This window comes from Corynebacterium sp. HMSC056E09, assembly GCF_001813425.1.
GTDB classification, from domain to species: domain Bacteria; phylum Actinomycetota; class Actinomycetes; order Mycobacteriales; family Mycobacteriaceae; genus Corynebacterium; species Corynebacterium hesseae.
In genome coordinates this window covers 170,671-227,900 of the sequence record NZ_KV812490.1, presented here as the reverse complement: position 1 = coordinate 227,900, position 57,230 = coordinate 170,671, and the positions used below count along the sequence as shown (strand labels likewise).

Here is a 57,230-nt window from a genome sequence, read left to right as displayed (position 1 = left end):
GCCAAGGCCATCGGGAGATCAAAGTGCGCCCCTGCTTTAGGCAGCGAGGCCGGTGACATGGACACCACCACCTTCGTCTTGGGCCACGGCAAGTGCGAATTGCTTACCGCAGTACGGATGCGATCCCGCGACTCTGAGATTGCGGCATCCCCCAGCCCCACCACGTGAACCCCCGGCAGCCCGGGGCCAACGTTGGCCTCCACCGTGACCACCCGGGCCAGGACCCCATCCAGCGCTATCGTGTCGCACCTACCGAGAGCCATGATCGACTCCCTGGAAGTAGTCCACCTCAAACGCCTCCCCCGACTTCGCCCCGGTGGCTACCAGCCCGAGGACGTCGAAACGGACCTTGCTCAACGCCTGCCCATCACTCCGCACGGCACTCAGCCATTGCGCTGCCGCCTTGCGCAGGCGCGCTAACTTGCGTGGGGTTACCGCTTCCGCGACGCCGAAGTTGCGGTTTGCCCGCGTCTTGACTTCGCAAAAGACAATGGTCCCATCGGGTTCACGCACGACGAGATCAAGCTCGCCCACGCGGTAGTGGACGTTCGCAGCGATGACCTGCGCCCCGCGCGCACGATAAAAGTCAGCGGCAAATTTCTCCCCCGCTTTTCCCAGTGCATCCGCCGGGCGGATGCACTGGCCCACGGTCGGTGAATGCAAAGTGGTTGCTAGATTTCTTGTCACTATGGTGCTCCTTGGAATTGAACGTGTACACAACACGCCGCAAGCACGACACAAGACAATTCCCGTGCCGAACACCCCCTTACGGCACTTCCAGAACACCCCATTAACTGCGTTGTGGCGAGGACTTAATGCCTCGCCACCGCAAATCTGTGGATAACTAGTCCGGGGTCACCAACATGGCGTTCCCCACCCACTTATATCTAGATCACTTACCTAGAGCTCTATTCCGGTAGGACAAAATCCGGCTTATCCAACTCCTCAATATTGACGTCCTTGTAGGTGATTACACGGACGTAGCGCACAAAACGCGCCGAGCGGTACATATCCCAGACCCAAGCATCAGACATGCGGACCTCGTAGTAGACGTCCGGACCCGACGTATGCGGAATAAGCTCCACAGCGTTGGCCAGATAAAACCTACGTTCAGTCTCCACCACATAGGAGAATTGGCTGACCACATCGCGGTATTCGCGGTACAGCGACAGCTCGACTTCAGCCTCGTAGTTATCGAGTTCCTCAGCGCTCACGGTGTGCTTCTCCTTCGCTCACAATTACCCGGATTCACGGTGTCACAGAATCAGCACCAGCTTAGTTCCCGCGTCCTGAATAAGGCTTCAGGCGCGCGCGAGGAATCGCGCATGTGCGTCAGCTACATTGCGATAGCTCATGCGGTGCTCAGGAGTCGCCCCCAGCCGGGCGATAGCTTCCTGATGCACTGCCGTGCCATAGCCCTTATGGCTTTCCAGGGCATATCCCGGGTACTGCTTGGCCAGCTCCATCATCAGGTGATCACGGGACACCTTGGCCAGGACACTTGCCGCCGCAATGCATCGCGCGGCGGCATCACCACCGATGATCGGCAGCTGCGGGGCGGGCAGACCGGGGACGAAGAGGGCGTCGCTCAGCACGTAGCCCGGACGGACCCCCAGTCGTGCCACCGCCCGGCGCATCCCCGACACATTCGCGTGTTGGATGCCAAAGGTATCGATGTCCTTCGCCCCCACGTGCACCACCGACCACGCTAACGCGCGGCGTTTAATCAGCGGCTCCAGCTTTTCCCGAGCCGCCGGCGTGAGCTTCTTCGAATCATCAAGCCGTTCCAAGCCGGGCAGGATGCGCTCCGGCAAGATGCACGCGGCAATGGTCACTGGCCCGCAGCATGCCCCGCGCCCAGCTTCATCCACCCCTGCAACTGGACCGAGCCCTGCATTGGAGAGCGCGACCTCATAGGTTCTCTTCTGTTTCAATCGGCGCATAGCGGTTATAACGGCATGTCGTCGATAGTCTGCGCACGGCTGACCGGAACCACCACGGCAGCGACCTTGCCGCGCACGTTCTCAACAGGAACTGTGCCTTGCAGGTTGTCCCCGAGGTGCGCGCGCGAATCCAAGGAGTTCGTGCGGTTATCCCCCATCACCCACAGATGGCCTTCCGGGACGGTAACCGGGCCGAAGTAGGCGCCGCCACAGGCTTGCGATCCCACTCGTTCATCAATCGGAATCTCCGGCGGATCCAGAACGAAGTCCTGGTTAGTGGGCTTGCCATCCACCATGACGGCCGGATCCCCTTCCTGACACGACACGGTCTGGCCACCTGTAGCGATGACGCGTTTGACCAGGATGTTGTCGCCATTAGGCACCAACCCCACAACGGCGCCAATGTTTTGCAGTCCGCGCACCACTACATTGCGGGACCGCTTGACCTCAAAAGACGTGTTCCACGAATCCGGACCGGCAAAGACTACAACCTCTCCGGGGCGCGGATCACTGAAGTAATAGCTCACCTTCTGCACGGCAATGCGGTCATTCGTGCACCCCGGGCAGCCATGCAGGGTGGGTTCCATGGAGGAAGACGGGATGAGATACATCCGCCCCACTAAAGCCTGAATTAGCGCCAGCACCACGAAGGTGAGTGCTAGCGCCGTGAGGACATCGCGGCCCCTAGGACTGGATGTCCGGGTCATCGACTCCACCAATGCGGTTGAAGGGGAAGAAGATGAACATGACCTTGCCGCGGACGTTCTCCAGCGGGATCGTTCCTTGGTACTGATCCTGCATGTGATAGCGCGAATCCGCGGAAGCCGTGCGGTTATCTCCCATCACCCAGATATTGCCCTCTGGCACGGTCACGGGGCCAAAATACGCGCCGCCACAGGCGTAAGAACCGGTGGTCTCATCAACGCGATACGTCGGCGGGTCCTGCACATAGTCCTGTTCGATGGGCTTGCCATCCACCATGACCGCAGGATCTCCCTCCTGGCAGGACACAGTCTGGCCTCCGGTAGCAACAACACGCTTGACCAGGGTGTTCTCATCAGGTGGGGTGAGCGAAACGTAGCTCAGCGCGTCCTGAATTCGGTGGATGACCGGGTTGTCGGAACGCGGCGATACCCAATTCCTGTCCCAGTCCGGCGTTCCTTTGAACACCACGACATCACCGGGCTCTGGGTTCTTGTCGCCGTAATAGGAGACCTTTTCGGTAAAAATGCGGTCATTATTGCAGCCTTCGCAGCCATGCAAGGTCGGCTCCATCGACCCTGATGGAATGACGTACTGCCGGCCCACAAAGTTTTGGAAAACACCAACGACCGCAAGCACGGAAACCACCACCAGTGCGGTCTCCAGCAACCAAGGCATCTGCTTCTTTTCCTCAGCTGGGGGTGCTGCGCTTTCCGACGCCTCTTTCCCCACGCCCTGGGAACCTTCAGTAATGTCGTTTTCTTTTTCCACGGGCTAAATCCTAGCAATGCGCGCCGACATCCCGGTATGCGGCTCGGCCGGAGGCTGCTGAAAGCACAAAGCCCTCCGCCTTACCCACAAGAATCGGTGTGGAAGCGAAGGGCTGAGGGCTACAGAGCAGCTAGAACTAGCGGCGCTCCTTGATGCGGGCCTTCTTGCCGCGCAGGTCGCGCAGGTAGTACAGCTTGGCGCGGCGAACGCGGCCGCGGCGGACTACCTCGATGGAGGCAATGTTCGGGGAGTGAACCGGGAAGGTACGCTCAACGCCGATGCCGAAGGAAACCTTACGCACGGTGAAGGTCTCGCGGATGCCAGCGCCCTGACGGCGGATGCAGACACCCTTGAAGAGCTGGGTACGCTCGGTGGAGCCCTCGATCACCTTGACGTTGACGTCAAGGGTATCGCCTGGGCGGAAGGACGGGATATCGTCGCGCAGCGAAGCTGCATCAACCTTGTCAATGAGGTTTGCCATTGGTGTTTTCCTTTTCAGTTTAAGACAGAGGACCCTGGCGCCACCTCGCGGCGGCTGACCGGTTCGTGCCTATTACACAGAACATCGCTATCTTTCCACACCCCACCCCCGCAGAACAAATTGTGCCAAACGCCTGACATCTCCTCGTTGCGGGCTCTAAGGTGGGTGGCGCACTGATACCCCACGGGTGCCCACGGGAAGTGGGCTGAGAGTGGCGCTGATACCGCGCCTGCACCGTTTGAACCTGTCTGGTTAACACCAGCGAAGGAAGAGAGGAGCAGCCATGACGGCTACCCATACCCCCATTCAGAATTCTGACTCCGGCGAGATCCACCCCAAGCACTCCTACTCCCCCATCCGGGAGCACGGCCTCGAGGTACCCGAGACCGAGATTCAGTTGGATGATTCCCCCACCGGCCCGAATGAGCCTTTCCGCGTCTACCGCACCCGGGGCCCAGAGTGTGAGCCAGAGGTAGGCCTGCCGGCGCTGCGCGCGGAGTGGATTGCGGAGCGCGAGGACGTCGACAAGTATGAGGGCCGCGCCCGCAACCTCGCCGATGATGGCCGCTCCGCCGAGCGCCGCGGTGCCGCTTCCCAGGAGTGGAAGGGGGAGCGTCGCCAGCCGCTGCGTGCGAAGGAGGGCAAGCGCGTTACCCAGATGCATTACGCGCGCCAGGGCATCATCACCAAGGAGATGGAGTTCGTAGCCCTGCGCGAGCACTGCGACCCGGAGTTTGTGCGCTCCGAAATCGCGCGCGGCCGCGCCATCCTGCCCAATAACGTGAATCACCCGGAGTCGGAGCCGATGATCATCGGGCGGAAGTTTCTCACCAAGATCAACGCCAACATCGGCAACTCCGCGGTGACATCCTCCATTGCGGAAGAGGTGTCGAAGCTGCGCTGGGCCACGCGCTGGGGCGCGGATACCGTCATGGACCTCTCCACCGGCGATGACATCCACACCACGCGCGAGTGGATCCTGCGCAACTCGCCGGTGCCCATCGGCACCGTGCCCATCTACCAGGCGCTGGAGAAGGTCAACGGCGTAGCTGAGGACCTGACGTGGGAGATTTTCCGAGACACCGTCATCGAGCAGTGCGAGCAGGGCGTGGACTACATGACCATCCACGCCGGCGTCCTGCTTCCGTATATCCCGCTGACCACGGACCGCGTCACCGGCATCGTCTCCCGCGGCGGCTCCATCATGGCGGGCTGGTGCCTGGCACACCACAAGGAGTCCTTCCTCTACGAGAACTTCGATGAGCTGTGTGAGATTTTCGCGCGCTACGACGTCGCCTTCTCCTTGGGCGATGGCCTGCGCCCCGGCTCGCTGGCGGATGCCAACGACACCGCCCAATTCGCTGAGCTCAAGACCATCGGTGAGCTCACCCGGCGCGCCTGGGAGTATGACGTTCAGGTCATGGTGGAGGGCCCGGGCCACGTCCCGCTCAACATGGTTCAGGAAAACAATGAGCTGGAGCAGGACTGGGCTTCGGACGCTCCCTTCTACACGCTAGGCCCACTGGTCACCGATATTGCCCCGGGCTATGACCACATCACCTCCGCCATTGGCGCGGCGCACATCGCCATGGGAGGAACGGCCATGTTGTGCTACGTCACCCCGAAGGAGCACTTGGGCCTGCCCAACCGCGATGATGTCAAGACCGGCGTGATTACCTATAAGCTCGCCGCCCATGCGGCCGATGTGGCCAAGGGCCACCCAGGGGCACGCGCCTGGGATGATGCGATGAGCAAGGCCCGCTTCGAGTTCCGCTGGCACGATCAGTTCGCGCTTTCCCTCGACCCGGACACCGCGCAGGCCTACCACGATGAGACCCTGCCCGCGGAGCCGGCGAAGACCGCACATTTCTGTTCCATGTGCGGGCCGAAGTTCTGTTCCATGCGCATCAGCCAGGACATCCGGGATACCTTCTCCGATTCGCTAGGGATGCCAAGCTTCCCGGGTAAGGGAGCCATCGATCCGGAGGTCGTGGCAGCTGCCCGCGCGGGCGAGAAGCAGATGTCGGAGGAGTTCAAGGCCCAGGGCTCACAGCTCTATCAGGAAGAAGAGACCGCACATGCCTGATCTTCGCTGCTACTTCGTCACGGGCGCGGGCTCGCATGAGGACGTCGTGCGCATCGCTGCCGCAGCGGCGCGCGGCGGCGCCGGGGTGGTACAGGTGCGCTCCAAGCCGATTTCCGCCCGCGGCCTCTTCCACTTGGGCCGTGACGTAGCCCGCACGGTGGCCGAGGCCAACCCAGAAACGCGCGTGCTTATCGACGACCGCGTCGACGTCGCCGCCGCCCTCCGCCACGCCGGCGAGCCGGTGCACGGCGTGCATATCGGCCAGGATGATCTGCCCGTGGCCGCTACCCGCGCGCTCCTCGGGCCGGACGCGATTATCGGGCTGACCACCGGCACGCGCGAGTTAGTCGAGGCCGCCAATGAGGTAGCAGACCTGATTGATTACATCGGCTGCGGCCCGTTCCGCGCCACGCCGACGAAGGACTCCGGCCGCACCCCGTTGGGACTTGATGCCTACCCGGATTTGGTGAAGCTCTCCTGCGTACCGCTCGTGGCCATCGGGGATGTCACCGCCGAGGATGCTGCCGATCTTGCGGCAACCGGCGTGGCCGGCCTAGCTGTCGTGCGCGGCATCATGCATGCCGATGACCCGGAAGCCTACTGCCGCAAGCTGCTGTCCGGCTTCGATGAAGGTGCGCGATGAGTACTAGCTCTGATTCCTCAGTCATCGTCGTCGGTGCGGGTGTCATCGGCCTGGCCACCGCGGTGGAACTGGCCGCGCGGGGCCACGAGGTCACGGTGCTAGATCCGGCGCCAGCCTCCGGGGCTACCCACTTCGCCGGAGGCATGCTCGCCCCCGCCGCCGAGGTGGTCTACCAGCAGGATCCGCTCTTCCCGCTCATGCGCGCTTCCGGCGCGTGGTACCCGGAGCTTATCGATCTGGTTGCCGCACACGCGGAGGTGCCCACCGGCTACCGCGCCGAGGGGACTCTCGTCGTCGCTGCCGATCGCGCGGATGCCCAGCACCTCACCGAGCTGGCCGAGTATCAATCCCTCCACGGCATGGAGGTAGAGCGCATCACCGTGCGCGAAGCCCGGCGCGCGGAACCACTGCTGTCCCCGCGTCTGGCCGGTGCCGTCAGTATCCCGGGTGACACGCAGGTCTTTCCCCGGCAATGGGCGGCTGCTCTGCTGAGCGCGGCCCAAGGACTCGGCGTGCGTTTCTTCCGTACAGCGGCACAGTCGATCGATGCGACTACAGGGGTTGTCACCACTGCCGTCGGTGAGTTCGACGCTGAACAGGTGGTGCTCGCAGCAGGCCTGGGGGCACGCGAGATCGAGTGGGCTGACTCTGCGGGGCTTGAACAGTCCCCGCTGCACCTGCGCCCGGTGTACGGCGATATCCTGCGCCTGCGGGTTCCGGATCACCTGCAGCCGCTGCTGACCCGCGTGGTGCGCGGCTTCGTGGAGGACCGCCCCATCTACCTCATCCCGCGCGGCGATGGCACCCTCGCCGTCGGCGCTACGACCCGCGAGGATTCCCTGTCCTCAGCGCAGGCCGGAGGCGTCTACGCGCTGCTTCGCGACGCCATCCGCGTCCTCCCCGCCGTCGAAGAATGCGAGTTCCTCGAGGCCAGCGCGGGGGCTCGCCCCGGCACCCCGGATGACCTTCCTTATCTTGGCCGCGTCAGCGAGCGGCTCGTCATCTCTACCGGCTATTTCCGCCATGGCATCCTGCTCACGGCACTGGCCGCGCGCTGTGCCCGCGAGCTCATCGAGGGCACCGAACCGAGCATTGATCTCACAGCCTGCAATCCCCTGCGACACCTCAAGGAGCAACAATGATCCTCATCCTCAACGGCCAGCCCTATGACACGGCGGCCAGCACCGTCGCCCAGCTGCTGGAGGAAAAGGACATCGCTCCTGACGGCACCGCGGTGGCCGTCGCCGAACAGGTCATCCCCCGCTCACAATGGGAAACCACCCCACTCACTGAAGGCGCAGCCGTGGAAATCCTCACCGCTGTCCAAGGAGGCTAAATGCTCACCATCGCTGATACCACCTTTTCCTCCCACCTCATCATGGGCACCGGTGGGGCCACGAGCCACGAGGCCCTCGAGCGCGCGCTCCTCGCCTCCGGGACCGAGCTGACCACCGTGGCCATGCGCCGCCATGCCGGCACCAGCGACGGTGAGAGCGTCTTCGATCTGCTGCGCCGCCTGGACATCGCTCCCCTGCCCAATACCGCCGGGTGTCGCACGGCCCGCGAGGCCGTGCTTACCGCCCGCATGGCCCGCGAAGCTCTGGGCACCACGTGGGTCAAGGTCGAGGTCATCGCCGACGAACACACGCTGCTGCCCGATGTCGTGGAAACCCTCGACGCCACCGAGCTGCTTGCCGCCGAGGGGTTTACCGTGCTGGCTTATACCAGCGACGATCCCGTGGCTGCCCAACGCCTCGAGGATGCTGGGGCCGCGGCCGTCATGCCGCTCGGCGCCCCCATCGGCACTGGTCTCGGGATTCTCAACCCGCACAACCTCGAGCTCATTTGTTCGCGTGCCTCGGTGCCCGTGCTTGTCGACGCCGGCATCGGCACCGCCTCCGACGCCGCCCTCGCCATGGAGCTCGGCTGCTCCGGCGTGCTGCTCGCCAGCGCGGTCAACCGCTGCCAGAACCCGGAAGCGATGGCCACCGCCATGCGCCATGCCGTCGAAGCCGGCAGACTTGCCCGAAGTGCAGGGCGCATCCCACAGCGCGAGCACGCCCAGGCTTCCTCCACCTTCGAAGGCCTGGCCAGCTGGGCGGACCAGGTCCTGTAGCCCACTGCTTAAAAGGACAGACATCATGCTCAGCGAAACCGAACGCGCCCGGACCGCGCGCCAACGTCTCCTGCCCGGCTTCGGCGATGCGGCCCAGGAGCGGCTTCATGCCGCGCACGTGCTCGTCGTGGGCGCCGGCGGGCTGGGCTGCCCGGCTATCCAACAGCTCGCCGCAGGAGGCATCGGGCGCATCACTCTTATTGATTCCGATAGCGTCGATATCAGCAACCTGCACAGGCAGGTGCTGTTTGGTGCGGGGGACGTCGGCAAGCCCAAGGCGGAAGTAGCCGCCGCGCGCGCCCGCGAGCTTGCCCCCGAGCTCACCATCACCGCTCTTAAGGAACGCCTCGATTCCTCCAACGTTCTTGACCTGTGTTCCGAGGCCAACCTCGTCCTCGACGGCTCCGATACCTTTGACACGAAGTACCTCGTCGCCGATGCCTGCGAGCTCACCTCTACCCCGCTGGCCTGGGGTACCGTGCTGCGCTACGGCGGGCAAGCCGCGCTGTGGCACTCCGGGAAAGACTCCGCCGACGGGCGCGGGGTGGGCTTGCGCGATCTCTTCCCCGCCCCGCCCAGCGGCGAGGCGCTCGAGTGCTCGACGGCCGGGGTGCTGGGCGCGACGACATCGGTGATCGCAGGGCTCATGGCCACCGCGGCGGTCGCCACGCTCGGCGCACTCCCGGAACATCGAGACATGATCGGGCGCGTAACCTCCTACGACGCGCTCCCCGGAAGCTTCCGCACGCTGCGGGTAGGTGCCGATCCCGACCGCCCCCTCGTTACTGCCCTACCTGCCCGGCACATCCTGCCGCCGGAACTTGTCACCGGCCACGCTGCCCTCCTTGATATCTCCGAGGACCCCGCCTTTCCTCGTGCCACGGTGTCAATGCCCTGGCATACCGTTACCGATGATGATTCCGTTCGCCGTGCGCTAACTTCATGCTCTTCCGAACTGGTCTACGTGGCCTGCCCTTCCGGTGGGCGAAGCGCTGGCTTTGTCCTGCGCTACGCCGATCTGGCAGCGGACATGGGCATCGAGCTGCGCAACCTCCCCGGTGGCCTCGCAGCACACGATTTCTAAGCGCCGGCCACCGCCGGCCTGCGGAAGAGGTGCTCGTCGAGGATGCGCGCCGTGCCGTGGTGGCGGGCGCGGAAAATCACGCAGGAGGCCACCAACGCCAGGGCCGTCACGATGAACAGCACCGCGATGCCCGCCCAGAAGGTGCCATCGTGGATACCGTCGGTGGCTCGGGTAAAGGCATTCTTTGCATAGGACATCGGGTGGAAAGGATGCAGCAAACTCAGCGGCCGCGGAATAGCCGCCACCGGCCACACGCCGCCGAAGACCATGACGCCTAAGGCAAAAGCACCGACTGCGAAGACGGCACCAATCTTACGGCCGAAGGTTACGAGGAAGAACTGGTAGGTCGCCGCGCCGACGGCGGCAATCGCTGCGATGACGAGCAGCATCATCGGCCAGCTGGCGGGGTTCCAGCCCATGGTGGAGGACATCAGACCCATAAAGGCCAAGACCAGGAAGTTCAGGCCCGCCACCACCCCGAAAGCCGCGAGGATGCCGCGCACCGGGCTCGTGACTGCCTCTCCGCGGCGGCCCAGGTAATACGGCAACGTCATCGCCAGAAGCAGCATGACGAGGAACCCAAAGACCAGCACGAAGAGCAAGGAGGCGCCGCCCGTGATGTTCTTCTCGGTCGGGTCGACCGGGCTGACCACCGTCTGTACAGGGTGGAGATTAGAGGAGGTGAAGTTGATGGGCACGGCCATGTTCTGCGCCGACGTATCCGGCTGGGTGATGGAGGGGGCTTTGGCGGCGCCGTCGGCAAGCTTGGTGGCCAATTCATTGGAGCCTGCCTTGAGCTGGTCCATGCCGTCCTTGAGCTCCGTGCCGCCGGCAGCCAGCTGGCTCGTGCCGTCCTTCAGCGTGCCGGTGCCCTCATGCAGGCGGGATGCTCCGTCCTGCAGCTGGGCGGCACCGTTGCTCAGCTCGCCGACGCCTGCCCGCAACTGCTGCGATCCATCGGACAAGCGGTGCGCGCCGTCATTGAGGGCCATCATGCCGCCCAGGTACTCCGAGTTGGGATCGGACAGGTTGTAATAGAGCTGGCCGGTGCCGGCGGAAAGCTTCTCCAGTTGCGCCACCATGTTTCCGCTGGCGGCCGGGTCGAGCTTGGACACCAGGGAATAGAGTTGATCGGCTTGTTGGTGCATGCCGAGGCCGCGGAGAACGTCGACAAGCTGCAGCAGCGCCGGGGCCACAACCTGCGCCTGCTTGAGCATCGGGATGAGCATCCCGGTGAGCTGATTGACACCGCCATCGATCTGACCCGCGCCATCCGCCAGGCGGCCGGTGCCGGCGAGTAGTTTGTCGGAGCCGTCGGCAAGCTGGGCGGCGCCATCATCCAGCTGCGCCGCACCACCGCTCAAGCGCCCCACGCCCTCGTTGAGACGAGTCGTGCCGTCGAGCAGCTGGCCCGTACCGTTGTTGAGATCGCCCGCACCGGCGTCCAGCTTGGCGATTCCCTCGACCGCTCGCCCGCCGCCTTCCTGCAGCTTGCCCGCGCCCTCGTCGAGCCGGCCCGCGCCCTCAGCTGCGGTTCCCAGGCCATCGCTGAGTTTATTCAGCCCCTCGATGACCTGATCGGCATACTTCTTGGAAATTGCATTCTCCACGCTGGTCTGCACCTGCGGGATGAGGCTGGAGGAAATCACCGAACCATTCGTGCCGTAGTAATCATTGGTGGCGAAGTGAATCTCCGGCTTGACCGGTTTATCGCTGATGATGGTGACGGCCTGCTCGGAGAAATTCTTCGGGATGGTCACGACCATGAGGTACTTGCCCTTGAGCAGGCCCTCATCACCGTCCACCTTGTTGACCTCGGCAAAGTTCAGGTACTGCGTCTCCATCAGGCCTTCCACGACCTGATCACCGTAGTTGGTGTAGGTGCCTTGCTTCTCGACGCCCGCATCCTCATTCACCACCGCCAAGTCAATGTTGCGCATGTACTTGGAGGGGTCCCACATGGCCCACATCATGGTGCCGGCGATGACGATGGGTGCGACGAGAAGGAAGACGATGAGCACGCGCGACAAGGTACTCGTGGGGCGCCAATCGAGGACGCGGTGCCACCCCATGGCCTCGCTGTCGTGGCCTGCCGCGCTCTGGGTAGCAGCACTCCCCTCATTTACCAGACTGGGCGAAGCGCTATTCGCGTCTGCTTCCCGGTTGGATTCAGCCTCACGGCTCATGTCCGTCTCCTTAGCGTGATGGTTGAGGTCCGCCTTTATTCGTTTATCCAGCCCTTTAAGCTAGACACGCAAACGTGAGCGAGGCCACTAGGTCATTTGTTTCAACAAACATACCACCGAATAAGTTGACATTGTGAACTTATGGCCATTCGTCACGTTGTGCCGCGCTGCGCACTACCTGAATTACATCACCCCGCACTCCCTTGTGACGGGCGAGCGAGTGCATTCGAATCGGGCTTTCACCCGGCAAGCCCCTGTCCTTTACTGTCTGTAGGCAGGGCGTTTCCCTCTCCGGTTGCGGGATGGGCTAACCCGCTTTATTCTCTGTGCACATGGGGGATATAGAAACCTACATCCGCCTTCGCAACTCGGGGATTGCGCTGGTGGAAGCAGCAACCAGCACACCCGAAAGCTTGCGCGCGCTTGGCGCCTCGCACGGCGATGCGGCGGAGCTGGCGTCGCTTCATGCCATCTATTTCGGCGATACCCGCTTCACCGGCAAGCAGCGCACCGCCCGCCAGGCGGCCCAACGCCAAGGCCACGACCTGGCCACGCTGAGCCTGATTGAGTCCTACACCGCGAAGCTGAAGAAGCAGGTTGACGTCTGGAATTTGCGCGTCGCGCTCGCCTCCGTGCCCTCGGAACGGGTGCCTTCAGTGGCGGCGCAGCGAGTGAAGGAACTCAAACCGAAACGCGTGCCTTCACCAGGGGTGCGGCTGACTTACCGCAAGAATGGTCCATACTCGCTTACGGTTACTGATTCCGCGCTCAACATCTCCACCATGCGCAGCACCCTGGAATCCATTAACCCTACCGACCTCCTAGACGCCACCCGCCAGGTCTTCTTCAAGGAGGGCGTTGGCTCCCGTCCGGCGGTGGGAACAAACGTCGTGATAACACTCGACGAGCTCGACAAAATCATCCACCACGACGGCGACGACATCGAGCTCGAACTCACCAACGGCGGGCGCATGAGCGGCGCAGAGTTTTTAACCTACAAATTCGCCGAGACTGGCTACGCCACTCTGGTCCACCCCACCATCGGCCCGGTGTGGCTGCACCGGCTTTCGCGCTTTGCCAGCCTCGAGCAGCGCATCATGGCCAGCGCGGAGCACCCCACCTGCGCGATCGAAGACTGCAACAAGCCAGCCGATTACTGCCAAGTCCACCACATCGTCCCCTGGCAAGCGGGCGGGGAAACCAATCCGCCCAACCTCACCATGCTGTGCGCTTACCACAACGGCATTAACGACGATGACCCCACCAGCCCGACCGGCAGAGGTTATGTCTTTCGGTTGAAAGGACCGGTTGACTACATCCCGCCCTGGGGAACGCCGATTACAGCGCAGCCGGCCTACCAAGAAGCGGTCAACCGGCTCGCGACAGCCGCATCCCCTTCCCAACCGCCGGATCCACCAAACGGTAGCCCACCTCCTGGGTAGCTCACTCCCCAGCACCGTGCCGCCTGACCAGCTCACCCACCTGGCTGGCTCACCTACTCCACGCGGAAGCCCCGCAGAACCGCAAGGCTTTCCGCGTCTTCAGCGATCCCTCAACAGAATCTCTTTCTGCGGGGCCATCGAATACGCCGTCCTCACAGAATGCTCTCCCGGAAAACACGCGAACCCTCAACCGTTTGAACGGTTAGAAGCCAGCCTTCTTGAGGGCATCGGCCATCGAACCACCGCCGCCGCGGTCCGAGCGGCCACGCCCACCGTCGCGGCGGGAGTTGCGCCGGTCGGAGCGGCCACCGCGCCCCTCGGAACGCCCACCGCCGTTGCGGCGCTTGGGAGCGGGCTGGCCGGGTTCATCGTCAAGCCGCAGCGACAAGCCAATGCGCTGGCGCTCCACGTCTACCTCCATGACCTTCACCTTCACCACCTGGCCCGAGCGGACCACATCGTGCGGGTCGGAGACGAACTTGTGGCTCATCGCGGAGACATGGACAAGACCATCCTGGTGCACGCCCACGTCGATGAACGCGCCAAAGGCCGCAACATTGGTCACGGTGCCCTCCAGAATCATCCCCGGCTTCAAGTCCGAGACCTTGTCCACACCTTCCTTGAAGGTAGCCGTCTTGAACTCCGGACGCGGGTCGCGGCCCGGCTTATCCAGCTCCGCGATGATATCCGTCACCGTCGGCACACCGAAGGTATCGTCAGCAAAGTCCGCCGGCGACAGCTTCGTCAACACTCGCGAATTGCCGATGAGCTCCGAAACCCCCAGACCGGTCTTCTCCGCAATGCGCGCCACCACCGGGTAGGCCTCCGGGTGCACTGCCGAAGCATCGAGCGGATCCTTGCCACCATTGATGCGCAAGAAGCCCGCGGACTGCTCAAAAGCCTTCGGGCCCAAGCGCGGCACCTTCTTCAGCTCCTTGCGCGAGGCAAACGTGCCGTTCTCATCGCGGTAGGCCACGATGTTGGCCGCAATCGTGGAATTCACGCCGGCCACGCGCTCCAGCAGCGGGGCCGACGCCGTGTTCAGGTCCACGCCGACGCCGTTGACGGCATCTTCCACCACGCCATCGAGGGTGCGGGCGAGCGCGACCTGGTTGACGTCGTGCTGGTACTGCCCCACGCCAATGGCCTTCGGGTCAATCTTCACCAGCTCCGCCAGCGGGTCCTGGAGGCGGCGCGCGATCGAAACGGCGCCGCGCAGGGAGACATCCATGTCAGGGAATTCATCGGCCGCCAACTGGGAGGCCGAATACACCGACGCGCCAGCCTCGGAGACCACCACCGGCGTGGGGCGAGCACCGCCGGCCTGCGCGATGAGGTCGGCGACCTCACCCGCCAGCTTCTCCGTCTCACGCGATGCGGTTCCGTTGCCGATCGCCATGAGGTCCACCGAATGGGCAGCGCTTAGCGACGCCAACTCCCTCACCGCCTCAGCCCACTTCTGCTGCGGCTGGTGCGGATAGACAATCGTGGTGGCCAGGACCTTGCCCGTCGGGTCAACGACCGCGCACTTGACGCCATTGCGGTATCCCGGGTCTAGGCCCAGCGTCGCGCGCTGGCCGGCCGGGGCGGCCAGAAGAACGTCGCGCAGGTTTGTCGCGAAGACCTTGAGCGCGCCTTCCTCCGCCTTCTCTTTCAGGCGCATGCGCACGTCCAGACCGGAAGAGATGGAAAGCTTGGTGCGCCAGCCCCAGTGGACGGCGTCGGCAAGCCAGCGGGAGGTAGACACGTCCAGGTCGAAGCGGTCTGCGATCATGCCCTCGTACATGGCGTCATCGCCGGCGTCGAGGTTGAGATGCAGAACGCCCTCGCTTTCGCCGCGCAGCAGCGCCAAAATGCGGTGCGAGGGGAGCTTCTCGAAAGGCTCAGAGAACTCGAAGTAGTCCTTGAACTTCGCGCCCTCGGTTTCCTTACCCTCGACCACGCCGGCGTTCATGGAACCGCTGGTGTACATGCGCTCGCGCACCTCGCCCACCAGATCCGCATCCAGTGCGAAGCGGTCCACCAGAATGGCGCGGGCGCCGTCGAGGGCCTTCTTCGTTTCCTCGAAACCTTCGGTGAGATACTCCCCCGCCAGCTCGGTCGGGTCCGCCGAGGGGTCCTCGATGAGCTTGTCCGTCAGCGGCTCCAGTCCTGCCTCGCGCGCGATATCCGCCTTGGTCTTGCGGCGCTTCTTATACGGCAGGTACAGATCCTCCAGGCGCGCCTTGGTCTCGCAGCCCTGGATCAGTGCGCGCAGCTCATCGGTGAGTTTGCCCTGTTCCTCAATCGCGGCGAGCACCGTTTCCTTGCGCTCTTCCAGCTCGCGCAGGTACGTCGAGCGTTCCTCGATGATACGCAGCTGGGAGTCATCCAGCCCGCCGGTGGCTTCCTTGCGGTAACGGGCAATAAACGGGACGGTATTGCCCTCCGCCATGAGTTTCAGGGCGGCGTCAACGTGTGCTTCTTTGACGCCCAGCTCTCCGGCGATGGTGGCTGCGATATTCACAAAACCTCTTTTTGGTCGGGGACTAAAAGACCTTCCTACCCTATACCCCGCCCTGCCACGCGCAGGAAGTACCCAGCCCAAACTCGGTGTGGCCGATTTCGGAGGTGCCGTACCACAGCGTGTGCGGCGGCAAGCAGTCCGCGACGGCCGCGGTGACTTTGGTCAACGGCAGCTCAGAGGAGCCGTTGACGATGACCCTCCACACGTGCTCACCCACCGGCGGCTGGCCATGTTTATCCATGTACTCGTTGACCAGGATATTGTCGGGCTCGCAGGTAAAGGAGATGATCTCTGCGTTGATATCGAGCGGCTCGACGCCGCCTTCGCGCAAACGCTGCGGCATATCTTTGAGAATCTTGCCCCATTCGGCTTCGGTCATAAGTATTGACAAGTCAGTACTGATGTCCATCTCATTCCTCCTTCAAGGATTCCACGTACGCGCGGTCGGCATCGCTCAGGTCCGCCGCGTCCAGCAACTCCGGGCGGCGCTTCCACGTCCGGGCCAGCGACTGCTCGCGGCGCCACCGGTCCACCTTGGCATGATCACCGGAAGTCAGTACATCCGGAACCGCCAAACCGCGCCACTCCCGCGGTTTGGTGTAACTCGGTCCTTCCAGCAAGCCATCGGAGAAAGAGTCCTCCTCGTGCGAGCGCCGGTTTCCCAACACCCCGGGTATAAGGCGTACCACAGCTTCAGCAATGACCAGCACGGCTACCTCGCCGCCGATGAGCACGTAATCGCCGATGGACACCTCGCGCACGCGGTAGCGCTGCGCGGCATCCTCGACGACGCGCTGATCAATGCCCTCGTAGCGCCCACACGCGAACACGATGTGCTCCTCGGTAGACCACGCCCGGGCATCGGCCTGAGTAAAGGGCGTTCCGGCAGGTGTCGGCACGATGAGCAGCGGCTTATCCGAACCCTCGCTTTCACCATAGGAGCGCGCCTCGACGCCATGGATATCGTCGTGGCGCGGCTTGCTCAGGTGCGGCAGCGCGCTTTGGAGGTCCTGGGTGGAGGCGGTGCCGGAGGAGACGTCGTCAAGCGCCGGCCCCCACACCTCAGGCTTCATGACCATTCCTGGGCCGCCCCCGTAGGGTGAGTCATCGACGGATTTGTGCACGTCGGTGGCCCACTGGCGCAGATCATGCACCCCCACCGCGAGCTTTCCCTGCTCGATGGCCTTGCCCAGCAGCGCGTGGCGCAGCGGGTCGAGGTACTCCGGAAAAATGGTGAGAACGTCTATCCTCATAGGTCAAGCAACCCCTCCGGCGGGGTGATGGTGCAGGTCCCGGCCTCCAGATCGACTTCGGGCACGATCTGCTCAACGAAGGGGACCAACGCCTCTTTGCCATCGGTGAGCGTGACTTCCAGAAGGGACTGCGTGGGACCGTGCGTCACGCCGGTCACCTCGCCCACGTCTGAGCCGTCGAGAATGACGCGCAGGCCTTCCAGCTCGTGGTCGTAGAAGCCGTCATCCTCGGGATCATCCAAGGGTTCGGCGAAGAACTGGGTGCCGCGCAGGGAATCCGCGGCCGTGCGGTCTGGGATTTCCTCGAAGGTGATGAGCAGGCGCCCTTTATGAGCGCGCACCGCCGCGATGGTGAGCTCGTGTTCTTTCTTGCCTTGTTTGCCGTGGAGAACCTCGCCGACGGCGAAACGGGTCTCGGGGGAATCGGTGGTCACCTCGACGGAGACCTCGCCTTTAATGCCGTGGGATTTCACCACGCGACCAATGAGTAGTTCCATGACTGCTAGCTTAACGGGCTACGCTGGAGTGGCATGACTGAGCTTCCGATCAATGATGCAGCCACCTTTGGTGCCGCCACCCATGACAGCGCCGCGCTCACAACGCTAAATTTGCTCGATGAGGCCCCTAAGCCGGGCCCATCGCGCCCGAGACCAGCCGTTAAGCGAGTCCTCAGTGCCGACGGAGCGAACCTCATCCTCTTTTCATTCTTGCCCGGGCAGGTCCTGCCCGATCACAAAGCCGCGCACCCCATCACCGTCCAGGTGCTACAGGGCGCGGTGACTTTTAGTTGCGGAGATGAAGATTACGTGCTCGTTCCCGGGCGCATCGTACACCTTCCAGCGTATGTCCCACATGCGGTGTCCTGCAGCGATCAACCTGCGCTAATGCTGCTCACAATGTTGACGCCAAACACTGGCGTGAATGTCTAGACTTTTAGTATTATTCTTGGATTGTGAGTAGTTCTAAGCCTTACCACCATGGAAATTTGCATGAAGAGATCCTCCAGGAGGCCATCAAGCTCGGCCGGGAGGGTGGACCAGAGGCAGTAACGATTCGCGCGGCAACGCGCGCGGTCGGCGTTTCCCCCACCGCCGCGTACCGCCACTTCAAGGATCAGGCCGCGCTTCTCGACGCCGTCGCAGACGTCGCCACCTTCGAACTCATTACCAAGCTGAGTGAGGCCTTCGAGAATACCGAGGGAAGCATTGTCGACAAGATGATGGCGGCTGGCTTTGCCTACTACCACTATGCCTTGGAGGAGCAAAGCTTCTTTGAGTGCATGATGGCCACGAGCGGCTTTGACATCCCTGGTGCGCTGGCCGCCGCCGCAGAGGGACCGGGAGAGGATCCGCGGGTCCAGGCCACGTTCAACTTCTATGACTACATGGAGCAGTACGCACGCTACATTGGGCAGGAGCCTAACCGGCAATTCATGATGCAAAATTGTCTTGCTGGGTGGTCCACGGTGCACGGCTTTACGGTGTTGTGTTTGAGCGGCCACTTGGCATCAGTATCGGAAGAAGCGATGGAAAGGATTGCGCAGTCGGTCATCGCCTCCGCCATCCGCGGTTTGGATTTCGAGAACCCCTTGGAAGCACGCCCCGCTGCCCCGCAAAACTAGAAAATCCCCGCTGGTGCGGGGATTTTCTGTTAGGCGAGTAGTTTACTCTGCGGACTCCTCAGCGGAGTCAGCCTCGGCAGCCTCTTCCTCTGCCTTTGCAGCCTCAGCGGCAGCGGCTTCCTCTGCAGCCTTCTCAGCGGCAGCCTTTGCCTCAGCCTCTTCCTTGGCCTTGCGCTTCTTCTCGGTGATGGCCTCGATGGTCGGGCCGTTGTTGGCCTCAGCCAGAGCGGCGTTGAAGAGATCCAGCTTGGACGGCTTCGGCTCAGCAACCTTCAGGGTGCCCTCTGCGCCCGGCAGGCCCTTGAACTTCTGCCAGTCACCGGTCACCTTGAGCAGTGCGAGAACCGGCTCGGTCGGCTGCGCGCCGACACCCAGCCAGTACTGAGCGCGCTCGGAATCGATCTGGATCAGGGACGGCTCCTGCTTCGGCTGGTAGATACCGATGTTCTCGATAGCCTTGCCGGAGCGGCGGGTGCGTGCATCAGCAACAATGATGCGGTACTCAGCGTTGCGGATCTTACCCATACGCTGCAGCTTGATCTTAACGGCCATGATTGGCTCCTTTTCTAGTCACCGGGCAGTTCAGACACGCGCCGCTTGGTGGCGCGCCGGTTCAACCCTTGGATTTATCCTGCGTGTGACATGCCGGCCGTCCGTGGGCGGTACCGGCGTTACGCAGAAATGAAGTTTTAGGTGTCCTCCATGCTGCACATGGACAACCCCAATGATTTTAGCGGTACGCACGCAAAATAGGAAATCCCCCCTACCGCTTGCATGGTTAGGCCTTACCCCGCGAAAGGGGTAGCCTGTAATGCGGTTATTTCGCTGCCACACAAACCTCTTTTTATGAATAAACAAGCCCCATCTACATTCCGCTACCGCTACGACCTCGATGGCCTCCGCGGCATCGCGATCGCTTTGGTTGTTTTATACCACGTCTTCGTCGGTCGTGTTTCCGGTGGCGTCGATGTCTTCCTCCTCCTGTCCGGGTACTTCTTCCTGGGCTCGCAGCTGCGCTATGCCGCGCGGCCGAACGCCTCCCTGAACCCGTGGTGGCCCATCTGGCGCACGCTGCGCAGGTTGGCACCTGCCCTCGTGCTCGTCATCGGTGTGAGCTATGTGCTTGTTCGGATATTTACCCCGAAGCTCATGAACACCGAGCTCACCAAGCAGATCACGGCGACAGTCTTTTACTACCAAAACTGGGAGCTAGCACGGCAAAACGCCGACTACGCTGCCGCCTCCGCAACCACGTCGCCGCTGCAGCACATGTGGTCCATGGCGGTCCAGGGGCAGTTCTATCTCATGGGCATCTTTTTTGCCCTGGGCCTGGCCGCTTTTATGCGGTTGCGCCCGAAGAAGTCGGGGCTTAAGGCGCAGCGCTTCCCCTCCGTAAATTCTATCGCCGGCCCGATCCTCCTCGTGATCACCGTCGCCTCTTTTGCCTACGCCTCGCGCGACGGTCTCTACGGGACCCCTGAGAATTACTACTCCACGTGGTCTCGCGCGTGGGAGCTAACCCTGGGCGCGGTTCTCGTCATCTACGGCTCGCGCCTAAAGATGCCGCAGCATTTGTCCAACGTCGCCACCGCCCTCGGCCTAGCCGCCCTGGCTGGCACCGGCATGCTCATCTCCGACAGCTTGGCTTTCCCGGGCCCGCTGTCACTTCTGCCCATCGGCGGCGCGGTGCTCATCATTATTGGTTCCGGTGGTTCCTTCTCGCGGGTACTGACGGTTCGCCCTTCCCGCTGGCTCGGTGATATCGCCTACCCGCTCTACCTGTGGCACTGGCCGCTCCTCATCATCTCCACCGCCGCGCTCGGCTTTGAAACCCCGCCATGGTGGCTCGGTGCCATCATCATCGCGGTGTCGCTGGGCTTGGCGGATGTGACGCACAGATTCGTCGAGAAGCCCCTGCGCCAGCACCGCAAGCGCCCGCTTGCCGACGACCTCCCCGTCCACCGCGGCCTCGCCGACCTCCGCACCCGCACTGGTGCCCTCCGCGGCGTCGGTGGAGTTGTCGTCGCGGCGTGCACCGTTGCGCTCGTGGCCGTTCAGCCGCTGTGGCAGCGCAGCCTCCAGGAGGCAAACCAAGAGATTCTTGATCCGCAGCTCTACCCTGGGGCAACGACCTTCGTGGAGAACATCACCCCGCCTGAGAACGTGGAGATTAAGCCAGATCCGATTCTCGCGCGCGGCATCCAGCCACCGGTTGCCGATAACTGGTGCTTCATTCCAGAGCAGGAGCCGTCGGACTATTTCATCGAGACGCAGAAGGACGGCGTAACGCCGTGTGTCTTCGGCGACGTCAACTCCGACGTTGAGGTCTACTTGGTGGGCGGTTCGCACGCGGAGCAGTATTCCTCAGCCCTGGATCACTTGGGCCGCGAGATGGGATTCAAGCTGGTGCCGCTCACCCGCGTGGGTTGCCCCATCGAGTTGGGCGATGAGCTCAGCGTCAAGCCATCTTGCGCCGAGTGGAGCAAGGAAGTGGTCAAGCGCATCATCGACGCGGACCCAGCCCTCGTGGTGTCGAATTCGACGCGCCCCGGGCAGGCCCTAGGCCACGGCCCGGACGCCGTCCCGCCGGGATATCAGGCCTTCTGGGACGAACTGGCCAAGCACGATATTCCTTTCCTCGGTTTCCGCGATAATCCGTGGGGATTCGACGAGCACGGCAATGGCCGCCAGTTTGATGAGTGCTACGTGGCCACCCAGGATTCCCTCGGGTGCGGTATGCGCTTCGAGGAGGTTTATGCGCCCTACGATCCGGGCGCAGAGGTCCTCTCCCAGTACAAGAACATGCTGGCCGTAGACACCTCGAAGTGGTTCTGCGATGCCAACGGCGATTGCCCGGTCATCATCGGCAATATCATGGTGTATCGCGATATGCACCACTTCACCACGGCATTCGCGGATTCGGCCATCCCGCTCATCCGTGAAGCGATCACCCCGTTCCTCAATGGCGAGACCGTCCAACAGCAGCCCCCGGAAACCGCCACGTCTACCTCCACGACGAAGGCGGGCCCAGCACCGTCCACCCCGGCGGCGCCGACTCCCGCCAACCCGGTCCCCTACCCTGCCTTCCCTGCGGGCGAGGCCATCTAGTAGCCGCCGCTAGCGCAGGGCTTCGGGCACGTAGGCGCAGGTGGGGTCCGACGCGAGCGGGTCGCCCGTCATGGCAAAAGCCGTGGACCGCGAGCCGCCACACACAGAAGCAAACTCACACACGGAGCACTTGCCGCTCCACGCGTTGGGATCCCTAAGCTTCTTAAACACTGGCGAGTTGGCGTAGATGTCCGGCAGTAGGTGACTCTTGACGTTGCCGCAGTGCAGCGGCAGGAAGCCGTTTGGATAGACGTCCCCCACGTGGTCGATGAAGACAAAGCCGGAACCCGCGTTGATGGCCATCGGCGGCCGCGGGCGGCGCGTGTGAGGATCGGGGCCCAAAATCCGCTCGGTCTCCGCGGTAAGGAAGCGGTACAGTTCGCCGCCCTCGTACTTCTCTCCCCGCTGGGCTTGCAGGACGATGCGCCGATATTGCGGCCCCTCCGTGGTCTTAATGGCAATCCGCGTGGACACGCTGTGCAGCCACTGCATCGCGTCCTCGCGCTCCTGCGGGGTCAGCGCCTCCAAGCCCGTACCGCGGCCGGTGGGTACGAGGAAGAACACACTCCAGAGCTTGGCACCCATCTCGATAACCCGCTCCAACAGCTGCGGGGCCTCATGGACGTTGTTCTTCGTGATGGTGGAGTTGATTTGGAGGCGGAAGCCCACGTCGGTGACCACGCTGGCCATCTCAATCGTGCGGTCGAAGATGCCGGAGAAGCCGCGGAAGTAGTCGTGGGTTGCAGCGCTCGCGCCGTCGAGAGACAGCGACAGCGCGGCCCCTCCCGCCGCGCGCAGGCCCTCGAGGCGCTCGCGCGTCAAACGGGGCGTGACCGACGGCGAAAGCGACACGTTGAGTCCCAGGGACGTGCCGTAGGCGGTGAGCTCTTCCAGGTCGCCGCGCTCAAACGGATCCCCTCCCGTGAGCACCACGAGCGGGCGTGGCTTGTCGTAGCTGGCCAGGGAATCCAGCAGCGCCTTGCCTTCGGCGGTAGTAAGCTGGCCCGGTGCGGGGTCGTGCTGGGCGTCGGCCCGGCAGTGCTGGCACACCAGCTGGCAGGCACGGGTGACCTCCCAGATGGCGATGAACGGTTTGGTAGTGATGTCGTGGCGCATCTGGCGCACCACAGGGCTGGCCTTCACAGTGAGGACCTTTCCACACGAGAACAGTTTTATCCAACTTTAGTCGGACATATTGTCGCGTGGGTAATCGCCTACTTCTTCTTGCCTTGGCCAAAGTCCAGGTTGTTGAGGTCGATATTCTCCATGCCCTTCGGCATCTTGATATCGCCTAGCCCGGGCATGCCGCCGCCGAGCTGCTCCTGCATCTTCTGCAGCTCCTGCATCGACGGCATACCGCCGCCCATGCCTGGCATTCCGCCGCCACCACGACGCTTCGGCGGCTTGCGCTTGCCGTTCTTGCCCTTGCGGCCCTTCGGCTTCTTCTTAGTAGCCGAGCGCCCGCCGCCCATGCCCGGCATGCCGAAGCGGCCGGCCATCTGGGACATCATCTTCTTGGCTTCAGTAAAGCGCTCAATGAGCTGGTTGACGTCAGAAACGCTCACACCAGAACCAAGGGCAATACGCTTGCGGCGCGAAGCGTTGAGAATCTTCGGGTTCTCGCGCTCCTCCGGGGTCATACCGCGGATGATGGCCTGGATGCGGTCGAGCTGCTTCTCGTCGACCATGTCGGCGATCTGGTTCATCTTGTTACCGCCCGGCATCATCTTGAGCAGGTTGCCCATCGGCCCCAGGTTGCGGACCATGAGCATCATGTCCAAGAAGTCATTGAGCGTCATCTCGCCGGAGCCCATCTTCTTGGCGGCTTCCTCCGCCTTGGATTGATCCAGCTTGGACTCCGCCTGCTCGATAAGCGTCAGCAGGTCACCCATGCCCAGGATGCGCGAGGACATGCGCTCCGGGTGGAAGACATCGAAGTCATCGAGCTTCTCACCGGTGGAGGCGAACATGATGGGCTTGCCGGTCACCTCACGGATGGACAGGGCCGCACCACCGCGGGCGTCGCCGTCCAGCTTGGTCAGAACGACGCCGGTGAAGTCGACGCCGTCGCGGAAGGCCTCGGCAGTCTGCACGGCATCCTGGCCGATCATGGAATCGATGACGAAGAGGACTTCGTCCGGGTTGACGGCGTCGCGGATGTTGCGAGCCTGCGTCATCAGGGTTTCATCGATGCCCAGGCGGCCGGCGGTATCGATGATGACGATATCGTGCTGCGTGCGCTTGGCTTCCTCAATGCCGCGCTTGGCGACGTCCACCGGATCCCCGTGCGAGGTACCCATCTCATGTTCGTGGGAATCCAGGGAGGTGCCCGGATCCGGAGCGTAGACATCGACCCCGGCGCGCTCGCCGACGATCTGCAGCTGTTGCACCGCACCCGGGCGCTGGAGGTCACAGGCCACCAGCATCGGGGTGTGCCCCTTGGAAGCCAGGTGCTTGGACAGCTTGCCCGCCAAGGTGGTCTTACCAGCACCTTGGAGGCCGGCGAGCATGATGACCGTCGGCGGATTCTTGGCTAGGTTCAGGCGGCGGGTCTCGCCGCCGAGGATCTCGATGAGTTCCTCGTTGACGATCTTGACCACTTGCTGCGCAGGGTTGAGCGCCTCGGAGACCTCGGCGCCTGCCGCGCGCTCCTTAATGCGCTTGATGAAGCCGCGCACGACGTTGAGCGAGACGTCCGCCTCCAGCAACGCAAGGCGGATTTCGCGCGCTGTGGCGTTGATGTCCGCCTCGGTCAGCTTGCCCTTGCCGCGCAGGCCGGACAGGGCTGATTGCAAGCGGTCAGACAAAGACTCAAACACGTTAGAGTGCTCCCTCAACTATCGTGGATAAATTTATAACTTCCCCAGCTTAGCCGTTGACCAGTGCTTGGGTCACATTCCGGACGAGGGTGGCACGGGGGACGTCGCCAAGCGGCACGGCGTGAAGCACCATCGTGGCGCCCGGTGTGGTGGTGGATAGCCACTCGCACTCCGGAAGCAGCGCGAGCACGTGTCCGAGGGTACCCGGGTAGTCATCGATTCTGAGCTCGAAGACGCCTCTGGTCCACATGGCGGTTGCAGGTCCCGGTACGAAATCGGGCAGCACGGTATAGGTTCCGGACTTATAAGACTGCACCAAGCGCTCCTCCACCGTCGCGAGATCGATGGCGCCGTGGAGCGCACGGATGTCGAACTCGCCGGCGTAGCCCTCCTCCGTGCGCACCAAGCGCGAGGACAGGATGTTCCAGCCCAACGCAGCGATAAGCGCTAGCGGACGCACGGCCTCCCGCTGGTAGCTGCCGCGCCACAGGACGGTGAAGCTATCATCCTCCGGGTTGTGGCGCAGGCCGATGTCGCGGTCAACGGCCACCAGCGGCCGCACCGGGCTCAGGGCCTCCAGCTGCGCAAAAGCGCGAGCGCTGACCGCCTCGATTCCATTCTCGAGCCTGCGGTTCCACACGCCTGGGCCGGTGGATTCGGCATCGGTGCGGGCGAGCACGACGAGGAGCGCCAGGGTCAGGTAGTCATAACGCACGGCTTCGAGAAGCTCATCGCGGGCTTCGTCGGAGTAAGGGTCCGTGCGGGAGACGATGCGTGCCAGAGTCGTGTGCTCGGCCACCACGGTTTGCACGCGGGAGCGATCCGCCAGGTCAAGGCCGAGCTTGGCGGCAGCGCGCGCCACCATCTCAGCTCCCACGAGTTCGTGCGGGCGGCCGTAGCCTTTGCCGATGTCGTGGTAGAGCCCCACCAAGAGCAGTAGATCGGGCCTCGCTACGGACGTGCGAGCTTCAGCGCACCGAGCGACGGTAAGGATGGAGTGATAGTCCACGGTATGAGAGTGCGTGCGCTCCCGAGGCAGCAATCCGCGGATGTGCTCCCACTCCGGAACGACTCGCTCCCACAAGCCATGGGCGTCCATTTCCTGGATAAGGCGCGGGGTATTGAGCGGTGAGGACAACAGGCTGAAGAAGGCATCCGTTGCCCCCGCGGGCCAGCGCTGCGGGAGGTCTGGCAGCTCGCGTAGTTGTTCCCAAACGTGGGCGGGCACGCTCCTGCCCGATCGGGCCGCAGCAGCGGCGACGCGCAGGAGCAGCCAGGGCTCGTCTAGGTCTGCGGTGCGGGCGAGCCTGATTTCGCCGCCTACATCCACGACACCGATGTCGAGGGGTTTGCGAGTGCGGTTGTGGCTGCGCTTGGCCACCACTCCCCTAGCCGTCGCGAGCGCCCTCTCGACGGCCCTATCCACCGCCGCGGCGGCGGTGACGACGGCCGCTGATAATTCATAACGGTCGGCAAAGCCCATCTCGTGTGCGATCTCCGCGGCGAATTCTGGGTCGAGGATGTCGCGGTGGCGGCGGGCGGTGACGTGGAGGAGCGTGCGGACGTCGAGAAGCAGGGCCTGCTCCTCCTCGAGCGCTGGGGCGTCCGCGAGGTTTCCTAAGGCGAGGGCCCGGAGGAATTGGATATCGCGCAGACCGCCGCGCCCATTCTTAATATCCGGGTGGGTCATCGTGGCCAAGGTGCCGGAGCGACGCCAGCGCGTAATGGCGAGATCAACGAAGGCATCGAAATTGCTCTGCAACAGGCGGCGCCACGAGGCATAGACCTGGGCGCGGGTGGAATCCACCAGCTGCTTGTCTCCGGCAACGAAGGCCAGATCCAGTTGCGCGAAGCCGGCGGCGGGATCGGAACCGGCGATGGCGCCGAATTCGCGCGGGGTGCGCACTGCATAATCGAGCCGATACTTAGCGTCCCAGATGGGATACCAGACCTCGGAAACGACTTCCTCGGGCAGCTCCGTGTCATCCGGGTGAAGGAGGATGAGGTCGAGATCGGAAAACGGGGTCATCGCGCGGCGCGCAAAGGAACCGGTGGCTGCAAGCGCGCAGCCGGGCGGAAGCTGCAGGGACTGCGTGAGGCGCATCGCCGCAGCATAAGCGTCCTCACGCAGTTGAGCGGCCGTAGACACGTGTTACAGGGCCGCCTCGCCGCGCTCGCCGGTGCGCACGCGGATGACGTCCTCAATAGGAGTGATCCAGATCTTGCCATCACCGATCTTTCCGGTGTAGGCGGCGTCCACGATGGTGGAGAGGATATCCTCAACCTGTTCGTCAGAGGTCACCACCTCGAGCTTGACCTTGGGAACGAAATCGGTGGCGTACTCGGCGCCGCGGTAGACCTCACTGTGGCCGCGCTGCTGGCCAAAGCCTTGGGTCTCGGTCACCGTCAGGCCATGCACGTCGTGCTGTTCGAGGGCCTCGCGAATGTCCGGCAGCGTGAACGGTTTGACGATGGCAGTGATGAGCTTCATCTGTTACTCCTTAGCTCCGGCGGTGTCGACCCGCGGCTGGACGGTTGGTGCAGGACTAATCCTAGCGTCGTGGGCGTGGCGGCGGTGCGACGCCACGGATTCGCGGAAATCATATGCGGTTTCGCGGTGCTCGCCCAGGTCGATACCCTGCGCTTCATCCTCGATTCGCCAGCCCATGGTGGCGCGGATGAGGAGCGCCGCAAGCAAGGTGACGAGCCCCGACACCAGCATCGCCACAACCGCAATCAGCGTTTGAACGACGAGCAGCTTGAGCCCTTCAGTGAAGTGACCGGTGAGGATGCCGTTATCCGTAGCGAAGAAGGCTAGGCCAATCGTGCCCCACAATCCTGCGCACAGTTGCACCCCGACGACGTCCAGGGAATCATCGAAGCCCCAGCGGTACTTCAGGCTGATGCACAAGCAGGCGATAATCCCGCCGAGGAAGCCGAGGGCGATGGAACCGAGCGGAGTCAGCGCTCCTGCCGCCGGGGTGATGGCGACGAGGCCTGCGATAGCTCCGGATGCAGCGCCGAGTGAAGTGGCGGCACGGTCACGAATTCGCTCCACCAACATCCAGCCGAGCATCGCGGCGGCCGCAGCAACGGTGGTATTCAACCACGCCACACCTGCAAGGCCATCCGCAGCGAAGGCAGAACCGCCATTGAAACCGAACCAGCCGAACCACAGCAACGCGGCGCCGAGCATCACCATCGGGAGGTTGTGCGGCCTATCGACGTGCTTCGGAAATCCCGCGCGCGGGCCCACGACAATCGCGAGGACTAGGGCTGCAGCTCCGGCAGAAATGTGCACGACGGTACCGCCGGCGAAGTCGATGGGAGCGATGAGCGCCTCACCTTCCGAGACACCGAAGAGCCACGCCGCGAGGGAGCGCGGGGCGTGGGAGAGAATTCCCCCTCCCCACACCATGTGGGCGAGCGGGAAGTAGGCAAAGGCTACCCAGATACCCGCGAAGGTTAACCAGGCCGAGAACTTCACGCGGCCGGCGATGGCACCGGAGATAATAGCCGTCGAAATAATAGCGAAGGTGGCTTGGAAGCCGATATCGATGACGGCGGGGTAGCCAGAACTACCAAGAAGATACTCGTTGGAAGGACCTGTGATCTGGCCACGCAAGCCCCACGCTTCAAACGGGTTGCCCACGATGCCGGCAAAAGAGCTTCCCGCATAGGACATGGACCAGCCCCACAAGACATAGAGCACAGGCACAAGCGCGAGCGCGCCGAAGGACATCATCATCATGTTAAGGACATGACGATTGCCCGCCATGCCGCCATAAAACAACGCCAATCCGGGGGTCATGAGCAAAACCAATGATGCGCTGACCAGCATCCACGCTGCATCACCGGAAGAGAATGCATCAGGAGTCATACTTCAACTAACCTCTTTTCTATAACTTGATAGGTACAGTTCTCAAAAGGCCTATAGGCCTATAGATTTAGAAAGAGGAATGAGTCACAGATCACATCTGGGCTCCAAAAAAGCGGCGAGAGCATTGTTGCCCTCGCCGCTCACTTAAGCGTGCGCCCTAGATTTCCTCCTCGGACGCTTCCACGGTCTGTGCTTGCTGGCGCATACGTTTGGCGTACTTCACGTCGGTGACGGTCACGCCGTAGATGGAACGGCCCATGTAAAAAGAGCCCACCGAACCGATGATCCACACGCCGAAACAAGCAATGAGGACACGGACCAGCGACCATAGCGAGAACCCGTTCTCGGCAAAGTCAACGACCAGCTTCGCCACGAGCAGAAGAGGAACGGCCAAACCGACCGTCGGCCCCAGCAGGTTAACGCGGGTCAAGGCATCGGGCGCGCGCCACAAAGCGATGGCCGTCGCGATAACCAGGACCGTGGCCACAACCAGCAGGACCGAAGCAATAATCTCCGCGATAGTCATGGTTTTACCTCCTGCCCTTCGAGATGATGCGGGCCATCGACAACGTCGGCAGCACGCCCGCCGCGATGCCCGCGAGCATCGCGATGTCGTAGACGATGGACGCGTGATTGGTCATGGCCCATGCAAAGTACATGCACATCATGCCGTAGAAGACCATGTCACTCATCACGGTACGGGTGAGCTCATCGCGGGAGCGCAACGCCAGCACCAACGCCGAGCACACCGATGCGCCAATGAGGAACACACAGACAAAGACAACCCATTGAAAGGCGCTCATCGAGGAAAAATCAATCACTTCTTATCATCCTTTCGGGCGTCCTTGCCCGGCACGACCTGACGCAGCGGCCACACGGAATACTTCTCCACGTCGTTCGCTGCCAACGGGGTATCGTCCGCCTTCGCGATATCGGGGGCGCGCATATGACGTCCCAGCGTATCCAGCGGATACTCGTAGAACGTCGGGGCGAGCTCCTCCGTCGGACCCTGGCCAGGCACGCCATAATCGATGCCCTTCACTCGTGGCGCGAGGCGCTCCTCCATGTCCGCGAGGTCCGCCATGACACTGGCCGGGTCATCCCCCATCACGGCTTGGACCAGCACGATGCGCGGAAGGCCTTCGGCAACTGGCTCGCGCAAGCCCAACGACAAGGTGCCCGGCGTTGCGGTAATGGACGAGGTGAACCAGAAGATCTCCCAGGCGCTCGTCACACGCAAGGGGTACCGAAGCACCACTGGGCGATAGTTGTTATGCGGCTTGAAGGATTCCATGGCGAGCGAAAAGCCCGCGACGAAGATCTCCTTAATGAGCCACAGCGCGTAGACAACGGCATGCACAGCACTCTTCATTTAACGGCCCTCCTGAAGGGAGTCGATATCGGGTAGGGCTACGGGGTCGTCGCCAAGCACTGCGTGTGCGTAGGCCTCCGTGTCCAACAAATCCTCCGATGCCTCCATGGTGACACTAATGACCGGCCCGGACAGGATGAACATGGTCAGCGAGCCCAAGATCAACGCCGCCGAGGGAGCCATCAGCTTCTTGCGAATCACAAGTTCATCGGGCACCTTCTCCTTGGGCAGGTCCTTGCCCCAGAAGACGCGGCGCCACACGCGCAACATGGCCAGGAACGCTGCGAAGGAGGCGATGATAATCACCGCGATAACGGTCCAGGCCCATCCCCCGCCGGTACGGGCGATTTCCGCGACGATGAGGACCTTGCCCCACATACCGGAGAAAGGCGGGAAGCCCACGACGGAGAAGGCACCGGCGGCGAAGATCCACGCGATAATCGGATCACGGCGCGCCAAGCCAGAAAGCTTGTTGAGCCTGCCCGTACCGTACGTCTCCTCGATGGCACCGGAGGCCAAGATGAGGGAGCCCACCGTGAGCATGTGGTGAATCGTGTAGAGAATGCCGGCAGCCAACGCGCGCTGCGCATCGTGGGTAGTGAAGGCCATCATCACGAGGATGAAGGGCATACCGTTGAGCATCTGGTATCCCAGCACGCGGCGGATGGAGTTTTCAGCCAAGCCGCCGAAAGCGCCAACCAGCATAGAGATGATCATGATGACGATGATGAGTGTCCCCCACCGCTGGTCCATATCAAAGAGCTGCACCCACAGGCGGTAGAGCATGTACACCGCGACCTTGGTGTGCAGGCCAGAGAACAGGCCCATGACGGCAGCCGACGTACCCGGGTAGGTGCGCGGCAGCCACGACTGCACGGGGAATACGCCGGCCTTCGCGGCGATGGCGATAACGATGATGCCGGAGGCCACCGTCACCGGACCGTTGCCGGCAGCAGCGCCCGTCAGCGCCGCCAAGTTGACCACGCCCGTAACCGAATAGATATAGCCCACGCCGACCACAAGCAGCGTGGAGGCGAACAGATTGACCAGCACGAAAGCGCGGCCTGCGGCCAAGCGCGACCACGTGCCCGACATCGTGATGAGGCCATAGGACGGCAGCAACATAACCTCAATGAACACGAAGAAGTTGAAGAGGTCAGCGGTGAGCAGGGCGCCGCACACGCCGGTGATCAGAATAAGAGTCAGCGACGGGTAATAACGCGACTTGGTCTCACCACCAACGATTGCGAACCAGTTGGCGCCGAAGGCCACGATCATCGTCGTGATGAGCATGAGAGCCGAGAAGGTGTCGGCAGCAAAGGCGATACCCGCGTTGCCCACGTAATTGCCCACCGTGTGCGCCACCACGCCGTTGTTCATGGTGTAGAGCAGCAGCGCGAAGGAGGCGAAGATGCCTACGCCCGGCACGATGAGCATGATGGCATCGCGCACGCGGTGCCACGGCGCGAGCAGCGCCAGCGCCGCCGATACCAGTGGAACCGCTGGGAAGAGCGGAAGAAGAGCGCTTACAGTGTCATACATTTACTTCTCCCCCTCGTGGTCAAGTTCCTTCAGACGGTCCATCTTGTTGGCCGAACGCTGCAGAATCTCCCGGTTTTGGGTATCGCGGCCCAGCGTGGAGAAGGCGTGGTCAATGGTGTTGTCATCCACCGGCTCGACAACATCCGTGTCATCGTTGGCGCCCATCGCCGCCATGGTCAGCAGAATCGTGGAGGTGGCCATGGAGATCACCACGGCGGTCAGAACGAATGCCTGCGGCAGCGGGTCCGCCATCTGGTCCGCTGGGACCTGTGACGGGAAGGACTCACCGCGGTAGGAGTACACGCCGGTGGCCAAGAGCATGAGGTTGGCTCCGTGGCCAAAGGCCATCATGCCCAACACAATGTGGACCAAGCCGCGCTGCTGAATCAGGTAGACAGCACTACCGATGAGCAGTGCAATAGTCAGTGCGAGGATCATGAATTCTTCTCCTCTGTAGCCGGAGTGTGGTGGGGCGAAGACGCGCGGTGGCGCGCCTCGGATTCATTGAGCAAGGCCAGTGGATCCGAGGATGGGTTGATGGATTCGGGGTACGGATCATCGACGTCCTCCATCACCACGCGCGGCGTGTTCGGCAGCGCCGAATCATCGTCGTGGACCCACGGCAGGAAGTCCCGCTCAGTACCCGGGCGCAAGTAGCCGCCCAGGGCGTTGATAGCCATGGTGAGCATGCCCAGGACCGCCAGGTAGATACCCAGGTCAAAGATGAGCGACGTGGTCCAGTGCTGCCCCAGGGCGTGGCCGTGGATGGCAGTCAAGAAACCACCGGAGCCGTGCGAGGTCGGAATGTAGCCGATGAATCCAGCCGTCAGCGCAACGATGATGCCCACGCCGGTGAGGTGAATTGGGGTCATGCGGCCGAAGACGATCTCATCGGTGCCGCGAGAGAGATACGTCAGGCCGATGGCCGCGCCCATGATGAGAGCAGCCGGGAAGCCGCCGCCGGAAGCCTGGTGCCCGCGGTAGAACACGATGAAGGACATGACCACCAGAATCGGGATGGCAATGGAAATTCCCTTGCGCAGCGGAACCGAGTTGAGCTGCGACTGACCGAACGGCGCCGGACGCGTACCGGAGGTAAACGGGAAGCGAGGCAGCGTCGACGTGACCGCGGCAATCACCACGGCGGCCATGCCGAGCACCGACAGCTCACCCAGGGTATCGAGTGCACGGAACTCCACGATGATGGTGGCCACGACGTTATCGCCGCCAGTGATGTCTGGGGCGTTATTGAGGTACCACATGGACAAGTCGGAGCGCTCGTGGCGGCCCATCAGCGCCCACACACCGAGGAATGCGGTGATACCCGCGAGCACCGCCACCACGATGGAGCCAACCTTGCGGTTGGTGTTCTGTACCGGGTGGAATTTCTCCGGCAGGTAGCGCAGGACCATCATCATGACGATGACGGACAGCGCCTCCACCGTGAACTGAGTCAAGGCAACGTCCGGTGCACCCAACAGGAACATCTGCAAGGTCACGCCGGTACCCGCAGTACCAATCATGACCGCACCCGTGAGGCGGTTGCGGGTACGAACCAAACCAAACATCGACAGCGCCACGATGCCCAGCGGCAGCAGATCCCACGGGTTGTCCAGGCCATCCACGCGCGGGTTCAAGGCCACGCCGTCGACGCCCGTCGACACCAGAGTGGAGCCCGCAAGAATGATGACGAGGAGGACAATCGGCAGGATGAGCTTCGACGGGTTGTGGGTATCCGACATGCGGCCGACGAAGCGGCCGAAGGCTGCGCACACGTCCTGAATCCACTTCAGGATTTGGTTACCAGTGCGCGGCAACAGTTGGCGCTCCTCCATCGCGGTCCACAGCGGCGTGCGGAAGAACAAACCGACGACGCCAGCGATGAGAACCACGACGGAAATAAGCAGCGGGACGTTGAGACCGTGCCACAGAGCAAGGTGAGAATGCCCCTCCATGCCGATGGCCGCCACGACGTCATCAAGCGGCCCATCGAGCGCGCCCATGACGAAGATGATCGGCACCGACATCACGCCGGGAAGAGCCGCGGGCAGCCACAACCGCACCGGCGCCTCATGGACCTTGGACATATCGCGCGGGCCGTCGAAGAAAGCACCAAAGACGATCTTGGCGGAGTAGGTAAACGTGAAGAACGCACCCACGCCCGCAACGATGAGCAAGAGCACCTGGCCGGCCGATCCGATGGGCGCGTCCTCGAAAGCGGTCAGCATGCCTTCCTTCGACACGAAACCGAAGAGCGGCGGGACCGCAGCCATGGAGGCAGCGCCGATGAGCATGGATCCGAAGGTCCACGGCATCTTGTTCCACAGCACGCCGAGGCGGCGGATGTCACGTGAACCAGCCTCATGGTCAATCACGCCGATGAGCATGAAGATGGAGGACTTAAACAGCGCGTGTGCCAGCGTGTGCACGAGCGCCGCCGCGATGGCGAAGGGGGTGCCCACACCAATCGTGGCCACGATCCATCCCAGGTGGGATACGGTTGAGTACGCGGTCAGCTTCTTCAGGTCCGTCTTCTGCACGGCGAAGACCGCCGACATGACGGCGGTGCCCATACCGGCGACGATGAGCAGCCAGTTCCACGCGGCAACGTCGTGGAAGATGGTGGAGAAACGAATCAACAGGTAAACGCCGGCCTTGACCACGGCCGCCGCGTGCAGGAAGGCCGAGACCGGCGTGGCAGCCGCCATAGCCTCCGGCAGCCAGAAGTGGAAGGGGAACTGCGCGGACTTGGTGAATGCCGAGGCTGCAATGAGAACGGCAACCCCCGTGGTCAGGCCTGGGCGCTCGGCCCAGACGTCGGAGGCGAGGATGTCTTCCAGGTTCGTCGTCCCCGCAGCCGTCGCGGCAATCGCCACACCTGTCAACAAGGTGAGGCCACCGATGAAGGTCAGGATGAGTGTGCGCTGCGAACCGGCCTCACCGGACTTGCCGCTGCGCGCGATCAACATGAACGACGCCAGCGATACCAGCTCCCACGCCAGGAAGAGCACGACGACGTCATTAGCCAGCACGAGCAAGAGGATCGACAGCGTAAACGCGGTCATCAGCACATAAAAGCTGACGTTGCCTTTCCCCTTGGGCAGGTAGGCAGCGGAATAGGTAAAAACCACCGCGCCGATGATGAGAGCCAACATCGCAAAGAAAACGCCCAGCGCATCGCCGCGGAAGGCGAGGTTCACGTCGACGCCCGGCGCGATGACGTCACGCACCCACGTCACGGAATAGGACAGTTCTTCGCCACGGGCCAGTGCCGGAAATTCTTTAGCCAACAGTGCCGCGGCGATAATAAAAATGCCGGCTAGCGGGTAGCCGGCTGCGCGATCAGCAACCTTGACGGCTACCGGTGCTAGCGCCACTGCGACAGCTGCGAGGAGGACGACATACAAGAGTGTCACGAAAGAGTAGCCTCACGAACCGTTGTTAGGGCTGAAAACTCAGCCTCACATAGACAGGACTATCCTAGACTACCATTGTGACCTCCCCCAAAGCACATCTTTAATGGGACGGAGACGACGAAAGCGCCTCACAATGGAGGCGCTGCGTCTCGAAAGAACTTAGGTATAGCCCAGGGATCTATAAGGTCTTACTTCTCCCCCAGCAAGGCATCGACGAATCCCTCAACCTCAAACGGAGCGAGGTCATCGGCTCCTTCGCCGAGGCCCACGAGCTTGACCGGTACACCCAGTTCTTCCTGAACCTGGAAGACAATGCCACCCTTTGCCGTGCCATCGAGCTTGGTCAGGACAACACCGGTGATGTCGACAACGTCGCGGAAGATGCGCGCCTGCGTCAGGCCGTTCTGCCCCACCGTCGCGTCCAGGACGAGCAGGACCTCGTCGACTTCGGTCTTCTTCTCCACCACGCGCTTGACCTTGCCCAGCTGGTCCATGAGGTCAACGGAGGTGTGCAGACGCCCAGCGGTATCGATGAGAACCACGTCCACGCCCTGGTCCACACCAGCGGCGACGGCATCGAAGGCCACGGAGGCCGGGTCCGCGCCTTCCTTGCCGCGCACCGTCGATGCGCCTACGCGGCGGCCCCAGGTCTCGAGCTGATCCGCGGCCGCGGCGCGGAAGGTATCCGCAGCGCCGAGCAAAACGTTGTGGCCCATCGCCACGAGCACGCGCGCGAGCTTGCCGGTCGTGGTGGTCTTGCCGGTGCCGTTGACGCCAACGACCATGATGACTGCGGGCTTGCCATCGTTCGGCATGGCCTTGATAGAGCGGTCCATCTCCGGATGTCCAACCTCGATGAGGGCCTCTCGCAGCATGGCGCGTGCCTCCGCCTCGGAGCTCACGCCGCGTTCAGCGATCTTCTCGCGCAGGGAGTCGGTGACTTTCATCGTGGACTTGGTGCCCAGATCAGCCATGATGAGGGTGTCTTCGATCTCTTCCCAGGCATCATCATCCAGATCACCAGCGGAAAGAATACCCATGAGGCCTTGGCCGATGGCGTTCTGCGAGCGGGACAGGCGTCCACGCAGCTTGCCCAAGCGGCCGGCGGCCGGTGCGATGTCCTCCTGCGGCTGGGCTGCCGGGGCCTCAACGACCTCGGCGTCCTCGGAAACTTCCAGCTCCTCGGGCTCAGCCTCGAGCGCCGCGCTTGCCGACGCCGCCTGCGCCCCCGCCGCCGCAGCGGCTTCCTCTGCTTCAGTTTCCTCTGGCTCGGCCGGTGCTTCTGGCTCGGGCTGCGCTTCTGGTTCAGGCTGTACTTCTACCTCTTCCGCTACCTCTTCTTCGGCTTCAGACTGAGCAGAAGGCTCCTCCTCAGCCGGAACCTCAGGTTCTTCCGGAGTCTCCTCTTCTACCTTCGGGGCTTCAACTACCGGCTCCGGTTCAGCAGTCTCCGGTTCGGTGGCCGGGACAACTTCCTCTGTGTCCTCTTCGTCCTTCTCAACGGCAGCGGCGCCGGAAGCAGCAGTACCAGCGGCAGCAACGCCCGCAGCTCCTGCAGCGGCTAGGCCAGCGGAAGAATCTTTCTCTTCTTCTTCCTTTGCCGGCTCCTTCTGTGCAGCCGGTTCCGGCGCGCTCACCGGCTTCGCGTCTGCAACAGGTTCCGGCTTGGGCTCTGCCTCAGGTTTCTGCTCTGCCTTAGGCTTCGACTCTGCCTCAGGCGTCGGTTCCGCCGCAGGCTTCGCTGCCTTCGGTGTCTCCTCTTCACCCTTGAGCTGAGCGTTCGCTAACTCGGTGGCATCACGCTGCTCAGACTTCTTCTCCGCTTGCGGCTGAGCTTTGGGCTCAGCCGGTGCGGGCTTCTCAGTTTTAGCCGCAGGCACAGGCTCCTTGGTAGCGCCGCCGCCAGCCGGGGCAAAATTAAAACCAGACTTGGCCTGGTAGTTGCCGGACTTCTGCTGCTGGGTCAGCTCCTTCGGCTCCTCCGCGGGCTTTTCGAAGGAGACCTTCTTCGACTCGCCGCGCTTCTTGCCCAGGACGATGAACAAGACCACCAGCAGAATCAGGACGATGACTGCTATCGCAATCCACAGAAAAGTAGTATTCATGCCCTCCATAGTGCCAGGGTTGTTCGCGCCCGGCACGATGAGGAGGGCGAAAGCCTCGGTCTGGCACCGCGCCGTTAGCGCGGAGCGTCCACACCAAGGCGCGTGGCGTCCTCCGCCGCCTGAGCCGTGCCCGGCGCCTCACCCGCACGGGTCATGCGCTGTGAAATCACGCGCGTGACACCATCACCGCGCATCGTCACGCCGTAAAGGACGTTGGCCACGTCCATCGTCGGCTTCTGGTGAGTGATGACGATGAGCTGAGAATCCTTGCGCAATTCCTCGAAGAGGGCGATGAGGCGGCGCAGGTTGACGTCGTCCAGCGCGGCCTCCACCTCATCCATGACGTAGAACGGCGAGGGGCGCGCGCGGAAAATAGCCACGAGCATCGCCAGCGCGGTCAGCGACTTCTCGCCGCCCGACAGCAGCGTCAGGCGCTTGACCTTCTTGCCCGGCGGGCGGGCCTCCACCTCGATGCCGGTGGCCAGCATGTCATCTGGCTCAGTAAGGATGAGCCGGCCCTCGCCGCCGGGGAAGAGTGTTTGGAAAACCTTGGGGAACTCCGCCTCCACGTCGTGCCAGGCATCCGTGAACAGCTGCAAGATCTGCGCGTCAACGTCCTCAATGACTCCGGCCAAATCCTTGCGCGCCTGAATCACGTCATCAAGCTGCGTGGACAGGAAGCTATAGCGCTCCTCCAGCGCCTTGTACTCTTCCAAGGCCAGCGGGTTCACCTTGCCCAAGGAGTTGAGGTCCTTCTCGGCCTGCTTCAACCGCTTGGTCTCGGCGGAGCGATCGAAGTCCTCGCCCGGCGTGTAGTCCTTGAGCAGGTCGGGGATCGCAATGCCCAGCTGCTCCACGATCTTGCCCTCGGCCTCATCCACGCGCACCTGTGCCTGGCTGCGGGTAATCTCCGAGTTGTGCGCGGAATCGGTCAGGCGATCAAGCTGCTGACGGGTCGCGGAGACCGCCTGCTTCGCCGACTGCGCACGCCCCTGCAGCACGCCGCGCTGGGTCACTAGCTCATCGCGTTCCTCAGCTGCGCGCTCAAGTGCCTGGGTGGTGCGGGCGGCTAGGTCCTGGGCATGCTTGTCGACGGCCCCTGCCAACCGCGCCTGCGCCTGCCGGCGGGCCATCGCCTGATCGTGGCGTGCCTTGGCCTGGCGCTCATGTTGGGCTTGGCGCCGCAGGGCCTCTCCCTTGCCGGCTGCCTGGCCTACTTTTTCCTCCGCGCTGCGGGCCGCCAGTTGAGCCTCTACCTCCATGGCTTTGACCTGTTCAAGGGCGGCCGAGGCTGCATCGCGTTCCACCGAGGAAGGTTCATCCGCTTGCTCATCAGCGTCCACGCGCGACAAGCGGTCACGAGCCTCCGCCAGTTCTTTGCGCAGGCGGGCCAGCTGCACCTCGATATCCGTGGCGCGGGCGGCGGCCTTTTCGTGCTCAGCCTTGTTTGCCTCGTACTGTTTGAGCAAGCGCTGGTGGTCGCGCTTCCACGCCTCGAGCTCGTGATCGTGCTCGCGCAGCGCGGCCTTAGCGCTCGCCGCGCCTACCCGGGCATCATCGGCGGCTAGCTTCGCGCCTTCCAGCGTGCCTGATAGCTCCTCCAGCTCGTGGGTGGCGGTTTCCAACTGTTGCTCGGCTTCTGTAATCTGGCCGCTCACCTCGACCGTGGAGACGGCACCAGTTCCGGCCTCGACCCAGCCTTCACCAACCAGCAAGCCCTCGGCGGTGACGGCCCGCAGGCGCGGATCTTCAGCAATGAGCTCGCGGGCCGCGGCATAGTCATCCACCAGAACGACGTCGGAGAGCAACCGTGTCACCGCCGCCGATACTTCCGGGACCAAGACCATCTGGTCGAGCAACCAGCTAGCACCGGAGGGCAAGTCCGCATCAAGGCGCCAGGCTGAACCGGTAGGTTCCGTGGAGACGTCGATCAACGGAGTGCGGCTCGCCTCAGCGAGATCACCCACGATGTCCCCACTCACCGCGCCGGCCTGCGCCTCCGCGAAGGAACCGAGTGCCGCCGCGACGGCCGTTTCATAACGCGTAGAGATGAACTCCGCGAGAGGCTTAAAACCCTCCCCCAGCTCGAGCGCTTCCGGAGCGGTCTGGCCCAGCGTATCGATCCTGGCTCGCAGGCTGTACACGGTGCGCTCGCGCTCCCGCTGGGCATCGCGCAGCTGCTCCAAGCGTTTATCGGCCGCGGCGGACTCGCTGGCCGCGCGCACGTGCGCTTCTTCCAGCGGCTCACGCTCGGCAGCCAGGTGCTCTAGTTTGTCCGCTACCTCATCGGCCTCCGCCTGCGCTCCCCTGGTGCGCGCTTTCGTGTTCGCCAGGGTTTCTTCCTGGCGCGCCAACTCAGATTCCGCGGAGCTTACCTGACCCGCCAGGTTTTCCTCGGCCGCGATGAGGCGGACCACGCCTTCGCGGCGATCCGCAATGGCGCGCAGCTGCGCCATGTGCTCCTTGTCCGCGGCCTCGAAGGCTTCCCGGCGCTCAGCCACTTCCTCCCGGATCGATTCCAAGCGCTCCGCCGCTTCTTCGGCAGCGGCCAGCAGCTCGTCGTGCTCCTCGTCGGCACGCCGGGCGCGCGCCTCCAGCTCCTCCGGATCCTGGCCGGCATAGGCCACCTGGGATCCGACGTTGCTGGCGCGCTCGGCCGCAATACGCTGCGTGGCAGAGATGCGTTCGCTCAGCGTCGATAGCTCGAACCACAACTTCTGCGCGGCCTCCGCGCGCGGAGTGACATCCCCCAACTCGGCCTCTACCTCGAGCTGAATTTCCGTGGCCTCTTCCAGCTGCGCCGTGACTACCTCGACCTGCTCGGCGAGCACCACAGCGCGTTTCTCGGCATCCTCGAACGTGGCACGCAACCTGACCACACGGTCACCGGCGAGGCGCAGGCGAGCATCGCGCAAATCCGCTTGCACAGTGGCTGCGCGTTGGGCGGCCTCCGCCTGGCGGGCCAGCGGCTTGAGCTGTTTTCCCAGCTCATCGGTCAGGTCTTGCAGGCGGTCCAGGTTGGCCTGCATGCCCGTGAGCTTGCGCTGCGCCTTTTCCTTGCGGCGGCGGTGCTTGAGCACGCCCGCAGCTTCCTCAATATAAGCGCGACGATCTTCTGGTCGGGACTCCAGGATCTCCGCCAGTTTTCCTTGGCCCACGATGATGTGCATCTCGCGGCCAATGCCGGAATCCGACAGCAGCTCTTGGATATCCATGAGGCGGGCCTTTGACCCATTGATCTCATACTCGCTCGCGCCATCCCGGTACATGCGGCGGGTGACGGAGACCTCCGAGTACTCGATGGGCAATGCGCCATCGGAGTTATCGATGGTCAGTGTGACCTCAGCGCGGCCAAGGGCCTTGCGCTCACCGGCGCCGGCAAAGATGACGTCCTGCATCTTGCCGCCGCGCAGCGTCTTGGCGCTGCCTTCACCCATGACCCACGCCAGTGCGTCGACGACGTTAGATTTACCCGAGCCATTCGGGCCCACCACGGCACAGATACCGGGCTCGAATTTCAGGTTCGTCGCGGACGCAAAAGACTTGAATCCCTTGAGCGTGAGCGATTTGAGGTGCATTCGACTTAGTTTAGCGCTCGATAAAGCCCGACTCACCGCGCGGTGCGGCCCACTGCTCCACCACGGCGTTCACAGCGCCCGGGCGGCGCGTGGTTGATGGTTCTTCGCGCAGCAAGGACAGCAGCTTCTCGCAGTCAGCTCGCGGGCCTTCAGCAACCACCTGGACGCGTCCGTCCTGAAGGTTCGTCGCGTGCCCAGCCAGCCCTAGTTCGAGGGCCCGGGAACGCGTCCACCAGCGAAAGCCCACGCCTTGGACGTGGCCAAGGACGAAAGCTGTGAGGCGTTCATGACCCGCAGAGGCTGCTGCCGTGTCTGCCATCTAGTACTCCCTCAAGTTTGTGCGGTCGCTCAGGTCGAATTCGTGATCGAGACGGCGGCGGTCTTCCGCGCTGCGGCGCGTCACAGGATCGGTACCATCCCAGCACTCGACGTTCTGCAGTTCCGGCAGCATATCACGGTGGAAGACGGGATCCAGGCCCTTGCGGCGCTGCTCGTTGTAGTTCTTCAGCAGCTTGATGGCCACGCCGCACAGCGGCACGATGGCGCACACATTGAGCAGCACCATGATGGCGGCACCCGTATCCGCCAGGTCGAACACGGTGCCCAGCGGGGCCACCGCACCGTAGAAGACGAAGGCCAACACGATGAGGCGGAAGGCCCACAGCACCCACTTCTTCCCGGAGAGGTACTCCACGTTGGACTCTGCAAGGTAGTAGTTACCCAGAATCGAGGAGAATGCCAAGAAGAACAGGATGAACGTGACGAAGTGGATGCCCCACTCGCCGACCACATTGGACAGCGCGTTCTGGGTCAGGGTCACGCCCTCAATCGCGTCGGAACCAAAGCTTTCGAAATCAGTACCCAGCAAAATGATGAAGGCGGTAATCGTACACACCACCAAGGTGTCAAAGTACACGCCGAGGGTCTGCACAAGGCCCTGCTTCACGGGGTGGGAGACCGTCGCCGTTGCTGCCGCGTTCGGCGCCGAACCTTCGCCGGCCTCGTTGGAGAACAGACCGCGCTGGATGCCCTTCAGCATGGCCATGCCCAGTGTCGCGCCAGCAGCCTCACGGAAGCCGAAGGCAGAGCCGACGATGGAGACGAACATGTCCGGCACCTTGTCAAAGTTAAGCACCACCACGATGAAGCCCATGATGAGGTACGCACCGGCCATAAACGGCACGATGAACTGGGTCATCGAGGCAATGCGCTGAACACCACCGATAATGATGAGGCCAGCTACGGCAACGACGGCAATACCCACGCCCGCCTTGAAGGCACCGGAATCCTGTCCGAAGGAGGCCGCCAAGGAATCAGAGATAGCGTTGGTCTGGAAAGCGTTGTAAAACCAACCAAAAGTAATGGCGATGGCGACGGAGAAAATGGTTGCCAAGGGCTTCCAGCCCAGACCGCGGGACATGTAGTAGGCCGGGCCGCCGCGGTAGGTATCCCCCTCGCGGACCTTCCACAGCTGGGCCAGCGTGGACTCCACGAACGCAGTTGCGCCACCCAGGATGGCGATGAGCCACATCCAGAACACCGCGCCGGGCCCGCCCACAGAAATTGCTACGGCCACACCCGCGACGTTGCCGGTGCCCACACGCGACGCCGCCGAGATGGTGAACGCCTTGAAGGCAGAAATACCGCCGTAATCGGCGTCCTCATCGACGCCGACCCCCTTGGGCTTTTCGACGACCGCTTTGAACATATCCGGCACCATGCGGACCTGCACCAAAGCGGTGCGGATACCGAAGTAAAGGCCAGCAGCGATAAGCAGCCATGGCAGGACATAGGACCACAGGCTGTCGTTAATGACACCGATCACGGTGCTGAAGATTTCTTGCATACGTTACACACTAGTGACAACCCCCGCCATCGGCCTAGTTGGAGCCTGACTACTTCCCCACCCCACGGCGCTGACAGGACGGGCAATAGTGGGTACCGCGCCCGCCCAACACGGTTTTCACGATGTCTTCGCCGCAGCGATCACAGGGCTGCCCGCCCCGCCCATAGGCGTGCAAGGAACGGTCAAAGTACCCGGATTCGCCGTTGACGTTGACGTACAGCGCGTCAAAGCTGGTCCCGCCAACCTCAAGGGCGGAGCGCATGACGTCGGCGGCTGCGGAAATCACCGCGACGGCATCGCGCTGCCGCAGGGCGCTGGCCTTCTTCAGCGGAGAAATCTGGGCCGCCCACAGCGCCTCATCCGCATAGATATTGCCCACTCCGCTGAGCACAGTTTGATCCAGCAGGGCAACTTTCACCGCCGTACGTTTTGCGCGCAGGCGCCTGCCCGCCGCAATAAGGTCGAAGTCTGCTTCGAGGGGATCGGGCGCGATATGCGCCATGGTGAGCCACGGGCCGAGGTGCCAATAGCCAAAAGTGCGCTGGTCGACGAAGCTGATGCGGGTGGCGTCGCCAAGCACGGCGGCGATGCGCACGTGGGGTGAATCCACCTCACCGATCCGCACCTGCCCCGACATTCCGAGGTGGATAAAGAGCACATCGCGGGCAGGATCAGTGCGGTCCTCGTCGGCGAACTCCAGCCACATGAACTTGCCGCGGCGCGCCACGGCGGCGATCCTCCTGCCCACGAGCAGCGCGGACAGCGGTGCCTCCTGCTTGCGATTGGCGCGCGGGTGGAGGACATCGACCGCCGCGAAGGAACGCCCCACGACGTAGGGCTCGAGCCCGCGGCGGACGGACTCAACTTCAGGCAGCTCCGGCATAGAGTCCTCGTGGGTTAGTTCTCTTTGCCGGCGGTGCCCTGCACCAGTAACGGAGTCTCACGCAGCGCCTGGCAGGCTTCTTCCGCCGCCTGCTGCTCCGCAAGCTTCTTGTTGTGTCCCGTTCCCCTACCCACGGTCAAACCGGCCACCGTGGCAACGGCATTAAAGGTCTGATCGTGCTCGGGGCCAGTCGAGGTGGCCGAATACACCGGCATCGCTGCCTTCAGCTCGGCGCACAGCTCCTGCAAGGTCGTCTTCCAGTCCATGTGGCGGCCGGATACCACGGCGTTCTCAACCTTGGCGGCAAACAGCCGCAGCACCACCCCGCGGGCGACTTCGAAACCATGCTGGCGGTAGATGGCCCCCAAGATGGCCTCGGTGGTATCGGCCAAGATGGAGTCCTTGTCACGGCCGCCGGTAGATTGCTCACCCTTGCCCAACAGGACGTGTTGACCCACCCCGATTTCACGGGCTACGTCAGACAAGCCGTAGCGCGAAACAATGGAAGCGCGCATCTTAGAGATGTCGGATTCGGGGCGCGATGGGAACTTTTCGTAGAGCTTGGCCGCGATGGACAAGCCTAAGACCGCGTCCCCGAGGAACTCCAGACGCTCATTGTTGGGCAGGTGACCGTTCTCGTTGGCAAAGGAACGGTGCGTCAGCGCCAAGCACAGCAGCTCATCGTTGAGCTCCACGCCGAGTGCCTTGAGCAGCGGACCGTGGTCTACCTCCGCGAATGCTACGGCAAGTGCCTGCTCGCCGGTGAGTTTCTTCTTCTTGCTCATAGGAATTTCTCCAACCCAGACCACCGCGGATCGACGCGCTCTTCTTCCCCGGAGACCCCCGTGGTCACGCCTTCGGGAACATCTACTTCACAGCCATCCTCACACGTCGGCGCGAAAGGAAGCACCAAACCTGCCTCATCGATCACGGTCTGCAGGAGGTCAAGGACACCGTCCTCAATCTCGGGGATCTCATCGCCGGAACCGCGATCCTCTTCCTCTGTTTCATCTCCGCTGATGAAGGACTCATCCGCGGAGAAAACCTGGGATACGTGGAGATCTAGTGCTGGATGTAGCTCAGCTAAGCAGCGTGCGCATTCGCCGCTGAGGGTGCCGGTGATATCAGCGTCCACCAACACGCCGGAGCCCAACGGCGTCAAGGTGGCGTCCACCTTAACCTCAGCACCTTCCGGGATGCCGATCATTTCCACGCCGATGCGCTCGGGGGCGGGTCCGGTTTGCACGCGGTGCTCAGGCAGCGCTTCAGCTCCTTGGCTGCGGAGCAATTCCGTCACGTCGAACTTCAATGGTGATTTCATAACGCCCACCAGCTTACCCTGTGCTGACCCACGCGCCCTAGACTGGCAAGGGCCTGAATGTTGGGTCATAGCCGCTTAAGCGCTTGCCCACAAGGCTCGATTCTTTCGCCTGTGGCTTTTAGCCTAAAACTCCATGAGCTACACCGCGACCGACACGGCGTCTCTGGGCGCCACGGCACGTGAACTCGCGCTCAGCTTTCCCTTGCAGTGCCTTGTCCCCGCCGTGGTCCTGACCGTCGTAGGAGTGACCTGCCGCCACCTCATCACGCGAGTCCGCCCCAGCATTTTCGGCGATGCCGGCCTCTCCCTGCACCGCGCGGCCCTCGCCAGCGCCCTTGCGGGATTGGCCGTGGGCGCGGTGTCCTTTCTTCCCCTGCATTTTGGGCCTATCGTCATACTCTCATCGGCGCTGTTCTCGCTGTGTGCCGCGCTCATCGCGTGGAGCGCGCGCGAGTCCTTTTCTGCCGCCGGCATGGGGATTGGTGTGATGATGCTGACCGTCGGTGCGGTCGATGTGGTGCTGTTGCTTGTCGACGCCGCCTGGGGCCCCATCCCCGAGCCTCACACCACGGGCACGGACTTCGGCATTATGTGGGTGCTTTATGCACTGCCGGGCCTCGTCGCCGCGGGATTGGCCGCAGCCTTAAGCACCATGCCGGCCAAGGAAGCCGCCCGGATTCGCCGCGCGGAACAGGCGCGCGCTGCGGCGCAGGACTCTACCTCGCTTCACTCGACCTCGCTTCGGCTACGCCGAAGCGTCACCACTAGGTAGTTGCCCGCACCTTAATTCAACAATTCGGCTTAGTAATCACGGGGCGCACGCGGCGCACGGCGCACAGGCTCCCGGGTCTCGCGCACAGCGCTTCGTCCCTCACCATGTGATTCACCGCGGGAACGCACGCCGGCGCCCCGCCGCAGCGCGGAGCGATCGTTGTTGACGGTACGCAAGAGGTCGGACAAGGTGGTCTCAAACTCCCCGAGCTTGGCGTCAACGAATTCATCGCACTCGGTGCGCAGGCGGTTAGATTCGGAGTGGGCGGTCTCCACAATGCGGTGTGCCTCGTCGTCGGCGCGGCGCACAACCTCGGATTCGGAGACCAAGCGGTCCTGCTCGGCTTGGCCGGCGGCTACGGCGCGCTGGTATTCCTCATCCGCCTGGGCGCGGGTGCGCTCGGCGTCGGAGCGTGCGTTCTCTACGAGGTTGGTGGCCTCATCTTCCGCCTGGGCCACTAAGGTAGTGGCGCGGTGTTGGGCGTCGGCAAGCATGGCATCTGAGTCCTCACGCGCACGGGCAACGGTGTCATCGGCCTCGGCGGTGGCCTCAGAAATAATCTGCTCCGCGCGCTCCTCAGCACCCTGGAGGATCTCGTCCTGCTTGTCTAGGACGTCCTGGGCGTCATCCATTTCCACGGGGAGGGCGTTGCGGAGATCGTCGAGAAGCGCCAGCATTTCGTGGCGCGGAACCATGCAGTTGGAGGTCATGGGAACGGCATAGGCCTGTTCCAGATTGCGAACAAGTTCATCGAGGGACTCAAATACGCGGTACATGGCACCAGCCTATCCAAGCGCACGCGCACTGCGACGTATCCCACGCGGGAAGAAATGGCGAAAACCTCCCCGGCAAGCGAGGAGGTTAAGCACGGATACAGAGATAAGGAAACGGCTAGATTACGCCTTGGGCCAGCATGGCGTCGGCCACCTTCTTGAAGCCGGCAATGTTGGCGCCCGCCACGTAGTCACCTTCCAGGCCGTATTCCTTGGAGGTCTTGTCGATGTTGCGGAAGATATTGGACATGATCTCATGCAGGCGCTGGTCGGTGTACTCGAAGGACCAGGAGTCGCGGGATGCGTTCTGCTGCATCTCCAGCGCGGAGGTTGCCACACCGCCCGCATTCGCGGCCTTGCCCGGCGCGAAGGCGATTCCGCTCTCCCCGAAGTAGTGCGCGGCTTCCGGGGTACACGGCATGTTTGCACCCTCAGCAACGTAGCGGATGTGGTTCTTTACCAGGAGCTTGGCGTCATCGCCGTCGAGCTCGTTTTGGGTCGCACACGGCAGGGCAACGTCGGCGCTGACCTCCCATACGTTGCCGCCCTCGTGGTACTCCACGCCCGCGCCAGCCTCGCCGGCGTAGGTAGAGATGCGCTCGCGGCGTACTTCCTTGATGTCTTTGAGCAGCTCCAAGTCCACGCCGTTCGGCGTCGTGATGTAGCCGGAGGAATCGGACATCGCCACGACGGTTCCGCCGAGCTGCTGAACCTTCTCGGCGGCGTAGATAGCAACGTTGCCGGAGCCGGAAACAATGACTTTGGCGCCGTCGAAGGACTCGCCGTGGGTCTTCATCATCTCCGAGGTCAGATACACCAGGCCGTAACCGGTGGCCTCAGTGCGCACGAGGGAGCCACCCCAGGTCAGCCCCTTGCCCGTGAGGACCCCGGACTCGTGCTTGTTTTCTAAGCGGCGGTACTGGCCAAACAGGAATCCGATTTCGCGGCCGCCCACGCCGATATCGCCGGCCGGCACATCGCGGTACTCACCGATGTGGTTGTGCAGCTCCGTCATGAAGGACTGGCAAAAGCGCATGACCTCGGCTTCGGACTTGCCCTTCGGGTCGAAGTCAGAACCGCCTTTGCCGCCGCCGATGGGAAGGCCGGTCAGCGAGTTCTTAAAAATCTGCTCGAAGCCAAGGAACTTGATGATGCCCAGGTTCACGCTCGGGTGGAAGCGCAGGCCGCCCTTGTACGGGCCGAGGGCCGAGTTGAATTGCACGCGGAAGCCGCGGTTGACCTGAATCTGGCCGTTGTCATCCACCCACGGGACACGGAAGATGAGCTGGCGCTCGGGTTCGCACAGCCGCTCGACCAAGCCATAATCAGCGTAGTGAGGGTCCTTGTTGAGGACGATCTTGAGGGAATCCAGGACCTCAGCGAGCGCCTGGTGGAATTCCGGTTCACCAGCATTGCGCTTGAGAAGCTTGCTGTAATAGTCGGAGATTTGCTGGTCGATGGACATGGCAATCCTTTCATTCGGCACCGTGTTTAGCTGCTGGTGCGTCCTCCGTTGAACAACCGCTAGTTTTCTATCAATCGACCTAAATTGCAAGACGAACGTACGGGGAAATTTTTTAAAAGCAGGTCAGAGGGCGAAAATTTTTTCCCGCTTCTGCTTCCATATACTCATGAACATGCGCATACTTGTTGCCCCCGACTCATTTAAAGGCACCGCCACTGCCGCCGAAGCCGCCGCCGCCATTGCTTTGGGCGCGCGCCGCGCCCTCGGCTCTTCCCCGCACGCCGCTACGGCACAGGTGACCACTCTCCCCATGGCCGATGGTGGCGAGGGCACCGCGGAGGTACTCGCCAGCGCCGCCGTACACCGCAACGGCACGGCGGGCCAGACCATTACGCTGCCCACCACCGATGCCATCGGGCGGCTGACTGAGGCCAGCTACCAGCTCGTTGGTGACACGGCCTTCATCGACGTCGCGGCGGCCACCGGCCTGCCCGCTGTCTCCGACGCCCTCGATCCGCTCCACGCGGATTCCTATGGCACGGGAGTGCTGCTTGCCGACGCCGAATCGCGCGGCGCCAAGCACATCGTCTTGGGGCTTGGCGGCAGCGCCAGCATCGACGGCGGGCTCGGCATCCTCGCCGCGCTCGGCGCCGCCGCCCACGATTCCCGCGGCTACGCCCTGCCCAAAGGCGGCGCCCCGCTGGTCAACCTCGATCACATCGACACCGCACAGCTCAACATGAAGGCGGCGATGATGGACTACACCTTGGTTACGGACACCCGCGCCGTGCCCATCCAGGCCGCGACGATGTACGGCCCTCAAAAGGGCGCCGAGGGCGAACAGGTGGCGCTGCTCGCCGGCGCGATGCTGAAGCTATGCGAGGTCACGGATACCGACCCGCAAGCAGAGTTCTTGGGTGCCGCCGGCGGCATCCCCATCGCCTTAAGCTGGCTCTCACGCACACTGTGGGGCACGGCGGAGCACTGCCGCATCGTTCCCGGCGGGCGCTATGTGGCCGAGGCGCTCGACCTACCCGCGCGCATCGCCGAGGCGGATCTCGTCCTCACTGGCGAGGGGCGCTTCGACGAGCAATCGCTCACCGGAAAAGTCGTGGGCACGCTGGCGGAGATGACCGGGCCGCCGACGCTGGGCATCATCGCTGGCTCCGCTACGGCACCGGCGCCGCAAGGCGCACTCCTAGAGGAGCTCGGCGGGGAGGGACGCGGGGACGTCGCCCAGCGCTTGAGCGCCGCAGCCGAACGCCTCGTCCGCAGCTTTCTACAGAGCTAGCTCTCTTCGGGGCTAAACCTTCTCTGCAGGACTAAGGGGTTACTTGCACCGCCCACGGGAAGATGGCCGGGCGCTCGTGGGCGAGCTCATCCTCCAGCAACACGTGATCCTTCGGCAAGACCGAATGCGGAGTTAACAGGCGCGCGAGGACCATGGTCAGCTGGTTAACAGACCCCTTGACGCCATCGACGTCGATGGCGTAGCGGTAAACATTTGCGTCTTCGAGGTCACGCTCTTCGTGCTCCTCCCGGTAGGTTTGGCGCAGCTGCTCTTCCAACCCCTCCGGGAGTGCGGGCTCGTGCACACGAGTAACCTCAGCAGAGGCCAGCGAGTTGCTGTCCACCAGCTTGTGGGTGGCAGTACTAAAGATTTCGGCCACACGCTCGGCTTGGGCATCCGGCACCAGAACATCAAAGTGAATCAATGGCATGTAGGTAACCCTACCCAAACTTGGAGGACAGTAACTATGGCAGATCCCACACTTTCTCGTCTGACCGAGCTCTTAGTGAACGATTCCGTCGATCTCAGCTGGCAACGGGCCTTCTATGAGGATCTGCATGCCCATCCTGAGCTCTCCCATGAAGAGGAACGCACCGCCGGGCGGATTCTGGAACAACTAGAAAACTACGATTGTGAACTCGTCACCGGCATCGGCGGACACGGTATCGTCGCTATCTTCCGCAATGGGGATGGCCCCACCGCGCTGATGCGGGCCGATTTCGATGCCCTCCCTGTAGCCGAGGAAACCGGCGTCCCCTTCGCCTCCACCAACGGCGCGATGCATGCCTGCGGGCACGATGTGCACGCCACCGCGTTGCTCGGCGCGTGCGCGATTCTCGACACCCACCACAACGCCTGGCGCGGCACCTTCCTAGCACTGTTCCAGCCCGCCGAAGAATCGTCCATGGGAGCTAAGTTCATGATCGCCGACGGGCTCACCGAGCGCGTTCCCGCACCGGATGTGTGCTTCGGCCAGCACGTCATGCCGGGCCCCGCTGGGCAAATCCAATCCACCGCCGGCCCCATCCTGGCCGGCTGCGACTCCCTTCGCATTCGCATCACGGGGCGCTCGGCGCACGCCTCCATGCCGCACGAGGCCATCGACCCCTCCTATGTGGCCGCCATGGTGGTCACGCGTCTGCAGGCCATCGTCGGCCGCGAAGTTCCTCCCCATGACTTCTTCGTCATCTCGGTGGGCGAGCTACATTCGGGTGATAAGAACAACATCATTCCAGGCGGCGCCGAGCTAGTGCTCAACACGCGTTATTACAAACCGGAATTGGCCGAGCGCGTCTACGCCTCCCTCGAGCGCATGGTGCGCGCCGAATGCGAGGCGTCCGGGTGCCCGGTAGCACCGACCTTCGAATACTTCGCTCACGGCGAGGTCACCGATAACGACGCTGCCACCCACCAGGCTGTTCGCGCCTCCTTCGATGAGGTCTTCGGCGAGCTCTCCGTCACCGCCGCGCCCTCCACCGTCTCCGAGGACTTTTGCTATCTCCCGCAGGCCTGGGGCGTGCCTTATTACTTCTGGTTCATCGGCTCCACACCGGAAAACCTCCTCGACAACCCGCCCGTTAACCACCAGGCTACCTTCCTACCGGACTATGAGCCCACGATGCGCTCGGCCACTCGCGCCGGGGCCGCCGCCGTTCTGTCTTTCCTTGGACGCTAAGCCTCTGTGCCCAACGCCACTCGGCATCACGGTCTGCGTGAAACGTTGGTCAGTGTCCTGGTCTGCAGGCGCATACAGAACTGGTTAAGCTTGGGAGTTGGTATTTTTCCGCATTTATATGCCTCAAGTGAAGGGATTCTCATGAGCCAACCCCAGCACTCCGATTTCCAATCCGCAGTTCCTGGACACGTTCGCGCCGCAGCCGGCGTCTCCCCCTCTCGTGCGACCGACCGCAAGTTTTGGTCCGGTCTGTCCTCCTCGGTGATGGAGCAGATTGCAGACAATTGGGAGGCCACCCGCAGCGCCTACGCCGCCACTCGTCAGCAGCACTACTTCTCCGCTGAGTTCCTGCAGGGTCGTGCCCTGCTCAACAACCTCACCAACGTCGGGCTCGTCGATGAGGCCCGCGCCGCTACTAAGGCTGCGGGCCACGAGTTGGCTGATGTCCTCGAAGCCGAGCACGATGCCGCACTCGGCAACGGCGGCTTGGGCCGCCTCGCCGCCTGCTTCCTCGACTCCGCCGTCACCCAGGACTACCCGGTGACCGGCTATGGCCTCTTGTACCGTTACGGCTTGTTCCGCCAGTCCTTCGACAACGGTTTCCAGCGCGAGGAGCCGGATGCATGGATGGAAAACGGCTACGACTTCATCATTCGCCGCGCTTCCGAGCAGCGCTTGGTCCACTTCGACGACATGGACGTGCGCGCCATCCCCTATGACATGCCGATTACCGGCTATGGCACCGATAACGTGGGCACCCTGCGCCTGTGGAAGTCCGAACCCATCGATGAATTCGATTACGATGCTTTCAACTCGCAGCGCTTCACCGAGGCCATCGTCGAGCGCGAGCGTGTCATGGATATCTGCCGCGTGCTCTACCCCAACGACACCACCTACGAGGGCAAGGTACTGCGCGTTCGCCAGCAGTACTTCTTCGTCTCGGCCTCGCTGCAGCAGATGATCGATAACTACATCGAGCACCACGGTGAGGACCTCACCGGCTTCGCTGAGTACAACTGCATCCAGCTCAATGACACCCACCCGGTGCTGGCCATCCCGGAATTGCTCCGCCTGCTTCTCGACGAACACGGGATGGGCTGGGATGACGCATGGAAGGTCGTCACCGAGACCTTCGCCTACACCAACCACACTGTGCTGGCTGAGGCCCTAGAGAGCTGGGAAGTGTCCATTTTCCAGAAGCTGTTCTGGCGCATCTGGGAACTGGTGGAAGAGATCGACCGCCGCTTCCGCGAGGACATGGCCCAACGCGGCTTGGATCAGGGCCGCATCGACTACATGGCCCCGGTATCCGACGGCCACGTGCACATGGCGTGGATCGCCTGCTATGCCGCGTACTCCATCAACGGCGTCGCTGCCCTGCACACCGAAATCATCAAGGCTGACACGCTCTCCGAGTGGCACGAGCTGTGGCCGGAGAAGTTCAACAACAAGACCAACGGTGTGACCCCGCGTCGCTGGCTGCGCATGTGCAACCCGCGCCTGTCCGACCTGCTCACAGAACAAGCTGGCTCCGATGCCTGGGTCACCGATCTGACTGAGCTGGCGAAGCTGGCTCCTTTGGCAGAGGATGAGAAGGTACTGCGCCAACTCATCAATATCAAGCGCGCCAACAAGCAGGATTTCGCCGCCTGGATTGACGCGCACCAGGGCGCAACCGTGGACCCGGATTCCATCTTCGACGTCCAGATTAAGCGCCTGCACGAGTACAAGCGCCAGCTGATGAACGCACTCTACATCCTGGACCTGTACTTCCGCATCAAGGTCGACGGCGAGACCGTCCCGAAGCGCACCTTCATCTTCGGCGCGAAGGCCGCCCCGGGCTATGTCCGCGCCAAGGCCATCATCAAGCTCATCAACGCCATCGGTGACGTGGTCAACAACGACCCAGCCACCAAGGACGTGCTCAACGTGGTCTTCGTTGAGAACTACAACGTCTCCCCCGCCGAGCACATCATCCCGGCCGCTGACGTCTCCGAGCAGATTTCCGTCGCTGGCAAGGAAGCCTCCGGCACCTCCAACATGAAGTTCATGATGAACGGTGCCCTGACCTTGGGCACCATGGACGGCGCCAACGTGGAGATCGTCGAGGCAGTGGGCGAAGAAAACGCCTACATCTTCGGTGCCCGCAACGAGGAGATCCCGCAGCTGCGCGCCGAGTACAACCCGGGTGAGCTCTACAACACGGTTCCGGGCTTGGCACGCGTCCTCGACGCCTTCACCGATGGCACGCTGGGCTCTGAAAATGCGGGCATGTTTGGAGATCTTCGCTCCTCGTTGCTCGATGGATTTGGCGAGCACGCCCAGGACACCTACTACGTTCTTGGGGACTTTGCCGACTACCGCGAGACCCGCGACCGCATGGCAGCCGACTATGACGCTGATGAGCTGGCATGGGCCAAGAAGGCATGGCTTAATATCTGCTACTCCGGCCGCTTCTCCTCCGACCGCACAATCGCCGACTACGCCAACGAGGTGTGGAAGCTGGCCCCGACTCCCATCGCCAACGTCTAGGTAGACGGGGTTAATAGGCGCGCTAGTGCCTATTAACCCTTAGATGGGTAGTCCTTCAAGGCTCCTTCAAGGCAAAAGCGCCGCCCCACTCAATTACCCCCTTCCGCCATTGCGGGAAAGAGGCCGAGTGAGGCGGCGTTGCCTTACTGCGCGAGAGCCCTACTTATCGCGCAGCGTCTGACCCAGCTCGTGGACCTGAATCATGTTGGTGTTACCGGAGATTCCAGGAGGCGTACCGGCGATGACGACGATCATGTCGCCTTCCTTGTACTTATCCATCCCCAGCAGCGCCTCATCGATGGCTTCCATCATGTTATCGGTGGACTCCACCGATTCACTCAGGAAGGTCTCGGCGCCCCAGGTCAAGGCCAGCTGCGAGCGCACGGCCGGGTGCGGGGTAAAGGCAAGCAGCGGCAGCGGCGAGTGCAAACGAGCCACGCGCTTTGCGGTATCACCGGAGGTGGTGAACGCTACGATTGCCTTCGCGTTAAGGCGCTCAGCGATATCGCGTGCGGAGTAGGACACGACACCGCGCTTGGTGCGCGGAACGTGCGTCAGCGGAGGAACGCGGCCACCCTGCTCGGCATTCGCGACGATCTTGGACATGGTGCGCACGACATTCTGCGGGTCGATGCCCACGGACGTCTCGCCGGAGAGCATGACTGCATCGGCACCGTCGAGCACCGCGTTGGCAACGTCGGACGCCTCCGCACGGGTCGGCCGCAGATTGGAAATCATGGAATCGAGCATCTGCGTTGCCACGATTACCGGCTTGGCGTTCTCACGCGCAATCTGGATGGCTCGCTTTTGGAACAGCGGAACCTGCTCCAGCGGCACCTCGACGCCGAGGTCACCGCGGGCAATCATGATGGCATCGAATGCCAGCACGATGGATTCGAGGGCATCGACAGCTTCCGGCTTCTCCAGCTTGGCGATGACCGGAACGCGGCGGCCTTCCTCATCCATAATCTCGTGGACCTTGTCCACGTCGGCCGGGGAACGCACGAAGGACAGAGCAATCAAGTCCACACCAAGCTTCAAGGCGAAGCGGAGATCTGCGATGTCCTTTTCCGACAGGGCCGGGACGGAAATGTCCATGCCCGGCAGGGACACGCCCTTGTTGTTCGAGACCGGACCGCCTTCGGTGACCTCACAGACGACGTCGTTGCCGTCGACTTCCTTGCACACGACGGCGACCTTGCCATCGTCGATAAGCAGGCGGTCACCCGGCTTCGCGTCCTTCGCCAGGTTCTTGTACGTGGTGGACACGCGGTCGTGCGTGCCTTCCACGTCCTCAACAGTGATGCGGACGATCTCGCCGTCCTTCCACATCTCTTCACCGTTGATGAAGCGACCCAGACGGATCTTCGGACCCTGCAAGTCCGCCAACACACCGACGGCGTGGCCGGTCTCATCGGTGGCCTCGCGGACCCAGCGATAGTTCGCTTCATGATCCGCGTGCTCGCCGTGAGACATGTTCAGACGCGCCACGTCCATGCCCGCTTCAACGAGGCCAAGGATTCCTTCCTTGCTTGCTACCGCGGGACCCAACGTACAAACGATTTTGGTTCTTCTATCCAACATGGAATGCCTTACTCACATCGGGAGCTTCTAACGGTTCCCAAACTACCCCGGTTTACTGGTCTCGGCCACCACGAATGGCGCTCGTAGCACATTTTCAACCCTCGTCCCGAGTGCTCTCCGGAGCTGAGCAACGCCCCAAATATTCGGCAACAAACGGGAACAACCGGGCACATCTGGGCATTTCGTACTCATTATTCGGAACCTCAGGCTTCCGAATAAGAGCTCAAAAACACCGTGTGTGATCCCGGCTACTTTTTCTGTTTTCAGCGCCTAAAACAGGCAGACGCTACGAAAGCTGTACCTAATTAAAGCCTGCGGAGCCACCATTCTTCTCAACTTCCGCGGCACGAGCGGGATCCACTTCCTCCGGTGACTCCTGCCCACGTGGCAACCGGAAGTACACGATGAGCGCAACAACGAAGCAGACCACCGAAACGATGACGTTGACACGCAACCCGAAGATGTGCGTGGCCTCATCAGCGCGCATGTTTTCTACAACGAAGCGCCCCGCCGTGTATCCGGCAACGTACAGCGCGAACACTCGGCCATGGCCGAGTTTGAACGCCTTGTGCGCCCACAGCAGGAACACACACACCGCCACATTCCACAACAGTTCATAGAGGAAGGTCGGATGCACTGAGGTCACTACTTCCCCGGTCGAGCGTCCGCTGATTGGTGCGTACGCGCCGCTGTCATTTACTCGGTAGTAGATGTCCAAGGCCCACGGAACCGTGGTTTCACGGCCGTAGAGCTCCTGATTGAACCAATTACCCAAGCGCCCGATAGCTTGGGCCAAGACAAGTCCGGGCGCGACGGCGTCCGCAAATGGCCCCAATGGGATGCCTTTAACCTTGAACATGATCCACACCGCTATTGTGCCTAGCGCCACTGCGCCCCAAATGCCGAGGCCGCCGTTGGTAATCTTCAGCGCATCAACTGGATTGCACGTGGAACAGAAGTACTTTTCGTTATCCGTAATCACGTGGTAGAGGCGCCCACCAATAATTCCGGCCGGTATCACCACCAAGGCCGCATCCCACACCACATCCGGGTTTCCACCGCGGGCGGTATAGCGGCGCAGCGTCATCCACATCGCAACGAGGATGCCGACGATGATGCACATGGCATAAGCGCGAATTGGGACCGGACCTAGATGCCACACGCCTTGCGGCGGAGAGGGAATGTTGGCGAGATTGTAAATTTGCACGGGAAACAGTGTGCCTGAAAATAACGCCCACTACAACGCGTCTAGGTCCTGCGCGAAGGGCACGCCGGATGCTGGCCGGTAGCCACCAAAGAACGCGCCAAGGCCATGGGGTCTTGGGCAGCCATGATGGACTCACCAACCAAAATTGCATCAGCGCCCTGAGAAGCATAGGACAACACGTTTCGCGGGCTGTTGACCCCACCTACCGCGATGCGCGTCATGCTCTCAGGAAGACCCGGCGAAATAGTAGAAAAGGCCTCCCGATTAATAGCATCGGAGGCCAAAGACCACGCATTGATCGCCACGACAGTTCCCCCTGCCTTAATGACGCGATCTACCTCAGCGCACGTACGAACTTCGAGGATGGCGGTCATGCCGAGGGATTCCACGCGGTCTAGGAGAGACTCGAGGCGAGCCTGGTCGAGCAGCTCCACTTGCAGGGGAATCGCGTCCGCCCCATAGCACCGCGCCTCATGGATCTGATAGGGGTCGACGATGGTGTCGCGGCATAGCATCGGTATGTCAACGGCGGACCGGGCCGCCCGCATGTCTTCGAGGGAACCGTGGAAGCGGCGGCGATCCGTTTGGCACGCCATCACATGCACTCCGGCTTCCTCCAGGCTATGCGCCAGCGTTGCCACGGACTGCGGGCTCTCCAAATGCGCAATTTCACCGCCATAAGGTACGGCGCGCTTGATTTCGGTAATGATAGAGCATCCCGGACGCAGCAAAGCCTGTGCAGCATCGCGCGGGGCATCCATGTCTCGGGAACGCGCCTTTACTTCCTTGAAGGGAACGCGGGCCTCCCGCGCGGCGACATCAGCTAGTACGCCGGCCACGAGGTGATCGACGGCAATCGGGGTAGGCATGGAGCACCTCCCTTCCCCGAAGGAAACTCAATGAAAGAAACAGGATGGAGTTCGAGATCACACTTAGGCTAGCGCGCTCTTACCTCCAACCAGAAATCCGGGGTCCCCTTCTATCAGCGCAACACCCCCTGGTGGAGATGAGACGAGCCGGCGGCTCGTGCCGTCGGCTCCCCTTAGGTGGTGTGGGGATCTGTGGGGTCGATATCGGCGTCCAAAGCGTCCCACATCACGCGACCAGAATCCTGAGAGGTTTCTAGATCTTCCTGCAGGCGCTCCTGCCGTACCGCCGGAGTCTCATATTTGGCAGTACGGGGCTTATCGCCCCCCGGGTTGCTGGCCACCATGACCGCACCAAAGA

At 62.7% G+C, this 57,230-nt stretch carries 52 protein-coding genes and 1 riboswitch (2 of these 53 only partly in view); of the genes, 14 read left to right on the top strand and 38 right to left on the bottom strand.

The window, feature by feature from the left end:
• From HMPREF2912_RS04005 to rplS, 7 genes are all read right to left on the bottom strand, one after another.
• Positions 1-263: the start of a YifB family Mg chelatase-like AAA ATPase gene (locus HMPREF2912_RS04005; RefSeq protein ID WP_070562816.1), read on the bottom strand. Its footprint begins 1,261 nt before the window's first position; only the first 263 of its 1,524 coding nucleotides appear in the window; it begins with the start codon at positions 261-263; its stop codon lies beyond the left edge, outside the window.
• On the bottom strand, positions 250-687 hold the full coding sequence (locus HMPREF2912_RS04000) for a YraN family protein (RefSeq protein WP_070683329.1): 438 nt from the start codon (positions 685-687) through the stop codon (positions 250-252). The genes HMPREF2912_RS04005 and HMPREF2912_RS04000 overlap by 14 nt, the downstream gene beginning before the upstream one ends.
• Positions 688-908: 221 nt before the next feature.
• Positions 909-1,214 carry a DUF2469 domain-containing protein gene (locus HMPREF2912_RS03995; protein WP_005528899.1) on the bottom strand — a complete coding sequence of 102 codons (306 nt, stop codon included), beginning with the start codon at positions 1,212-1,214 and terminating at the stop codon, positions 909-911.
• 87 nt (positions 1,215-1,301) lie between these two features.
• Positions 1,302-1,952 carry a ribonuclease HII gene (locus HMPREF2912_RS03990; RefSeq protein ID WP_185963203.1) on the bottom strand — a complete coding sequence of 217 codons (651 nt, stop codon included), beginning with the start codon at positions 1,950-1,952 and terminating at the stop codon, positions 1,302-1,304.
• Positions 1,949-2,650: a signal peptidase I gene (gene lepB, locus HMPREF2912_RS03985; RefSeq protein ID WP_070596893.1), complete on the bottom strand. Its 702-nt coding sequence runs from the start codon at positions 2,648-2,650 to the stop codon at positions 1,949-1,951. Before lepB (HMPREF2912_RS03985) ends, HMPREF2912_RS03990 begins: the two co-directional genes overlap by 4 nt.
• Positions 2,628-3,323 (bottom strand): signal peptidase I, encoded by a 696-nt coding sequence (gene lepB, locus HMPREF2912_RS03980; RefSeq protein WP_227485687.1) that lies wholly within the window; start codon positions 3,321-3,323, stop codon positions 2,628-2,630. Before lepB (HMPREF2912_RS03980) ends, lepB (HMPREF2912_RS03985) begins: the two co-directional genes overlap by 23 nt.
• 229 nt (positions 3,324-3,552) lie before the next feature.
• Positions 3,553-3,897 carry a 50S ribosomal protein L19 gene (gene rplS / locus HMPREF2912_RS03975; protein ID WP_070533187.1) on the bottom strand — a complete coding sequence of 115 codons (345 nt, stop codon included), beginning with the start codon at positions 3,895-3,897 and terminating at the stop codon, positions 3,553-3,555.
• Positions 3,898-4,070: 173 nt separating this feature from the next.
• A riboswitch (TPP riboswitch) is annotated at positions 4,071-4,185 on the top strand.
• Between rplS and thiC the strand changes: the two genes are divergently transcribed.
• The 6 genes from thiC (at position 4,181) to HMPREF2912_RS03945 (ending at position 9,826) form a co-directional block, all read left to right on the top strand.
• Positions 4,181-5,983 (top strand): phosphomethylpyrimidine synthase ThiC, encoded by a 1,803-nt coding sequence (gene thiC / locus HMPREF2912_RS03970; RefSeq protein ID WP_070683323.1) that lies wholly within the window; start codon positions 4,181-4,183, stop codon positions 5,981-5,983. It overlaps the preceding riboswitch by 5 nt.
• Positions 5,976-6,626, top strand: coding sequence for a thiamine phosphate synthase (locus HMPREF2912_RS03965; RefSeq protein ID WP_070683321.1), 651 nt, complete (start codon positions 5,976-5,978; stop codon positions 6,624-6,626). Before thiC ends, HMPREF2912_RS03965 begins: the two co-directional genes overlap by 8 nt.
• Positions 6,623-7,768: a glycine oxidase ThiO gene (gene thiO, locus HMPREF2912_RS03960; protein WP_070683319.1), complete on the top strand. Its 1,146-nt coding sequence runs from the start codon at positions 6,623-6,625 to the stop codon at positions 7,766-7,768. The genes HMPREF2912_RS03965 and thiO overlap by 4 nt, the downstream gene beginning before the upstream one ends.
• The gene (gene thiS / locus HMPREF2912_RS03955) at positions 7,765-7,962 is read left to right on the top strand and encodes a sulfur carrier protein ThiS (RefSeq protein WP_070565554.1); all 198 of its coding nucleotides are present in this window, start codon (positions 7,765-7,767) and stop codon (positions 7,960-7,962) included. The genes thiO and thiS overlap by 4 nt, the downstream gene beginning before the upstream one ends.
• Positions 7,963-8,742: a thiazole synthase gene (locus HMPREF2912_RS03950; RefSeq protein WP_070683317.1), complete on the top strand. Its 780-nt coding sequence runs from the start codon at positions 7,963-7,965 to the stop codon at positions 8,740-8,742.
• A 25-nt stretch (positions 8,743-8,767) separates the two neighbouring features.
• The gene (locus HMPREF2912_RS03945) at positions 8,768-9,826 is read left to right on the top strand and encodes a ThiF family adenylyltransferase (protein ID WP_070683315.1); all 1,059 of its coding nucleotides are present in this window, start codon (positions 8,768-8,770) and stop codon (positions 9,824-9,826) included.
• Here the strand turns inward: HMPREF2912_RS03945 and HMPREF2912_RS03940 are convergent.
• Positions 9,823-12,012, bottom strand: a complete 2,190-nt coding sequence (locus HMPREF2912_RS03940) for a YhgE/Pip domain-containing protein (protein WP_070683313.1) — start codon at positions 12,010-12,012, stop codon at positions 9,823-9,825. The two genes, HMPREF2912_RS03945 and HMPREF2912_RS03940, sit on opposite strands and share 4 nt — an antisense overlap.
• A gap of 332 nt (positions 12,013-12,344) precedes the next feature.
• On the opposite strand from HMPREF2912_RS03940, the gene HMPREF2912_RS03935 reads away from it, so the two are divergent.
• Positions 12,345-13,454, top strand: a complete 1,110-nt coding sequence (locus HMPREF2912_RS03935; RefSeq protein WP_070683311.1) for an HNH endonuclease signature motif containing protein — start codon at positions 12,345-12,347, stop codon at positions 13,452-13,454.
• Positions 13,455-13,656: 202 nt separating this feature from the next.
• Here the strand turns inward: HMPREF2912_RS03935 and HMPREF2912_RS03930 are convergent, their stop codons facing one another.
• From HMPREF2912_RS03930 to rimM, 4 genes are read right to left on the bottom strand one after another with little or no spacing between them, the layout of a single operon-like run.
• Complete coding sequence (locus HMPREF2912_RS03930; protein WP_070683309.1) at positions 13,657-15,960, bottom strand: Tex family protein; 2,304 nt, start codon at positions 15,958-15,960, stop codon at positions 13,657-13,659.
• Positions 15,961-16,000: 40 nt separating this feature from the next.
• The gene (locus HMPREF2912_RS03925) at positions 16,001-16,369 is read right to left on the bottom strand and encodes a hypothetical protein (RefSeq protein WP_070520023.1); all 369 of its coding nucleotides are present in this window, start codon (positions 16,367-16,369) and stop codon (positions 16,001-16,003) included.
• A gap of 1 nt (position 16,370) precedes the next feature.
• The gene (gene trmD, locus HMPREF2912_RS03920; protein WP_070520021.1) at positions 16,371-17,213 is read right to left on the bottom strand and encodes a tRNA (guanosine(37)-N1)-methyltransferase TrmD; all 843 of its coding nucleotides are present in this window, start codon (positions 17,211-17,213) and stop codon (positions 16,371-16,373) included.
• The gene (rimM, locus tag HMPREF2912_RS03915; RefSeq protein ID WP_070520019.1) at positions 17,210-17,710 is read right to left on the bottom strand and encodes a ribosome maturation factor RimM; all 501 of its coding nucleotides are present in this window, start codon (positions 17,708-17,710) and stop codon (positions 17,210-17,212) included. Before rimM ends, trmD begins: the two co-directional genes overlap by 4 nt.
• A gap of 33 nt (positions 17,711-17,743) precedes the next feature.
• Between rimM and HMPREF2912_RS03910 the strand changes: the two genes are divergently transcribed.
• Together HMPREF2912_RS03910 and HMPREF2912_RS03905 are read left to right on the top strand one after the other, a co-directional pair.
• Positions 17,744-18,142, top strand: a complete 399-nt coding sequence (locus HMPREF2912_RS03910) for a cupin domain-containing protein (protein WP_070520017.1) — start codon at positions 17,744-17,746, stop codon at positions 18,140-18,142.
• Between the two features lie 23 nt (positions 18,143-18,165).
• A complete protein-coding gene (locus HMPREF2912_RS03905; RefSeq protein WP_070565535.1) occupies positions 18,166-18,834 on the top strand; it encodes a TetR/AcrR family transcriptional regulator in 669 nt (222 codons plus the stop codon).
• A 42-nt stretch (positions 18,835-18,876) separates the two neighbouring features.
• Here HMPREF2912_RS03905 and rpsP read toward each other — a convergent pair whose 3' ends face one another.
• Positions 18,877-19,386 carry a 30S ribosomal protein S16 gene (gene rpsP / locus HMPREF2912_RS03900; protein WP_070520013.1) on the bottom strand — a complete coding sequence of 170 codons (510 nt, stop codon included), beginning with the start codon at positions 19,384-19,386 and terminating at the stop codon, positions 18,877-18,879.
• Positions 19,387-19,680: 294 nt separating this feature from the next.
• Here rpsP and HMPREF2912_RS03895 point away from each other — a divergent pair, with 294 nt between their 5' ends.
• Positions 19,681-21,942, top strand: coding sequence for an acyltransferase family protein (locus tag HMPREF2912_RS03895; RefSeq protein WP_070520011.1), 2,262 nt, complete (start codon positions 19,681-19,683; stop codon positions 21,940-21,942).
• A 9-nt stretch (positions 21,943-21,951) separates the two neighbouring features.
• On the opposite strand, the gene HMPREF2912_RS03890 is transcribed toward HMPREF2912_RS03895, so the two are convergent.
• From HMPREF2912_RS03890 to HMPREF2912_RS03805, 18 genes are all read right to left on the bottom strand, one after another.
• Entirely contained in the window at positions 21,952-23,058 is a 1,107-nt protein-coding gene (locus HMPREF2912_RS03890) for a TIGR04053 family radical SAM/SPASM domain-containing protein (protein ID WP_083299255.1), read from the bottom strand.
• 98 nt (positions 23,059-23,156) lie between these two features.
• Positions 23,157-24,761 carry a signal recognition particle protein gene (ffh, locus tag HMPREF2912_RS03885; protein WP_070596881.1) on the bottom strand — a complete coding sequence of 535 codons (1,605 nt, stop codon included), beginning with the start codon at positions 24,759-24,761 and terminating at the stop codon, positions 23,157-23,159.
• 49 nt (positions 24,762-24,810) lie between these two features.
• Entirely contained in the window at positions 24,811-26,910 is a 2,100-nt protein-coding gene (locus HMPREF2912_RS03880) for a [protein-PII] uridylyltransferase (RefSeq protein ID WP_070683296.1), read from the bottom strand.
• A 3-nt stretch (positions 26,911-26,913) separates the two neighbouring features.
• Entirely contained in the window at positions 26,914-27,252 is a 339-nt protein-coding gene (locus HMPREF2912_RS03875) for a P-II family nitrogen regulator (protein WP_070520003.1), read from the bottom strand.
• A gap of 3 nt (positions 27,253-27,255) precedes the next feature.
• On the bottom strand, positions 27,256-28,641 hold the full coding sequence (locus tag HMPREF2912_RS03870) for an ammonium transporter (RefSeq protein ID WP_070520001.1): 1,386 nt from the start codon (positions 28,639-28,641) through the stop codon (positions 27,256-27,258).
• Between the two features lie 157 nt (positions 28,642-28,798).
• Entirely contained in the window at positions 28,799-29,167 is a 369-nt protein-coding gene (locus HMPREF2912_RS03865; protein ID WP_070519999.1) for a Na+/H+ antiporter subunit G, read from the bottom strand.
• A 4-nt stretch (positions 29,168-29,171) separates the two neighbouring features.
• Positions 29,172-29,444, bottom strand: a complete 273-nt coding sequence (locus tag HMPREF2912_RS03860) for a cation:proton antiporter (RefSeq protein ID WP_029158995.1) — start codon at positions 29,442-29,444, stop codon at positions 29,172-29,174.
• A 14-nt stretch (positions 29,445-29,458) separates the two neighbouring features.
• Positions 29,459-30,013, bottom strand: a complete 555-nt coding sequence (locus tag HMPREF2912_RS03855) for a monovalent cation/H+ antiporter subunit E (RefSeq protein ID WP_070519997.1) — start codon at positions 30,011-30,013, stop codon at positions 29,459-29,461.
• Positions 30,014-31,555: a monovalent cation/H+ antiporter subunit D family protein gene (locus HMPREF2912_RS03850; RefSeq protein WP_070519994.1), complete on the bottom strand. Its 1,542-nt coding sequence runs from the start codon at positions 31,553-31,555 to the stop codon at positions 30,014-30,016.
• Positions 31,556-31,993: a sodium:proton antiporter gene (locus HMPREF2912_RS03845; protein ID WP_070519992.1), complete on the bottom strand. Its 438-nt coding sequence runs from the start codon at positions 31,991-31,993 to the stop codon at positions 31,556-31,558.
• The gene (locus HMPREF2912_RS03840) at positions 31,990-34,971 is read right to left on the bottom strand and encodes a DUF4040 family protein (RefSeq protein ID WP_070683294.1); all 2,982 of its coding nucleotides are present in this window, start codon (positions 34,969-34,971) and stop codon (positions 31,990-31,992) included. The genes HMPREF2912_RS03845 and HMPREF2912_RS03840 overlap by 4 nt, the downstream gene beginning before the upstream one ends.
• Positions 34,972-35,159: 188 nt before the next feature.
• Positions 35,160-37,076 (bottom strand): signal recognition particle-docking protein FtsY, encoded by a 1,917-nt coding sequence (gene ftsY, locus HMPREF2912_RS03835; protein WP_070683291.1) that lies wholly within the window; start codon positions 37,074-37,076, stop codon positions 35,160-35,162.
• 74 nt (positions 37,077-37,150) lie between these two features.
• Positions 37,151-40,654, bottom strand: a complete 3,504-nt coding sequence (gene smc, locus HMPREF2912_RS03830; protein ID WP_070683289.1) for a chromosome segregation protein SMC — start codon at positions 40,652-40,654, stop codon at positions 37,151-37,153.
• Positions 40,655-40,664: 10 nt separating this feature from the next.
• Positions 40,665-40,973: an acylphosphatase gene (locus HMPREF2912_RS03825; protein WP_070519984.1), complete on the bottom strand. Its 309-nt coding sequence runs from the start codon at positions 40,971-40,973 to the stop codon at positions 40,665-40,667.
• Entirely contained in the window at positions 40,974-42,500 is a 1,527-nt protein-coding gene (locus tag HMPREF2912_RS03820; RefSeq protein WP_070519982.1) for an alanine/glycine:cation symporter family protein, read from the bottom strand.
• Between the two features lie 49 nt (positions 42,501-42,549).
• Positions 42,550-43,383, bottom strand: coding sequence for a bifunctional DNA-formamidopyrimidine glycosylase/DNA-(apurinic or apyrimidinic site) lyase (gene mutM, locus HMPREF2912_RS03815; protein WP_070519980.1), 834 nt, complete (start codon positions 43,381-43,383; stop codon positions 42,550-42,552).
• Positions 43,384-43,397: 14 nt separating this feature from the next.
• On the bottom strand, positions 43,398-44,168 hold the full coding sequence (gene rnc, locus HMPREF2912_RS03810) for a ribonuclease III (RefSeq protein ID WP_070519978.1): 771 nt from the start codon (positions 44,166-44,168) through the stop codon (positions 43,398-43,400).
• Positions 44,165-44,704, bottom strand: a complete 540-nt coding sequence (locus tag HMPREF2912_RS03805) for a YceD family protein (protein ID WP_070519975.1) — start codon at positions 44,702-44,704, stop codon at positions 44,165-44,167. Before HMPREF2912_RS03805 ends, rnc begins: the two co-directional genes overlap by 4 nt.
• A gap of 133 nt (positions 44,705-44,837) precedes the next feature.
• On the opposite strand from HMPREF2912_RS03805, the gene HMPREF2912_RS03800 reads away from it, so the two are divergent.
• Complete coding sequence (locus HMPREF2912_RS03800) at positions 44,838-45,476, top strand: hypothetical protein (protein ID WP_232755531.1); 639 nt, start codon at positions 44,838-44,840, stop codon at positions 45,474-45,476.
• A gap of 29 nt (positions 45,477-45,505) precedes the next feature.
• Here HMPREF2912_RS03800 and HMPREF2912_RS03795 read toward each other — a convergent pair whose 3' ends face one another.
• Both HMPREF2912_RS03795 and gdhA read right to left on the bottom strand, forming a co-directional pair.
• Positions 45,506-46,252, bottom strand: a complete 747-nt coding sequence (locus tag HMPREF2912_RS03795) for a DivIVA domain-containing protein (RefSeq protein ID WP_070519973.1) — start codon at positions 46,250-46,252, stop codon at positions 45,506-45,508.
• Between the two features lie 115 nt (positions 46,253-46,367).
• Positions 46,368-47,714, bottom strand: coding sequence for an NADP-specific glutamate dehydrogenase (gdhA, locus tag HMPREF2912_RS03790; RefSeq protein WP_070533237.1), 1,347 nt, complete (start codon positions 47,712-47,714; stop codon positions 46,368-46,370).
• A 172-nt stretch (positions 47,715-47,886) separates the two neighbouring features.
• On the opposite strand from gdhA, the gene HMPREF2912_RS03785 reads away from it, so the two are divergent.
• Positions 47,887-49,005, top strand: coding sequence for a glycerate kinase (locus HMPREF2912_RS03785; RefSeq protein ID WP_070683285.1), 1,119 nt, complete (start codon positions 47,887-47,889; stop codon positions 49,003-49,005).
• A 31-nt stretch (positions 49,006-49,036) separates the two neighbouring features.
• On the opposite strand, the gene HMPREF2912_RS03780 is transcribed toward HMPREF2912_RS03785, so the two are convergent.
• Entirely contained in the window at positions 49,037-49,435 is a 399-nt protein-coding gene (locus HMPREF2912_RS03780) for a hypothetical protein (RefSeq protein WP_070565517.1), read from the bottom strand.
• A gap of 36 nt (positions 49,436-49,471) precedes the next feature.
• Here HMPREF2912_RS03780 and HMPREF2912_RS03775 point away from each other — a divergent pair, with 36 nt between their 5' ends.
• Complete coding sequence (locus HMPREF2912_RS03775; protein WP_070565515.1) at positions 49,472-50,680, top strand: amidohydrolase; 1,209 nt, start codon at positions 49,472-49,474, stop codon at positions 50,678-50,680.
• A 141-nt stretch (positions 50,681-50,821) separates the two neighbouring features.
• Positions 50,822-53,212: a glycogen/starch/alpha-glucan phosphorylase gene (locus HMPREF2912_RS03770; protein ID WP_070565513.1), complete on the top strand. Its 2,391-nt coding sequence runs from the start codon at positions 50,822-50,824 to the stop codon at positions 53,210-53,212.
• A gap of 159 nt (positions 53,213-53,371) precedes the next feature.
• Here HMPREF2912_RS03770 and pyk read toward each other — a convergent pair whose 3' ends face one another.
• The 4 genes from pyk to HMPREF2912_RS03750 all read right to left on the bottom strand — a co-directional run.
• The gene (pyk, locus tag HMPREF2912_RS03765; protein ID WP_070520168.1) at positions 53,372-54,793 is read right to left on the bottom strand and encodes a pyruvate kinase; all 1,422 of its coding nucleotides are present in this window, start codon (positions 54,791-54,793) and stop codon (positions 53,372-53,374) included.
• A gap of 304 nt (positions 54,794-55,097) precedes the next feature.
• Entirely contained in the window at positions 55,098-56,003 is a 906-nt protein-coding gene (gene lgt / locus HMPREF2912_RS03760; protein WP_070562730.1) for a prolipoprotein diacylglyceryl transferase, read from the bottom strand.
• A gap of 41 nt (positions 56,004-56,044) precedes the next feature.
• Positions 56,045-56,872, bottom strand: a complete 828-nt coding sequence (locus HMPREF2912_RS03755; RefSeq protein ID WP_070533247.1) for an indole-3-glycerol phosphate synthase TrpC — start codon at positions 56,870-56,872, stop codon at positions 56,045-56,047.
• Positions 56,873-57,045: 173 nt separating this feature from the next.
• Positions 57,046-57,230, bottom strand: partial view of a TIGR02234 family membrane protein gene (locus HMPREF2912_RS03750; protein WP_210396361.1) — the 3' portion only. 445 nt of this gene lie beyond the right edge of the window; 185 of the gene's 630 nt are visible here — the last part of the coding sequence; its start codon lies off the right edge, out of view — the gene reads right to left on this strand; it ends in the stop codon at positions 57,046-57,048.

What these genes read in the sequence shown, in the direction of transcription:
- lepB (WP_070596893.1), bottom strand. Translation starts at nt 2,650, where the DNA reads ATGACCCGGACATCCAGTCCTAGGGGCCGCGATGTCCTCACGGCGCTA.
- lepB (WP_227485687.1), bottom strand. Translation starts at nt 3,323, where the DNA reads ATGCCTTGGTTGCTGGAGACCGCACTGGTGGTGGTTTCCGTGCTTGCG.
- rplS (WP_070533187.1), bottom strand. Translation starts at nt 3,897, where the DNA reads ATGGCAAACCTCATTGACAAGGTTGATGCAGCTTCGCTGCGCGACGAT.
- thiC (WP_070683323.1), top strand. Translation starts at nt 4,181, where the DNA reads ATGACGGCTACCCATACCCCCATTCAGAATTCTGACTCCGGCGAGATC.
- HMPREF2912_RS03965 (WP_070683321.1), top strand. Translation starts at nt 5,976, where the DNA reads ATGCCTGATCTTCGCTGCTACTTCGTCACGGGCGCGGGCTCGCATGAG.
- thiO (WP_070683319.1), top strand. Translation starts at nt 6,623, where the DNA reads ATGAGTACTAGCTCTGATTCCTCAGTCATCGTCGTCGGTGCGGGTGTC.
- thiS (WP_070565554.1), top strand. Translation starts at nt 7,765, where the DNA reads ATGATCCTCATCCTCAACGGCCAGCCCTATGACACGGCGGCCAGCACC.
- HMPREF2912_RS03950 (WP_070683317.1), top strand. Translation starts at nt 7,963, where the DNA reads ATGCTCACCATCGCTGATACCACCTTTTCCTCCCACCTCATCATGGGC.
- HMPREF2912_RS03945 (WP_070683315.1), top strand. Translation starts at nt 8,768, where the DNA reads ATGCTCAGCGAAACCGAACGCGCCCGGACCGCGCGCCAACGTCTCCTG.
- HMPREF2912_RS03940 (WP_070683313.1), bottom strand. Translation starts at nt 12,012, where the DNA reads ATGAGCCGTGAGGCTGAATCCAACCGGGAAGCAGACGCGAATAGCGCT.
- HMPREF2912_RS03935 (WP_070683311.1), top strand. Translation starts at nt 12,345, where the DNA reads ATGGGGGATATAGAAACCTACATCCGCCTTCGCAACTCGGGGATTGCG.
- HMPREF2912_RS03925 (WP_070520023.1), bottom strand. Translation starts at nt 16,369, where the DNA reads ATGGACATCAGTACTGACTTGTCAATACTTATGACCGAAGCCGAATGG.
- trmD (WP_070520021.1), bottom strand. Translation starts at nt 17,213, where the DNA reads ATGAGGATAGACGTTCTCACCATTTTTCCGGAGTACCTCGACCCGCTG.
- rimM (WP_070520019.1), bottom strand. Translation starts at nt 17,710, where the DNA reads ATGGAACTACTCATTGGTCGCGTGGTGAAATCCCACGGCATTAAAGGC.
- HMPREF2912_RS03910 (WP_070520017.1), top strand. Translation starts at nt 17,744, where the DNA reads ATGACTGAGCTTCCGATCAATGATGCAGCCACCTTTGGTGCCGCCACC.
- rpsP (WP_070520013.1), bottom strand. Translation starts at nt 19,386, where the DNA reads ATGGCCGTTAAGATCAAGCTGCAGCGTATGGGTAAGATCCGCAACGCT.
- HMPREF2912_RS03895 (WP_070520011.1), top strand. Translation starts at nt 19,681, where the DNA reads ATGAATAAACAAGCCCCATCTACATTCCGCTACCGCTACGACCTCGAT.
- HMPREF2912_RS03890 (WP_083299255.1), bottom strand. Translation starts at nt 23,058, where the DNA reads ATGCGCCACGACATCACTACCAAACCGTTCATCGCCATCTGGGAGGTC.
- HMPREF2912_RS03875 (WP_070520003.1), bottom strand. Translation starts at nt 27,252, where the DNA reads ATGAAGCTCATCACTGCCATCGTCAAACCGTTCACGCTGCCGGACATT.
- HMPREF2912_RS03870 (WP_070520001.1), bottom strand. Translation starts at nt 28,641, where the DNA reads ATGACTCCTGATGCATTCTCTTCCGGTGATGCAGCGTGGATGCTGGTC.
- HMPREF2912_RS03865 (WP_070519999.1), bottom strand. Translation starts at nt 29,167, where the DNA reads ATGACTATCGCGGAGATTATTGCTTCGGTCCTGCTGGTTGTGGCCACG.
- HMPREF2912_RS03860 (WP_029158995.1), bottom strand. Translation starts at nt 29,444, where the DNA reads ATGAGCGCCTTTCAATGGGTTGTCTTTGTCTGTGTGTTCCTCATTGGC.
- HMPREF2912_RS03855 (WP_070519997.1), bottom strand. Translation starts at nt 30,013, where the DNA reads ATGAAGAGTGCTGTGCATGCCGTTGTCTACGCGCTGTGGCTCATTAAG.
- HMPREF2912_RS03850 (WP_070519994.1), bottom strand. Translation starts at nt 31,555, where the DNA reads ATGTATGACACTGTAAGCGCTCTTCTTCCGCTCTTCCCAGCGGTTCCA.
- HMPREF2912_RS03845 (WP_070519992.1), bottom strand. Translation starts at nt 31,993, where the DNA reads ATGATCCTCGCACTGACTATTGCACTGCTCATCGGTAGTGCTGTCTAC.
- ftsY (WP_070683291.1), bottom strand. Translation starts at nt 37,076, where the DNA reads ATGAATACTACTTTTCTGTGGATTGCGATAGCAGTCATCGTCCTGATT.
- smc (WP_070683289.1), bottom strand. Translation starts at nt 40,654, where the DNA reads ATGCACCTCAAATCGCTCACGCTCAAGGGATTCAAGTCTTTTGCGTCC.
- HMPREF2912_RS03825 (WP_070519984.1), bottom strand. Translation starts at nt 40,973, where the DNA reads ATGGCAGACACGGCAGCAGCCTCTGCGGGTCATGAACGCCTCACAGCT.
- HMPREF2912_RS03820 (WP_070519982.1), bottom strand. Translation starts at nt 42,500, where the DNA reads ATGCAAGAAATCTTCAGCACCGTGATCGGTGTCATTAACGACAGCCTG.
- mutM (WP_070519980.1), bottom strand. Translation starts at nt 43,383, where the DNA reads ATGCCGGAGCTGCCTGAAGTTGAGTCCGTCCGCCGCGGGCTCGAGCCC.
- rnc (WP_070519978.1), bottom strand. Translation starts at nt 44,168, where the DNA reads ATGAGCAAGAAGAAGAAACTCACCGGCGAGCAGGCACTTGCCGTAGCA.
- HMPREF2912_RS03805 (WP_070519975.1), bottom strand. Translation starts at nt 44,704, where the DNA reads ATGAAATCACCATTGAAGTTCGACGTGACGGAATTGCTCCGCAGCCAA.
- HMPREF2912_RS03800 (WP_232755531.1), top strand. Translation starts at nt 44,838, where the DNA reads ATGAGCTACACCGCGACCGACACGGCGTCTCTGGGCGCCACGGCACGT.
- HMPREF2912_RS03795 (WP_070519973.1), bottom strand. Translation starts at nt 46,252, where the DNA reads ATGTACCGCGTATTTGAGTCCCTCGATGAACTTGTTCGCAATCTGGAA.
- gdhA (WP_070533237.1), bottom strand. Translation starts at nt 47,714, where the DNA reads ATGTCCATCGACCAGCAAATCTCCGACTATTACAGCAAGCTTCTCAAG.
- HMPREF2912_RS03785 (WP_070683285.1), top strand. Translation starts at nt 47,887, where the DNA reads ATGCGCATACTTGTTGCCCCCGACTCATTTAAAGGCACCGCCACTGCC.
- HMPREF2912_RS03780 (WP_070565517.1), bottom strand. Translation starts at nt 49,435, where the DNA reads ATGCCATTGATTCACTTTGATGTTCTGGTGCCGGATGCCCAAGCCGAG.
- HMPREF2912_RS03775 (WP_070565515.1), top strand. Translation starts at nt 49,472, where the DNA reads ATGGCAGATCCCACACTTTCTCGTCTGACCGAGCTCTTAGTGAACGAT.
- HMPREF2912_RS03770 (WP_070565513.1), top strand. Translation starts at nt 50,822, where the DNA reads ATGAGCCAACCCCAGCACTCCGATTTCCAATCCGCAGTTCCTGGACAC.
- HMPREF2912_RS03755 (WP_070533247.1), bottom strand. Translation starts at nt 56,872, where the DNA reads ATGCCTACCCCGATTGCCGTCGATCACCTCGTGGCCGGCGTACTAGCT.